This window comes from Stenotrophomonas sp. STEN083, assembly GCF_056759195.1.
On sequence record NZ_JBRRCU010000001.1, the window covers coordinates 113685 to 168864 of the forward strand.

At 63.5% G+C, this 55180-nt stretch carries 53 protein-coding genes (1 of these 53 running past the window's edge); 35 read left to right on the plus strand and 18 right to left on the minus strand.

The genetic code is table 11. The features are described from left to right. The first annotated feature begins 100 nt into the window (after window positions 1-100). The 10 genes from ACVOK8_RS00495 (at window position 101) to ACVOK8_RS00540 (ending at window position 8418) form a co-directional block, all read left to right on the plus strand. Window positions 101-1141, plus strand: coding sequence for an aliphatic amidase (locus ACVOK8_RS00495; RefSeq protein WP_481565089.1), 1041 nt, complete (start codon window positions 101-103; stop codon window positions 1139-1141). Window positions 1142-1235: 94 nt separating this feature from the next. Then, window positions 1236-2354, plus strand: a complete 1119-nt coding sequence (locus tag ACVOK8_RS00500) for an AAA family ATPase (RefSeq protein ID WP_481565090.1) — start codon at window positions 1236-1238, stop codon at window positions 2352-2354. Between the two features lie 27 nt (window positions 2355-2381). Further along, the gene (gene amiC, locus ACVOK8_RS00505) at window positions 2382-3539 is read left to right on the plus strand and encodes an aliphatic amidase expression-regulating protein AmiC (RefSeq protein ID WP_481565091.1); all 1158 of its coding nucleotides are present in this window, start codon (window positions 2382-2384) and stop codon (window positions 3537-3539) included. Further along, window positions 3536-4153 carry an ANTAR domain-containing response regulator gene (locus tag ACVOK8_RS00510; RefSeq protein WP_481565092.1) on the plus strand — a complete coding sequence of 206 codons (618 nt, stop codon included), beginning with the start codon at window positions 3536-3538 and terminating at the stop codon, window positions 4151-4153. The genes amiC and ACVOK8_RS00510 overlap by 4 nt, the downstream gene beginning before the upstream one ends. 2 nt (window positions 4154-4155) lie before the next feature. Beyond that, entirely contained in the window at window positions 4156-4662 is a 507-nt protein-coding gene (locus tag ACVOK8_RS00515) for an AmiS/UreI family transporter (protein WP_481565093.1), read from the plus strand. Window positions 4663-4768: 106 nt separating this feature from the next. Further along, window positions 4769-6412: a mechanosensitive ion channel family protein gene (locus ACVOK8_RS00520; protein ID WP_481565094.1), complete on the plus strand. Its 1644-nt coding sequence runs from the start codon at window positions 4769-4771 to the stop codon at window positions 6410-6412. Between the two features lie 182 nt (window positions 6413-6594). Continuing rightward, window positions 6595-7515 carry an arginase gene (rocF, locus tag ACVOK8_RS00525; protein WP_481565095.1) on the plus strand — a complete coding sequence of 307 codons (921 nt, stop codon included), beginning with the start codon at window positions 6595-6597 and terminating at the stop codon, window positions 7513-7515. A 159-nt stretch (window positions 7516-7674) separates the two neighbouring features. Further along, window positions 7675-7812: an entericidin A/B family lipoprotein gene (locus ACVOK8_RS00530; RefSeq protein ID WP_481528874.1), complete on the plus strand. Its 138-nt coding sequence runs from the start codon at window positions 7675-7677 to the stop codon at window positions 7810-7812. Between the two features lie 54 nt (window positions 7813-7866). Further along, window positions 7867-8004, plus strand: a complete 138-nt coding sequence (locus tag ACVOK8_RS00535; RefSeq protein ID WP_481544666.1) for an entericidin A/B family lipoprotein — start codon at window positions 7867-7869, stop codon at window positions 8002-8004. Window positions 8005-8196: 192 nt separating this feature from the next. Further along, window positions 8197-8418, plus strand: a complete 222-nt coding sequence (locus tag ACVOK8_RS00540; RefSeq protein WP_282269033.1) for a CsbD family protein — start codon at window positions 8197-8199, stop codon at window positions 8416-8418. A 206-nt stretch (window positions 8419-8624) separates the two neighbouring features. Here the strand turns inward: ACVOK8_RS00540 and ACVOK8_RS00545 are convergent, their stop codons facing one another. Further along, entirely contained in the window at window positions 8625-9446 is an 822-nt protein-coding gene (locus tag ACVOK8_RS00545) for a hypothetical protein (protein ID WP_481565096.1), read from the minus strand. 120 nt (window positions 9447-9566) lie between these two features. On the opposite strand from ACVOK8_RS00545, the gene ACVOK8_RS00550 reads away from it, so the two are divergent. The 4 genes from ACVOK8_RS00550 to ACVOK8_RS00565 all read left to right on the plus strand — a co-directional run bounded on the left by ACVOK8_RS00550 (window position 9567) and on the right by ACVOK8_RS00565 (window position 14063). Continuing rightward, entirely contained in the window at window positions 9567-10868 is a 1302-nt protein-coding gene (locus ACVOK8_RS00550; RefSeq protein ID WP_481565097.1) for a tryptophan--tRNA ligase, read from the plus strand. 22 nt (window positions 10869-10890) lie between these two features. Continuing rightward, the gene (locus ACVOK8_RS00555) at window positions 10891-11184 is read left to right on the plus strand and encodes a hypothetical protein (protein ID WP_481565098.1); all 294 of its coding nucleotides are present in this window, start codon (window positions 10891-10893) and stop codon (window positions 11182-11184) included. Window positions 11185-11269: 85 nt separating this feature from the next. Then, window positions 11270-12202 (plus strand): MBL fold metallo-hydrolase, encoded by a 933-nt coding sequence (locus ACVOK8_RS00560; RefSeq protein WP_481565099.1) that lies wholly within the window; start codon window positions 11270-11272, stop codon window positions 12200-12202. Window positions 12203-12410: 208 nt separating this feature from the next. Beyond that, window positions 12411-14063 carry a M28 family metallopeptidase gene (locus ACVOK8_RS00565; protein ID WP_481565146.1) on the plus strand — a complete coding sequence of 551 codons (1653 nt, stop codon included), beginning with the start codon at window positions 12411-12413 and terminating at the stop codon, window positions 14061-14063. A 321-nt stretch (window positions 14064-14384) separates the two neighbouring features. On the opposite strand, the gene ACVOK8_RS00570 is transcribed toward ACVOK8_RS00565, so the two are convergent. After that, the gene (locus tag ACVOK8_RS00570) at window positions 14385-15719 is read right to left on the minus strand and encodes an MFS transporter (RefSeq protein ID WP_481565100.1); all 1335 of its coding nucleotides are present in this window, start codon (window positions 15717-15719) and stop codon (window positions 14385-14387) included. Window positions 15720-15918: 199 nt separating this feature from the next. On the opposite strand from ACVOK8_RS00570, the gene yedA reads away from it, so the two are divergent. Together yedA and rarD are read left to right on the plus strand one after the other, a co-directional pair. Beyond that, on the plus strand, window positions 15919-16821 hold the full coding sequence (gene yedA, locus ACVOK8_RS00575; RefSeq protein ID WP_481565101.1) for a drug/metabolite exporter YedA: 903 nt from the start codon (window positions 15919-15921) through the stop codon (window positions 16819-16821). Next, entirely contained in the window at window positions 16818-17729 is a 912-nt protein-coding gene (gene rarD / locus ACVOK8_RS00580; RefSeq protein WP_481565102.1) for an EamA family transporter RarD, read from the plus strand. The genes yedA and rarD overlap by 4 nt, the downstream gene beginning before the upstream one ends. 115 nt (window positions 17730-17844) lie before the next feature. Here the strand turns inward: rarD and ACVOK8_RS00585 are convergent, their stop codons facing one another. The 3 genes from ACVOK8_RS00585 to ACVOK8_RS00595 all read right to left on the minus strand — a co-directional run bounded on the left by ACVOK8_RS00585 (window position 17845) and on the right by ACVOK8_RS00595 (window position 20791). Then, window positions 17845-18216, minus strand: coding sequence for a VOC family protein (locus ACVOK8_RS00585; RefSeq protein WP_481565103.1), 372 nt, complete (start codon window positions 18214-18216; stop codon window positions 17845-17847). A gap of 150 nt (window positions 18217-18366) precedes the next feature. Then, complete coding sequence (locus tag ACVOK8_RS00590; protein WP_481565104.1) at window positions 18367-20076, minus strand: M28 family metallopeptidase; 1710 nt, start codon at window positions 20074-20076, stop codon at window positions 18367-18369. Window positions 20077-20137: 61 nt separating this feature from the next. Further along, entirely contained in the window at window positions 20138-20791 is a 654-nt protein-coding gene (locus tag ACVOK8_RS00595; protein ID WP_481565105.1) for a DUF4097 family beta strand repeat-containing protein, read from the minus strand. 166 nt (window positions 20792-20957) lie between these two features. On the opposite strand from ACVOK8_RS00595, the gene ACVOK8_RS00600 reads away from it, so the two are divergent. Then, window positions 20958-22184 (plus strand): murein hydrolase activator EnvC family protein, encoded by a 1227-nt coding sequence (locus ACVOK8_RS00600; protein WP_481565147.1) that lies wholly within the window; start codon window positions 20958-20960, stop codon window positions 22182-22184. A 116-nt stretch (window positions 22185-22300) separates the two neighbouring features. Continuing rightward, entirely contained in the window at window positions 22301-23728 is a 1428-nt protein-coding gene (locus ACVOK8_RS00605; protein WP_481565106.1) for a S41 family peptidase, read from the plus strand. Between the two features lie 214 nt (window positions 23729-23942). Here the strand turns inward: ACVOK8_RS00605 and ACVOK8_RS00610 are convergent, their stop codons facing one another. Then, window positions 23943-24635 (minus strand): rhomboid family intramembrane serine protease, encoded by a 693-nt coding sequence (locus ACVOK8_RS00610; RefSeq protein ID WP_481565107.1) that lies wholly within the window; start codon window positions 24633-24635, stop codon window positions 23943-23945. Between the two features lie 200 nt (window positions 24636-24835). Here ACVOK8_RS00610 and ACVOK8_RS00615 point away from each other — a divergent pair, with 200 nt between their 5' ends. Next, complete coding sequence (locus tag ACVOK8_RS00615; protein WP_481565108.1) at window positions 24836-26176, plus strand: outer membrane protein transport protein; 1341 nt, start codon at window positions 24836-24838, stop codon at window positions 26174-26176. Window positions 26177-26513: 337 nt separating this feature from the next. Here ACVOK8_RS00615 and putA read toward each other — a convergent pair whose 3' ends face one another. Further along, a complete protein-coding gene (gene putA, locus ACVOK8_RS00620; protein ID WP_481565109.1) occupies window positions 26514-29732 on the minus strand; it encodes a bifunctional proline dehydrogenase/L-glutamate gamma-semialdehyde dehydrogenase PutA in 3219 nt (1072 codons plus the stop codon). Between the two features lie 292 nt (window positions 29733-30024). On the opposite strand from putA, the gene ACVOK8_RS00625 reads away from it, so the two are divergent. The 6 genes from ACVOK8_RS00625 (at window position 30025) to ACVOK8_RS00650 (ending at window position 34764) form a co-directional block, all read left to right on the plus strand. Then, window positions 30025-30498 (plus strand): DUF2244 domain-containing protein, encoded by a 474-nt coding sequence (locus ACVOK8_RS00625; protein ID WP_481532420.1) that lies wholly within the window; start codon window positions 30025-30027, stop codon window positions 30496-30498. A gap of 17 nt (window positions 30499-30515) precedes the next feature. After that, window positions 30516-31457, plus strand: coding sequence for a cytochrome c oxidase subunit II (gene coxB, locus ACVOK8_RS00630; protein ID WP_481565110.1), 942 nt, complete (start codon window positions 30516-30518; stop codon window positions 31455-31457). A 62-nt stretch (window positions 31458-31519) separates the two neighbouring features. Next, window positions 31520-33130, plus strand: a complete 1611-nt coding sequence (ctaD, locus tag ACVOK8_RS00635; RefSeq protein WP_282268140.1) for a cytochrome c oxidase subunit I — start codon at window positions 31520-31522, stop codon at window positions 33128-33130. Between the two features lie 11 nt (window positions 33131-33141). Next, window positions 33142-33279 carry a hypothetical protein gene (locus tag ACVOK8_RS00640; protein WP_296253360.1) on the plus strand — a complete coding sequence of 46 codons (138 nt, stop codon included), beginning with the start codon at window positions 33142-33144 and terminating at the stop codon, window positions 33277-33279. Next, complete coding sequence (locus ACVOK8_RS00645) at window positions 33276-33866, plus strand: cytochrome c oxidase assembly protein (RefSeq protein ID WP_481565111.1); 591 nt, start codon at window positions 33276-33278, stop codon at window positions 33864-33866. Before ACVOK8_RS00640 ends, ACVOK8_RS00645 begins: the two co-directional genes overlap by 4 nt. 22 nt (window positions 33867-33888) lie before the next feature. Beyond that, the gene (locus ACVOK8_RS00650) at window positions 33889-34764 is read left to right on the plus strand and encodes a cytochrome c oxidase subunit 3 (RefSeq protein ID WP_282268145.1); all 876 of its coding nucleotides are present in this window, start codon (window positions 33889-33891) and stop codon (window positions 34762-34764) included. Between the two features lie 46 nt (window positions 34765-34810). Here the strand turns inward: ACVOK8_RS00650 and ACVOK8_RS00655 are convergent, their stop codons facing one another. Continuing rightward, complete coding sequence (locus ACVOK8_RS00655; protein ID WP_282268147.1) at window positions 34811-35029, minus strand: twin transmembrane helix small protein; 219 nt, start codon at window positions 35027-35029, stop codon at window positions 34811-34813. 57 nt (window positions 35030-35086) lie between these two features. On the opposite strand from ACVOK8_RS00655, the gene ACVOK8_RS00660 reads away from it, so the two are divergent. From ACVOK8_RS00660 to cyoE, 4 genes are all read left to right on the plus strand, one after another. After that, the gene (locus ACVOK8_RS00660; protein ID WP_481565112.1) at window positions 35087-35821 is read left to right on the plus strand and encodes an SURF1 family protein; all 735 of its coding nucleotides are present in this window, start codon (window positions 35087-35089) and stop codon (window positions 35819-35821) included. Between the two features lie 275 nt (window positions 35822-36096). Continuing rightward, window positions 36097-36672 (plus strand): hypothetical protein, encoded by a 576-nt coding sequence (locus ACVOK8_RS00665; protein ID WP_481565113.1) that lies wholly within the window; start codon window positions 36097-36099, stop codon window positions 36670-36672. Between the two features lie 10 nt (window positions 36673-36682). After that, complete coding sequence (locus tag ACVOK8_RS00670; protein WP_481565114.1) at window positions 36683-37846, plus strand: COX15/CtaA family protein; 1164 nt, start codon at window positions 36683-36685, stop codon at window positions 37844-37846. 3 nt (window positions 37847-37849) lie between these two features. After that, on the plus strand, window positions 37850-38743 hold the full coding sequence (gene cyoE / locus ACVOK8_RS00675) for a heme o synthase (RefSeq protein WP_282268154.1): 894 nt from the start codon (window positions 37850-37852) through the stop codon (window positions 38741-38743). Window positions 38744-38920: 177 nt separating this feature from the next. On the opposite strand, the gene ACVOK8_RS00680 is transcribed toward cyoE, so the two are convergent. The 6 genes from ACVOK8_RS00680 to rpsU all read right to left on the minus strand — a co-directional run bounded on the left by ACVOK8_RS00680 (window position 38921) and on the right by rpsU (window position 44574). Further along, entirely contained in the window at window positions 38921-39907 is a 987-nt protein-coding gene (locus ACVOK8_RS00680; RefSeq protein ID WP_481565115.1) for a bile acid:sodium symporter family protein, read from the minus strand. Between the two features lie 18 nt (window positions 39908-39925). Next, entirely contained in the window at window positions 39926-40417 is a 492-nt protein-coding gene (locus ACVOK8_RS00685) for a protein tyrosine phosphatase family protein (protein WP_481565116.1), read from the minus strand. A 20-nt stretch (window positions 40418-40437) separates the two neighbouring features. Beyond that, window positions 40438-42189: a DNA primase gene (dnaG, locus tag ACVOK8_RS00690; protein ID WP_481565117.1), complete on the minus strand. Its 1752-nt coding sequence runs from the start codon at window positions 42187-42189 to the stop codon at window positions 40438-40440. Between the two features lie 315 nt (window positions 42190-42504). After that, window positions 42505-43407 carry a YihY/virulence factor BrkB family protein gene (locus tag ACVOK8_RS00695; protein WP_481565118.1) on the minus strand — a complete coding sequence of 301 codons (903 nt, stop codon included), beginning with the start codon at window positions 43405-43407 and terminating at the stop codon, window positions 42505-42507. Between the two features lie 360 nt (window positions 43408-43767). Beyond that, window positions 43768-44214 carry a GatB/YqeY domain-containing protein gene (locus tag ACVOK8_RS00700; RefSeq protein WP_481517900.1) on the minus strand — a complete coding sequence of 149 codons (447 nt, stop codon included), beginning with the start codon at window positions 44212-44214 and terminating at the stop codon, window positions 43768-43770. A 144-nt stretch (window positions 44215-44358) separates the two neighbouring features. Beyond that, a complete protein-coding gene (rpsU, locus tag ACVOK8_RS00705) occupies window positions 44359-44574 on the minus strand; it encodes a 30S ribosomal protein S21 (RefSeq protein WP_002808376.1) in 216 nt (71 codons plus the stop codon). A 126-nt stretch (window positions 44575-44700) separates the two neighbouring features. Between rpsU and tsaD the strand changes: the two genes are divergently transcribed. The 5 genes from tsaD (at window position 44701) to ACVOK8_RS00730 (ending at window position 50544) form a co-directional block, all read left to right on the plus strand. Continuing rightward, window positions 44701-45732 carry a tRNA (adenosine(37)-N6)-threonylcarbamoyltransferase complex transferase subunit TsaD gene (gene tsaD / locus ACVOK8_RS00710; protein ID WP_296246838.1) on the plus strand — a complete coding sequence of 344 codons (1032 nt, stop codon included), beginning with the start codon at window positions 44701-44703 and terminating at the stop codon, window positions 45730-45732. An 82-nt stretch (window positions 45733-45814) separates the two neighbouring features. Continuing rightward, window positions 45815-46174, plus strand: coding sequence for a dihydroneopterin aldolase (gene folB / locus ACVOK8_RS00715; protein ID WP_481565119.1), 360 nt, complete (start codon window positions 45815-45817; stop codon window positions 46172-46174). Window positions 46175-46290: 116 nt separating this feature from the next. Next, a complete protein-coding gene (locus ACVOK8_RS00720; protein WP_481565120.1) occupies window positions 46291-47550 on the plus strand; it encodes a mechanosensitive ion channel family protein in 1260 nt (419 codons plus the stop codon). 202 nt (window positions 47551-47752) lie between these two features. Then, a complete protein-coding gene (locus ACVOK8_RS00725) occupies window positions 47753-49927 on the plus strand; it encodes a glycoside hydrolase family 3 N-terminal domain-containing protein (protein WP_481565121.1) in 2175 nt (724 codons plus the stop codon). A 122-nt stretch (window positions 49928-50049) separates the two neighbouring features. Then, a complete protein-coding gene (locus ACVOK8_RS00730; protein WP_481565122.1) occupies window positions 50050-50544 on the plus strand; it encodes a CcdC protein domain-containing protein in 495 nt (164 codons plus the stop codon). A 130-nt stretch (window positions 50545-50674) separates the two neighbouring features. Here the strand turns inward: ACVOK8_RS00730 and ACVOK8_RS00735 are convergent, their stop codons facing one another. Next, complete coding sequence (locus ACVOK8_RS00735; protein ID WP_481565123.1) at window positions 50675-51829, minus strand: PQQ-dependent sugar dehydrogenase; 1155 nt, start codon at window positions 51827-51829, stop codon at window positions 50675-50677. A gap of 159 nt (window positions 51830-51988) precedes the next feature. Here ACVOK8_RS00735 and yiaA point away from each other — a divergent pair, with 159 nt between their 5' ends. Next, the gene (yiaA, locus tag ACVOK8_RS00740; RefSeq protein ID WP_481515933.1) at window positions 51989-52426 is read left to right on the plus strand and encodes an inner membrane protein YiaA; all 438 of its coding nucleotides are present in this window, start codon (window positions 51989-51991) and stop codon (window positions 52424-52426) included. 42 nt (window positions 52427-52468) lie between these two features. Here the strand turns inward: yiaA and ACVOK8_RS00745 are convergent, their stop codons facing one another. The 3 genes in view from ACVOK8_RS00745 to ACVOK8_RS00755 are tightly spaced (at most 52 nt apart) and all read right to left on the minus strand, a layout consistent with a single transcriptional unit that may run on beyond the window. After that, the gene (locus ACVOK8_RS00745; RefSeq protein ID WP_481565124.1) at window positions 52469-53761 is read right to left on the minus strand and encodes a dicarboxylate/amino acid:cation symporter; all 1293 of its coding nucleotides are present in this window, start codon (window positions 53759-53761) and stop codon (window positions 52469-52471) included. A 52-nt stretch (window positions 53762-53813) separates the two neighbouring features. Then, entirely contained in the window at window positions 53814-54596 is a 783-nt protein-coding gene (locus tag ACVOK8_RS00750; RefSeq protein ID WP_481565125.1) for a L,D-transpeptidase family protein, read from the minus strand. 17 nt (window positions 54597-54613) lie between these two features. Then, window positions 54614-55180, minus strand: partial view of a MurR/RpiR family transcriptional regulator gene (locus tag ACVOK8_RS00755; RefSeq protein ID WP_481565126.1) — the 3' portion only. Its footprint extends 282 nt past the window's final position; 567 of the gene's 849 nt are visible here — the last part of the coding sequence; the start codon falls outside the window, past its right edge; the stop codon is at window positions 54614-54616.

Consider the following 55180-nt stretch of genomic DNA (forward strand, 5'->3'; position numbering starts at 1 on the left):
GTGTGCCAACCAGATTGAGTAGCAAGAGCAAATGGGCTCTCCCGGAATTCTCCGGGAGGGCCTTTTTTTGTCCGAAAAAAACCATCAGGAGAGGCAAATCATGCGTCATGGTGATATTTCCAGCAGTGATGACACGGTTGGCGTAGCGGTAGTCAACTACAAGATGCCGCGCCTGCACACGCGTGCAGAGGTATTGGTCAATGCCCAGAAGATCGCCGACATTGTTGTTGGCATGAAGCAGGGGCTGCCAGGCATGGACCTGGTGATCTTTCCGGAATACAGCCTGCAGGGAATCATGTACGACCCAGCCGAAATGATGGAAACCGCGGTTTCCGCACCGGGCGTGGAGACAGAGCTGCTTGCCAGCGCGTGCCGCAAGGCCAACACCTGGGGCGTGTTCTCGCTTACCGGTGAGCGCCACGAGGAACACCCGAACAAGACGCCTTACAACACCCTTGTGCTGATCAACAACAAGGGCGAGATCGTGCAGAAATACCGCAAGATCATTCCGTGGTGTCCGATCGAAGGCTGGTACCCAGGCGGCCAGACGTATGTCAGTGATGGCCCGAAGGGCATGAAGATCAGCATGATCATCTGCGACGACGGTAACTACCCGGAGATCTGGCGGGATTGCGCGATGAAGGGCGCCGAGCTGATCGTGCGTTGCCAGGGCTATATGTATCCAGCAAAAGAGCAGCAGGTCTTGATGGCCAAGGCGATGGCCTGGGCGAACAATAGCTACGTTGCGGTGGCCAACGCGGCAGGTTTCGATGGGGTCTATTCCTACTTCGGGCACTCCGCGATCATCGGCTTCGATGGTCGTACGCTGGGCGAGTGCGGCGAAGAGGAAATGGGCATCCAGTACGCGCAGCTGTCGGTATCGCAGATCCGCGATGCGCGTGCCAATGACCAATCGCAGAATCATCTGTTCAAGCTGCTGCACCGTGGCTACACCGGCTTGCAGAACTCAGGGGAGGGCGACAAGGGATTGGCGGATTGCCCGTTCGAGTTCTACAAGACCTGGGTCACCGATGCGGAGCAAGCCAGGGAGAATGTTGAAAAGATGACCCGTTCCACGGTAGGCGTGGCGCAATGCCCGGTTGGGCGTCTGCCTTACGAGGCAAAGGAAAAAGAGGCCTGAAACCAGCGGAAACAAGCGTTATGCGCTGTTGCCGGAATGCGGCCGGCAACAGCGCAGTTGCGCCTCGTCCTGCAACTGCACCAGGAGTGAAGCAATGCCGTTTCTAACCGATATGCTGGAGCAGACCCAGCGCAAGCGCGCGCTGGACAGCGTTCTTTCCGTCGAGAACAGGGCCCCGGACGGCCTTGTACAAGCGCATCTGTGCGCAAGCAGTTCGCTGGAGAGCCGGTATCGCTTCGATATCGGCGTCATCATGGCCAGCCTGCGCAGCGAGATCCTGGGCCAGGACGCAGCACTGCAGTCGGTCGAGGACATGCTCAAAGTGGTGCGTGCGGATATCACCGACCCACGTCGGCCGCTGTTCACCGCGTTGTTTCTTGGGCCAACCGGCGTTGGAAAGACCGAAATCGTACGGGCACTGGCACGCGCGCTGCACGGCGATGCTGACGCGTTCTGCAGGGTGGATATGAATACCTTGTCGCAGGAGCACTACGCCGCCGCGCTGAGCGGCGCACCCCCTGGCTACGTCGGCGCCAAGGAAGGAACCACGCTGCTGGACCAGGAAAAGCTGGAGGGTAGTGTTGGCCGTCCCGGAATCATGCTGTTCGACGAGCTGGAAAAGGCCAGTCCGCAGGTAGTGCAGACGCTGCTGAACGTGCTCGACAACGGGATGCTGACGGTGGCTTCCGGCGAGCGGACCTACAGTTTCCGCAATACCTTGATCTTCATGACCAGCAATCTTGCCGCACACGAAATACAGCGCTACGACCAGCGCCGTACAGGCTGGCGAGGTCTGATCCGTGGAGCGACGGCGGCGTCGCGCCAACGTGCCGTGGATGGTTTGGTGCGTGCCAGGCTGCTGAAGGCATTCGCACCTGAGTTCATCAACCGGATCGACAAGGTCATCACTTTCAATTGGATAGAGCAAGGTGTTGCCGAACAGTTGGTCGCGCTTGAGGTTAAACGGCTCAATCGACGCCTGCAGAAACATGGCTGCGCGTTGGAAGTGACGCCGCCGGTGCTGGCCAGGGTCATCGCCAAGGGCTTCGACAGGCAGTTTGGCGCGCGTGCGCTTCGGCGCAGCATGCGCCAGCATCTGGAGGTGCCGCTGGCCGGTTACCTTATCGATCACCATGCCCGGACAACGGCAACTGCGAACATCGTTTACCTGGCCGTGCTCGAGCACGGTGAGGTCCACTTTCTGCGCCGCTGAGCGACGCCAAACCGGGAGCAGTGCAGCATGGCAAAAAACAGCGACCAGCCAAGCTTGGGACTTCTGTTCTCCGAGACAGGCGTGACTGCCGATATCGAGCGCTCACAACGGCATGGTGCGCTGTTGGCGGTCGATCAGCTCAATCGGGAAGGTGGCGTCGAAGGGCGTGCCATCGAGGTGCTTTCGCGTGATCCGGGCGGGGATCCCGACCGCTACCGGCTATATGCGGAAGACCTCATCCGCAATCACGGGCTGCAGATGTTGGTGGGTTGCTACATGTCGCACACGCGCAAGGCGGTGATGCCGGTGGTGGAGCGCATGGATGCTCTGCTGTGCTTTCCAACGCCGTACGAAGGTTTCGAGTACTCGCCAAACATCATCTACGGCGGCCCAGCGCCCAACCAGAACAGCGCGCCATTGGCGGCGTACCTGATCCGCCATTACGGCGAACGGGTGGTATTCATAGGCTCGGACTACATCTATCCGCGTGAAAGCAATCATGTCATGCGCCATCTCTATCGGCAGCATGGTGGCAAGGTGCTGGAGGAGATCTATATCCCCCTGTACCCCTCCGACGAGGACCTTGCGCATGCGGTGGAACGCATCGTCAGGGCCAGGGCTGACGTGGTGTTTTCGACGGTCGTTGGTATCGGCACCGCAGCGCTGTACCGGGCCATGGCGCGACGCTACGGGGACGCGCCGCGGCCGCCCATCGCCAGCCTGACCACCAGTGAGGCCGAGGTGGCCAGGATGGGCGCGGATGTGGCGGAAGGGCACGTGGTGGTAGCGCCCTATTTCTCCGGCATTGATACGGCGGAGAATCGTGCCTTCGTGAGCGCTTGCCAGGCATCGTTTCCACCGGGGGTAAGCATCACCGCATGGGCCGAGGCGGCCTACACCCAGACGCTGATGCTCGGCCGCGCAATGCAGAAAGCAGGCAGCTGGCGGGTGGAAGACGTACAGCCGGAGCTGTACGGGCTAAGGATTTCGGCACCCCAGGGCGATGTATGGGTAGAGCCGCAGAACAATCACAGTCATCTTGCCGCACGCATTGCCGAGATAGACAGCAGCGGCATCTTCCAGGTCAAGTGGCAATCGCCGGAGCCGATCCGCCCGGACCCCTATGTTGTGGTTCACAACCTGGACGACTGGTCGACCAGCATGGGTGGGAGCGTGCCGGCATGAGTGCTTCCACCATCCTGGCAAGCTTGCGCGAGCTGCAGGTGATGGTGCTCAGCCCGCCATCTGAGGTGAGTGACACGCTGGTGTTGCAGCTGATCCGTATCGGCTGCTCGGTGCGTAACTGTTGGCCACCACCCAAGCGCTTCGATGTGGCGGTGGATGTCATTTTCACCGGCATCTTCCAGAACAGGCACCACGAGGACATCAGCGCGCTGATTGCCAGCGGTCAACCCAGCACCACCGTATTGGCCTTGGTTGAGTACGAGAGCCCGGCGGTGCTCTCGCAGATCATCGAACTGGAGTGTCATGGGGTGATCATCCTGCCATTGGATGCGCATCGAGTGCTGCCATCGCTGGTTTCCGCACGCCGAGTCAGTGGCGAGCTGCTGAAGCTCAAACAGAAAAATACCCAGCTGCAGGACAAGCTCGCCAGCCAAACCGACATCAATCGCGCCAAGGTGCTGCTGATGAGCCGCCATGGCTGGGAGGAAGGCCAGGCCCACGCATGGTTGTCGCAGGAAGCGATGAAGCACCGCGAGTCGATCCAGAAGATTGCACAAGATGTGGTGAAAGCAACGAAACCGGCGGAGCACCGCCCTGATGACAGCAGGAGTTGATCATGATGCTTGGGCTGATTCTTCTTTACGTGGGTGCGGTTCTGTTTGTAAACGGTGTGTGGTTGATGGACCGTATCAGTGGCAAGGAGGTGGCGGTCATCAATGGCCTGGTGGGCGGCCTGAGTTTACTGGTAGCGCTGTATACGATTTTCGTTGTCGCCGATGTAAAGAGCGGTGCCTTCACCTTGCTGTTTGCCTTTACCTATCTGTGGGTGGCGACCAACCAGTTGATGGGCAGCGACGGCAGGGGGCTGGGCTGGTTCTGCCTGTTTGTCAGCATCACGGCTGCCACCGAAGCGGCGCGGGCGTTTGCCGCCCTGGATGGCGTGTTCGGGCTATGGAATGCGATCAACTGGAGCGCATGGACGGCGCTTTGGTTCAGTTATTTTCTGCTGCTGGGCTTGGCCCGCAACATCCAGAAGCCAGTGGCCGGGTTTACCCTGTTGTGCGGGGTGTTCACTGGCTGGTTGCCGGGAGTGCTGATACTGGGCCAGGTGATCAAGCTCTGAGCGCTGGGCGCCGGGGATGGTGTTCCGATCGGCAGGCTTCCATTCGCCATGCCTTTGCGGCAACACTGCACTGGGCAGCCACCTGTTCCTGCGGGGAAGCGCAATCATGTTCCGAAGCCGCGTCGTCGTCCGCTCGGTTGTACGCCGGTTCGCTTCGCTCGCGCTGGCAGTCGCGCTCGCGTTGCTGGCCGGGCTTGCCTTGCCAGGCACGGCGGTAGCCACCGATGACGCGGCGCAGGTTGAAGGGCCGGTTCCGGCGACGGCGCGTTACTACAACCGCGACATCCTTACCTTCCGCGGCGCTTTCATGGGCCGCTCGCCACTGCAGCGGGCGCAGGTCACCGAGCTCAACATCAAGCGGATCGTCGAGGAGCCCGGCGTGCCCGGGGTCAGCTTCAACGACACCGCCGATGGCGCGATCCTGCTGCTCGGTGGCGAGGTCGTTACCATCATCATCCCTGCCGACGTGGATACCGCACAGGGCCAGAGTCTGGGCCAGGTACGTGAGGAAGTGCGCAGCCGGCTGGGTGATGCGGTTGCCGCTGCCGAACGCGAGCGGGCACCTGGGCGGGTGCTGCGCGGTGTGCTGTACAGCCTTGTCGCCACGCTGTTGGCGGGTGCATTGATCTGGTTGCTGGCATGGGCTGCGCGCAGGCTGCGTGCGGCGATGTTGGCATGGGTTGGAAAGCGGGCGAGTGCGTTGCACAGCGCACCGGTCAAGCAGATGCTGCACGGGGCAAATGCTTTGGCCGACTGGCTGTCGCGTGCGGTGTTGCTGGTGGCGGTGCTGGTGCTGGCAGAGGAATGGCTGCGCTACGTGTTCCATCAGTTCGATTACACCCAACCCTGGGCCACGGCGATGACGGTGTGGATCGCCGCCCAGGCCAAGGCCTGGTTGTGGGCCGGTGTGGCAGCGATTCCGGGGCTGGTCACCGCGGTCATCATTTTCCTGTTGGCGCGCTTGGCCAGCCAGATCGTTGGCATGCTGTTCCGCGGCGTACAGAACGGGCGCTTCCAGATTTTCGGCATCGACCGCCAGTTGGCCGAGCCCAGCCGCAAGCTCACAGTGGCAGGTATCTGGCTGTTCGCACTGGCGATGGCCTATCCCTATCTGCCCGGCTCCAGCAGCGACGCGTTCAAGGGCTTGAGCGTATTGTTGGGCGTGATGATCTCGCTGGGCGGCTCCAGCATTGTCGGCCAGGCCGCGGCCGGCTTCACCCTGCTCTATGCACGGACAATGTCGGTCGGTGATCTGGTCAAGGTTGCCGATGTCGAAGGCCAGGTGCTGCAGATCGGCCTGTTCACCACCCGCATCCGCACCCTTACCGGGGTGGAGGTCAGTCTTCCCAACATGCATGTGCTCAGCGGCAAGCTGCTGAACTACTCGCGCGACCCACAGGCAGCGGGCATGTGGCTGGAGACCAGCATCACCATCGGTTACGACACGCCCTGGCGACAGGTGCATAGGCTGTTGCTGGAGGCTGCGGGCAAGACCGCGCATGTGCAGCGGGTCCCGGCCGCGCATGTGCTGCAGACCGCGCTCAACGATTTCTACGTCGCCTATGTGGTGCGCGTGCACATCATTCAGTTGCCGCTGCGCGCGCAGATACTCAGTGAGCTGCATGCCAACATCCAGGATGCGTTCAACGCTGCCGGGGTGCAGATCATGTCGCCCAACTACATTGCCGACCCGGAGCTGCCAAAGATCGTGCCGCCGGACGATTGGGACCCGAAGGGCCCCGCATCGTGATCGTCTGGCCGGCGTTACGCGCCTGAACAGGCCTGCCGCATGACCGACACCTGCCGGGCGTAACTTGCTGGAAAGCGCGGTGCAGCAGCTGCAACGGCTTGCTGGGGCGCTGGTTTGACGCGCTGCCGCAAGGCCTTTCTGCGGCCGCTCGCTAAACTACTTTCATTTGCAACGGAGGTGGTATGACTGGTTTTCGTCCGGTGTCGCTGATTGGCGTGCCTACCGATGTGGGTGCTGGTGCGCGCGGTGCGCGGCTTGGTCCGGAGGCGCTGCGCATTGCTGGCTTGCCTGAGGCGCTGGTCGAGCGCGGTGTGGAAGTGCGTGACATCGGCAACCTCGACGGCCCGCGCAATCCATGGACCGGACCGGTGCAGGGCTATCGCCATCTTGATGAAGTGGTGGCGTGGAACCACGCGCTGATGGAGGCGACCTATGCCGAGCTGAATGAAGGGCGCCTGCCGATCATGCTCGGTGGCGACCACTGTCTGGGCGTGGGTTCGATCACCGCGGTTGCAACCTGGTGCCGCGAGCAGGGCAAGCAGCTGCGTGTGCTGTGGCTGGACGCGCACTCCGACTTCAACACCTCCGATGTCACCCCGTCGGGCAATATCCACGGGATGCCGGTGGCCTGCCTGTGCGGCCTCGGCCCGGAAGGCTTGACCCATCTGGGTGGCAGCGCGCCGGCGATCGCGCCGTGGCAGGTGCACCAGATCGGCATTCGCTCGGTGGACCCGGAAGAAAAGCGCCTGATCAAGCAGCATCGCGTGGACGTGTATGACATGCGCCATATCGACGAAGCCGGCATGAAGCGCACTGTCGAAGCGGCGTTGCATGGGATCGACGCCAATACCCATCTGCACGTGAGCTTCGACGTGGATTTCCTCGACCCCAGCATTGCCCCAGGCGTTGGCACTACGGTTCCTGGCGGCGTGAACTATCGCGAGGCGCAGCTGGTGATGGAGATGATTGCCGACACCGGACTGATGGGCTCGCTGGACATCGTCGAGCTGAACCCGCTGCTCGATCACCAGAACCGCACCGCCGAGTTGGCTGTGGACCTGGTGGAGAGCCTGTTCGGCAAATCCACCTTGATGCGTGATTAACATTTAAAGGACATCGCTGAACGTGTGCTGCGCGGCTTCACGCGGAGCACACGGCCCAGCCGCCAGATTCGTCTTCACACACGAAGTGCCCGCCGCCGGTAACCGGCCACGGCATCTGCCTTGAAAGGGAGGAGAAGACGAATGACAAAGCGACTGTTGATGTTGGCCCTGGTGGGCGCGTTCTCGGTTGGCATGCTCAGCGGCTGCAATACCGTGGCGGGCGCAGGCAAGGACATGCAGAAGGCCGGTGAGAAGGTCGAAGACAAGGCGCAGGATTGCAAAGACGGCAAGTGCTGATGAACACGCGGTCCATTGTGGGCCGCACCGATGGAACCACCACAGGAGAAACACATGAAGCGTTTGGTTGCCCTGATGATGTTGTCGCTGTTCTCGGTCGCGGTGTTGGCTGGCTGCAATACCGTTGCCGGTGCAGGCAAGGACGTGCAGAAGGCCGGTGAGAAGGTCGAAGACGCTGCCAAGGGTAAGTGATACCTGGCAGGGTCCTGCAGATGAATGAAGGAGGCCGGCACTGCCGGCCTTTTTCATGCACGGAGTCTGCTAGCTGAAGCGATGTTCACCAAGGTCAGCAGCACACAACGAAACATGGACCTGATACCAACGGGGTGGCGACGAAAGTGGTCCCACGCGAATCAACCGCGTATCCCCCGAAGGAGCAGCGTAATGAACAAAGACATCATTTCCGGCAAGTGGACCCAGCTCAAGGGCAAGGTACAGGCCAAGTGGGGCGACATCACCGACGACGACATGAAGGTGGCTGAAGGCAACGCCGAATACCTCGCAGGTCGCCTGCAGGAACGCTATGGCTGGGCCAAGGACCGCGCCGAAACCGAAGTGCGCGACTTCCAGAAGGCGCTGCACAAGGACTATCCCGATTACCACTGATGTGGGGTGATTGAAGGAAGTCGTTTGCGTCAATCAGAAGCCGATGCCAGGCCCCTGGCATCGGCTTCTTTTTGCTTTTTTGTAGGAGCGGCGTAAGCCGCGAAGCAGGGGCATCATTCAGATGGCACAACTTGCAATGGTTGGGGCAATGTCAGCTTCGCGGCTTACACCGCTCCTGCAATATCGGTGGCGGGCTGGCGCAGTGATCAACGCGTCGGTGGATCCGGTACGAAGCCACTCGGGAAGGCTTGCGGCGAGTTGTCTACCCGCGGATAACCACGCGGCAGGATGCCCATGGCAACCAAGCGCTGCCGCGAGTCGTAGCGGATTTCGCTGACCTGCACCGGATTACGGCTGGCGCGCTCGAAGCTGGTCAGCGACGAGCTCGACCACTCACGCTCACCGTGGCCCGTGCCCAGGCGCTGCCGCGATTCGTTCTTGGCCATCGCGCTGGGCGCAGCAGCTTCGGCCGCGCGGCTGCTAGCGCTGGCACCGGCCTGCGCGCGGTCTTCGTACTGCGGCATCGGTCGCGGGGTCGGCCGCGGCATCGGCAGCGGGCGCACGTCATACACCGGCCGGCGTGCTTCGTTGAACACAGCGATGCCGATCACCCCGACATTGGCCGGACGGCCGGTGCGGCTGGCGTAGCTGTCACTGGAACTGGTGAAGACGAACTGCGCCACCTCGGCATTGGACTTGCGCCAGCCGGTGATCTCGCTGCTCTGCCAGGGCTCCAGCACATAGCCGGACTGGCTGGGCGAGGCGGTCTGGCCGGTGATGGCATTGACCCCGTCCACCGACAGCACAACCAGCACGCGCTGGCCGCTGCGGTTCTGCATGCGCACGCTGTAGCGGTGGCCCGGGCTGCCGGCGACCCACTGCTGGCCCCGGTGCGGGTACAGGTCCAGCTCCTGTCCGTCGTCGCGGTCGATCACCGACAGCAGCACCGGACCCTCGTCTGCCGGCCGTACCGGGCTGAACCCGCATAGCGCGACAACCGACAACACACTGGCTAGAAAACGGTACATGGCAGGCTCCTTGGCGGGTACGTGGCTTCAAACGGCCGGCCGCAGGCAATGGGGTTGAGGGCGGGGACAGGCAGGGGCGGTTACACTGGTCCGGTTCATCCGCTCGTCAGCTTGGTTTACATGACTACCCGCGTCCTTACCGGCATCACCCCCTCCGGCACTCCCCACCTCGGCAATTACGTCGGCGCGATCCGCCCGGCCATTGCCGCCAGCCAGGCCTCGGATATCGAGAGCTTCTTCTTCCTGGCCGACCTGCACAGCCTGATCAAGGCGCAGGAGCCCGAGCGCACCCAGCGTTCGACCCTGGAGATCGCGGCCAGCTGGCTGGCCTGCGGCCTGGACCCGGACAAGGTGTGGTTCTACCGCCAGAGCGACATCCCGGAAACCACTGAGCTGATGTGGTTCCTCACCGTGGTGGCCAGCAAGGGCATCCTCAACCGCGCCCATGCCTACAAGGCCGCGGTGGACAAGAACCGCGAGGAACAGCTGGACGATGACGCAGGCGTCAGCGCCGGCCTGTTCATGTACCCGGTGCTGATGGCCGCCGACATTTTGATCTTCAACGCCAACAAGGTGCCGGTGGGTCGCGACCAGATCCAGCACATCGAGATGGCGCGCGATTTCGCCCAGCGCTTCAACCACGTCTACGGCAAGGAATACTTTGCCCTGCCGGAAGTGATCATCGACGAACAGGTGGCCACCCTGGCCGGCCTGGACGGTCGCAAGATGAGCAAGAGCTATAGCAACACCATCCCGCTGTTCGTGCCGCGCGAGGAGCTGAAGAAGCTGGTGTTCTCCATCCTCACCGACTCGCGCCTGCCGGGCGAGCCCAAGGACACCGAGGGCTCGGCGCTGTTCCAGATGTACCAGGCCTTCGCCAGCCCGGAGCAGACCGCCGCGTTTGCCAAGGCCTTTGCCGAGGGCATCAGCTGGGGCGATGCCAAGCAGCAGCTGTTCGAGCGCATCGACGCCGAGCTGTCGCCGCTGCGCGAGCGCTACAACGCCTTGATGGCCGAGCCCGAAAAGATCGAAGCCATCCTGCGTAGGCGCGGCCAGCAGCTGCGCGAGCAGTTCGCCATTCCGCTGTTGAAGGAACTGCGCCACGCCGTCGGCCTGCGTGACCTGTCTGCCGCCGGTGACAAGCCCAAAGCGGCGGTCGCTGCCAAGGCTGCACTGCCGCTGTTCAAGCAGTACCGCGAGAAGGATGGTCGCTTCTACTTCAAGCTGCTCGATGGCGAAGGCGCGCTGCTGATCCAGAGCGAAGGCTTTGATTCACCGCGTGATGCCGGCCAGCTGATCGCCGTGCTCAAGCAGGCCGAGCACGGCGATGCATTGCAGAGCGAGCTGTTCAAGGTCGAAATGGAAGTGGAGCCGGTGCTGGCTGCATTGCGCGAGCTGCGCGAGGCTGCGGCAAAGGAATAAACCTTGTTGGAGGAGCACGTCGATGGCCTGGTTGTCGTTGTTGTTGTTTCTCCCCTGGTTCTGCGTGATGGCGGCGCTGTACTGGTGGTTCCCACGCCAGCCGCGCAACCGCACGCGCACGGTGTTTGATGCATCGATGCTGCTGCTGGCCCTGGTGGCCAGCATCGGCTTCATGTTGTGGGGCTACCACGTGGGCGCCACCGAGGTGGCCGAAGGCCTGTGGAAACAGATCCTGGCCGTGCTGTATGCCTACGGCGGCTTCCTGGCGGTGATGGTGCTGGCATTGCTGCTGCGCCCGCGCGTACTGCAGCACTGAGCCTACACGGCTGCTACAAAAGTCCGGGTTGAGTGGAGGCAGGGTGGCTGGCAGGATCGAAGCCAGTTTCTGCCGGAGTTCCCGTATGTCTGCTGCCCATGGCATCCACACCATCGACACCGCGTTCCAGCGCGATCACTTCGATGCGGCCTACCTGATCGTGCAGGACGGACGTGGTGCGTTTGTCGATTGCGGTACCACCCACTCGCTGCCCAATCTGTTGGCCTGTGTTGCCCAGGCTGGCCTGACGCCTGCGGATATCGACTGGCTTATCGTCACCCATGTGCATCTGGATCATGCCGGCGGCGCCGGTGCGCTGATGCAGCAGCTGCCCAATGCCAAGTTGGTCGTGCACCCGCGCGGCGCCCAGCACATGATTGACCCGACACGGCTGATTGCCGGTGCAACGGCGGTGTATGGTGAGGCCGAGATTGCGCGTAGCTATGGTCAGATCGTGCCGATTCCGGCCGAGCGCGTGGTGGTTGCCGAGGACGGGCATCGCGTTCTGCTGGCGGGCCGCGAGCTGGTCTGCGTGGATACGCCGGGACACGCACGCCATCACTTCTGCGTGTGGGATGCGGCCAGCCGCAGCTGGTTTACCGGCGACACGTTTGGCCTGTCGTACCGCGAGCTGGATCATGCTGGCGGCGCTTTCATCATTCCTACTTCCTCACCGGTGCAGTTTGAACCGGAGGCAATGCATGCCTCGATCCTGCGTTTGATGCAGGAAGCACCGGAAGGCATGTACCTGACCCATTACGGCCGCGTCGAAGGCACGGCGCGATTGGCCAAGGAGCTGCACGAGCAGATTGACGCGATGGTGGCGATCGCACTGCGCTGCAGCGGTGAGCCGGAGCGGCATCGCCTGCTGGTGGATGCGCTGGGCGCGCTGTATGTAGCGCGATTGAGATTGCAGGGCAGCGTGCTGGACGCATCAGAAGTGCTGCGCGTGCTGGCAATGGATATCGAGCTCAACGCGCAGGGTCTGGCCTGTTGGCTGGACCGCGAGAAGCGCTGAAAGTGAGTGGCTTTCCTGTAGCGCCGAGCCATGCTCGGCACTACCGCTCCCTCCCTTGTGCGTAGCGCAGGGGAGGGTTGGGGAGGGGTGCTTTGTGCTGTTGCCGTGGCTGTTGCTCCACCAGCTTCGGGGCTTACACCGCGCCTACCAAGGCAATGCCGGTTAGAATCTGCCATTCATTCTGTCGTTGGTAGTTGCCGTGAATCCGATGCGCATCCTGCTGCTGTCTTCCTGCCTGTTTGTCGGCGGCATCGCCTCGGCGGCCAATGACCTGCCCGGCGGTGGCATCGATCCGGAAGCGCTGTCGCGGCATGTACGCATCCTGGCCTCGGACGAGTTTGAAGGCCGCGCCCCGGCCTCGGCCGGCGAGCAGCGCACCGTGGACTATCTGGTCGATGAATTCCGCAAGGCCGGCCTGCAGCCGGGCGGCAAGGACGGCAGTTGGGTACAGGAAGTGCCGTTGGTGCGCGCCACGGTGGACGGCCAGGTACAGGCTAGCCTGAGCTTGAACGGCAAGTCGCAGCCGCTGGTCAACGGTGAGGACATCACCCTGCAGAGCCTGAGCCCGTTCGGTGTGGTCGACCAGCACGACACACCGCTGGTGTTCATCGGCTATGGCATCTCTGCGCCGGAACGGCACTGGGACGATTACAAGGGCCTGGACCTGAGCGGCAAGATCGCCGTCGTGCTGATCAATGACGCCGACTTCGAGACCGAGGCACCGGGCGCCTTCGACGGCAAGGCGGTCACCTATTACGGCCGCTGGACTTACAAGTTCGAGGAAGCCGCACGGCGCGGTGCCGAGGGCGTGCTGATCGTGCACGAGACCGCTCCGGCCGCCTATCCGTGGGCAACCGTGAAGGCTTCCGGTACTTCGCCGCTGTTCGATATCGAGCGCAGCAACGACGAGGCCCAGGCCGCGCATACGCCGGTACGTGGCTGGATGCAGCGAGCCCTGGCCGAGCGCATCTTCAGCGCTGCCGGATTGGATTTCGAGACTGAGAAGCGCAAGGCGATGAAGGCTGACTTCCGTCCTGTCGAGCTGGGCGATGCGCGTCTTACCACCAGCTTCTGGGTCAAGCGTGAGCGGGTGGTCACCCGTAACGTGGTGGCCAAGCTGGAAGGCAGCAGCCATCCGCAGGAATCGGTGATCTTCTCCGCGCACTGGGATGCCTTCGGCATCGGCCAGCCGGATGCAGCTGGCCAGACTGTGCGCCACGGCGCCATCGACAACGCCACCGGCGTGGCTTCGGTGCTGGAGCTGGGCCGCGTATTCGCCGCCGGCCCGCGCCCGCAGCGTTCGCTGTATTTCATCGCATTGACCGCAGAAGAAAAGGGCCTGCTCGGCGCCAGCTATTACGCCGCACACCCGCTGGCACCGCTGGAAACCACCGCTGCGGTACTGAACATCGAGATGTTCAGCCCGGACGGTGAAACCGCTGATATCGCCACCTGGGGCAATGGCCGGGTTTCGCTGGAGGATGATGTGCAGCGTGTTGCACAGGCACGTGGCCGTCGCTGGTCACCGGATCCGAACCTGGAAGCCGGCTTCTTCTACCGCGCCGATCACTTCGCGTTTGCCCGCAAGGGCGTGCCGGCGATTACCGTTGGTGCTGGTCTGGACAAACTGGATGGTGGCGTTGCTGCTGGTCGCGCGCTGCGTGATGCCTATTTCGCCAAGTGCTACCACCAGGCCTGCGATGCGTGGACGCCGCAGTGGGACGCGCGTGGTTTGGCTGCCGATACCTTGCTGGTCTATGACATGGGTCTGGAGCTGGCCAATAGCCGGAAGTGGCCGACCTGGCAGAAGGGCGCGGAGTTCGAGGCTGCACGAGAAGCGAGTGATGCTGCTCGGCGCTGAGTGATGAGAAGGCCGGTGGACTGAGTCCGCCGGTTTTTGCTTTTTGCTTTTCGATTTTTGCTTTTCGCTTTTATGCCGTCATTCCCGCGTAGGCGGGAATCGCTCTGGCTCTTGCTGCTTGCATTGGGCGTGACAAAGGCAAGTGCAAAGGCGAGTGCAAAGGCAAAGGCATAGAGCGATTCCCGCCTGCGCGGTATTGACGGCATAAGAGCGGAGCAAAAGCCTAAGCCAAAGCCATAGCCAAAGCCATAGCCAAAGCCAAAGCCAAAGCCAAAGCCAAAGCCAAAGCCAAAGCAGCCATGGCGCTGACTTACCCAGTCTTCACTGCCGCGTACCATCCAACCAGTTCGGCCCCTTGTTCTTCAGAAAGAACACATAGACCACCAGCGACACCGCAATCACCGCCGTCACATAGATGGCAAACGTATCCACATGCCCGGTCTTCAGCGCGCCCTGGTACAGCAATGGTGCAGTACCGCCAAACAATGAGTTGGCCATCGCATAGCCAAAACCCACACCCAACGCACGCACATGCGTGGGGAACAGCTCGGCCTTCACCACCGCGTTGATCGAGGTGTAGCCCGTCAGGATCACGAAGCCGACTGCCAGCACCAGGAAAGCCATCAGCGGATCATGCTGCTGCGGCAGCTGGGTGATCATGTACCAGCTGTAGAGCACGCCGCCGACGCCGAAGAACACCAGCAAGCTCTTGCGACCAACGATGTCCGACAGCCAACCGCCGACCGGCTGCAGCAGCATCAGGAAGGTCAGTACGCCCAGGTTGATCACGGTGCCGGTCATCACGTCGTTGCCGGCGAAGGCGCTCTGGATCATCTTCGGCCCGTTCACCGAATAGGTGTAGAAGGCGACCGTGCCACCAGCGGTGATCAGGAAGCACAGCAGCAGCGCGCGCCACTGATGCACGAACAGTTCGTACATCGAACCAGACGCCTTGGCGCGGCCATCCTTCGCTGCTTCGATGGAGTCGGAGGTCAGCGATTCGTCCATGCTCCGGCGCAGCCAGAACACCACGATGGCGGCAATGCCGCCGATGCCGAAGGCGATGCGCCAGCCCCAGGCGGAAATCTCGGGTTTGTCCCACAGCAGCAACATGCCGAGCAGGGTCAGCTGCGCCAGCACGTGGCCGCCGACCAGGGTGACGTAGTGGAACGAGGACAGAAAGCCGCGCCGGCCGGGAATCGCCGCTTCGGACATATAGGTCGCACTGGTGCCGTACTCGCCGCCGGTTGCGAAGCCCTGCGCCAGCCGCGCCAGCAGCAGGATCAATGCCGCCGCGCCTCCGATCTGTGCGGCGGTCGGGGTGATCACGATCAGGAACGAGCAGGCCGCCATCACCGTCACTGACACCGTCAGGGCGCGACGGCGGCCGTAGCGGTCGGCGAAGCGGCCGAAGTACCAGGCGCCGATCGGCCGCATCAGGAAGGTGGCAGCGAAGATCGCCCACACATAGATGGTGGAGTTCTTGTCGGCGGCCGAGAAGAACTGCGACTCGAAGTACACCGCGAACACCGAGTACACATAGACGTCATACCACTCGACCAGGTTGCCGGCCGAACCTTTCAACGTATTGGAGATCGAGCGGCGCAGGGCGGCGCGGTCGGAGGCTGCAGGTGCGTTGGCGGTGGCGGTGTTCATGCAGATGCTGTCCTCGCTGGTTGGCCGATGGCCGGGCGATGCACGCGGTGCAGGCTTGGTTGTTGCCCTCAAGCTAGCGCAGACCATGTATGGATGATGTAGGTGGGCTGCCAAACGAATACAGCATGCCGTTTTTCAGACTGATCTCGGCGCTGCTGTGCCCTAGAATTCACTTTCCCCCGAATGGTGGCACCGCCTCATGTCCTCCCCCGTATCCACGCCGGCTGCTCCTCCCAGGGGTGGCCTTGTCGTTTTGGCGTTGTTCCTGGTCTACGTGGTGTGGGGGTCGACCTATCTCGGCATCCATCTGGCGCTGGAAAGCGGCCTGCCGCCGCTGACAGTGATCTCCGGCACGCGCTTCCTGCTCGCCGGCAGTCTGCTCTATGCCTTCCTGCGCTGGCGTGGCGTCGCCGCGCCGACCCGCGCGCAGTGGAAGACCGTGGCGGTGATGGGGGTGTGCCTGCTGTTCCTCGGCAATGGCATGGTGGTGCTGGCCGAGCGCGATGTGTCATCCGGTCTGGCAGCGGTGGCGGTGGCTTCGGTGCCCCTGTGGATGGCGCTGTTCTCGGCCATCCGTGGCGAGAAGGCCACGCTTGGCGAGTGGCTGGGCATCGCCATTGGTTTCGTCGGCGTGGTCTGGCTCAACGCCGGCAGCAGCCTGACCGCGACGCCTACCGGGCTGATCCTGTTGCTGATCGCGCCGCTGGGCTGGGCGTTCGGCTCCATCTGGTCGCGCGGGCGCGACCTGCCTTCGCCGTTCATGACTGCCGCCGGACAGATGCTGTGCGGTGGCGTGGTGCTGATCAGCGTCGGCCTGCTGCGGGGCGAACGCATCAGCGCGCTGCCCAACCTGCAGGGCCTGTTGTCGGTGAGCTACCTGACCGTATTCGGCTCGATCATCGCCTTCACCGCCTACGTGTGGCTGCTGCACAACGTACGCCCGGTGCTGGCCAGCAGCTATGCCTACGTCAATCCGGTGATTGCCGTGGCCTTGGGCGCGTGGATCGCGCATGAGCGTTTCAGTGTTTCCGATCTCGGCGCGATGGCGGTGATTCTGGCCGGCGTCGTGGTCATCACCCTTGCAAGGCTGCGTCGCGCATGAACAGCAACAGCGAAACCCGCAACGGCCTGTGGGCCACCACCCTGGCTTTCGTCATCTGGGGCTTGTTCCCGCTGTACTGGCACCTGCTCAAGGAGGTGCCGTCGTTCCTGATCATTGCCCACCGCATTGTCTGGAGCGCGGTGCTGCTGGTCGGTGGCCTGGGCATCATGCGCGGTTGGGGCTGGTTGACCGAGGTATGGGCAACGCCACGGCGGTTCTGGCTGTTGGGTCTGTCCAGCTTGTTGATCGCACTGAACTGGAGCCTGTACATCTGGGCGGTCAACGCCGGGCATGTGGTGGAAACCAGTCTGGGCTACTTCATCAACCCGCTGCTGAGCGTGCTGCTCGGGGTAATGGTGCTGGGCGAGCGCCTGGGCAAGCTGCAATGGCTGGCGGTAGCGCTGGCGGCGCTGGGCGTGGCCTGGTTGACCTGGCAGAGCGGGCGCCCGCCGTGGATTGCGATTGGCCTGTCCATCACCTTTGGCCTGTATGGCCTGCTGCGCAAGCTGGTGGTGGTCGATGCGGTGAGCGGGCTGGGTGTGGAAAGCCTGTTCATGGTGGCACCGGCGCTGGCTTATGTGATCTGGGCCGAGGCCGGTCATGGCGGCGGTTTCATTTCCGGTTGGGGCGTCGGCAACGATGTGCTGCTGGTGCTGGCCGGTGCGGTCAGCGCGATCCCGCTGATTGCCTTCGCCTTCGGCGTGCGGCGGGTGCCGCTGACCGTGGTCGGCCTGCTGCAGTACATCGCGCCGACCCTGCAGTTCCTGGTCGGCGTGCTGGTGTTCCGCGAGGCCTTCAATGCCAACCAGCTGGTCGGCTTCTGCCTGATCTGGGCTGGCCTTGTAGTGTTCGCGGTGGCGGGTGTGCGCAAGGCGCGCATGGCACGTGTGGCTTTGCCGAGCGCGTAAACAGTGCTCGCCGTAGCCCGGGTAAGCGCAGCGCACCCGGGGCTGTTGGCGCATAGGGTGCTGACCGCCGTATCTCCTGCCCCCGGGTGCGCTGCGCTTACCCGGGCTACGCCACTCAGCGGTTGATGACGGCTTCGATGCGGTGCCCGTCCGGGTCGATCAGAAACGCCGCGTAGTAATACGTGCCATAGTCCGGACGCAGGCCCGGTGCACCGTTGTCGTGGCCGCCGATGGCCAGCGCAGTTGTATGGAAGCGATCAACGGCAGGACGATCCGGCGCGGCGAAGGCCAGATGAAAGCCCGCACTTGCAGGGTTGGCGTCATCGCGCAGCTTCAGGCAGAACAGATCCTCGTCATCGACCAGACCATAGCCGATGGCGGTGTCGTCCTCGAATACACGTCGGAAGCCCAGCGCGCCCAGTGCGGCATCGTAGAACGCGCCGCTCAGGGCAAGGTCGCGGACCGGGAAGGAAACGTGGTGGAGCATTTCGAGCGACCTGCGGGTTGGCGGGGAGGTGCTGACGTTAGCGGCTCTGCATCGATGTGTCTGCCGCTGATTGGCGCACTGCGCCCTACTGGTATCACCACAAACAAGAACGGCGCCCTGGGGCGCCGTTCTCTCGCGATCAGCAGCGGCTTACTTGGCCGTGTTGCTGTCCTTGTTCTTCATCATCGCGTCGCGGTTGGCCTTGAACGGGTTGCCTTCGTACCAGTTCGGCCACGCGTCACCGCCGGCCAGCTGCTGGCCAACGCCGTACAACAGCTCCAGGTCTTCGACGATGCCGTCGAGCTTCCAGGTGGCCGGATCGTACTCGTCCTTCGGGCCGTGGTAGCGATCCTTGCCATAGGCTTCGGCTGCACGCTTGCCAGCCTCGACGCCGCCGTCGATCAGGTCTTCGCCGCCATCGGCATACAACGCAGGCACGCCGGCCTTGGCGAAGTTGAAGTGATCGGAGCGGAAGTAGAAGCCGCTCTGCACCGAGCTCTCCGCATGCAGGGTACGGCCTTGCTTGGCGGCCAGCGGCTTGAGCAGGTCTTCCAGCTCGGAGCTGCCAAAGCCCGTCACGGTGAGGTCACGTGCACGACCATTGACCGACATCGCATCGATGTTGATCACGCCGGCAATCTTGTCCAGCGGGAAGGTCGGGTGGTTCACGTAGTACTGCGAACCGAGCAGGCCGGATTCTTCCAGCGTCACCGCCAGGAACACCACCGAGCGTTCCGGCGGGGTCTGCTGGTGGGCAAGTGCATCAGCCACTTCAAGAATGCCGGCCACGCCGGTCGCGTTGTCTACCGCACCGTTGTAGATGTTGTCGCCTTCCTCGCCCTCGTGCTTGCCCAGATGATCCCAGTGCGCCATGTACAGCACGGCTTCGTCGGCACGCTTGCTGCCCGGCAGTACGCCGACCACGTTGCGCGACTTCTTCTGCGCGATGGTGCTCTTCAGGTCCAGCGACAGGCTGGCATTCAACGGTGCCGGCTTGAAGCTGCGCTTGCTGGCGTCCTTGTAGGCCTTGTCCAGGTCCAGCCCGGCATCGGCAAACAGCTTGCGTGCGGCCTCGGCGCTGAGCCAGCCCTGTGCCTGCAGGCGCGGCTGGCTGTCCTCGGCGGCGGGCAGATCGTACTGCGCACCGCCCCAGGAGTTCTTCACCACATCCCAGCCATAGGAGGCACCGGCGCTGTCGTGCACGATCAACGCGGCGGCGGCGCCCTTGCGTGCGGCTTCCTCGAACTTGTAGGTCCAGCGCCCGTAATAGGTCATGCGCTTGCCATCGAACAACTTGGCGTCGTCGGTGTGGAAGCCCGGGTCGTTGACGAACATCACCACCGTCTTGCCCTTCCAATCCTGGCCGGTGTAGTCGTTCCAGTTCTGCTCGGGTGCATCCACGCCGTAACCGACGAAGACCAGATCGCTTTTGTCGATCTTGATTTCCGGCTGGCCGCTGCGGGTGCCGATCACCATGTCGGTGCCGAACACCAGGTCACGGCTGGCTTGGCCCTGCTGGATCTTCAGCACGGTAGCCGGGTTGGCCGTGGTTTCGGTCATCGGCACTTCCTGGAACCAGCTGTCGCCGTTACCCGGCTGCAGACCGATGCGCTGCATCTGGTCGCGGATGTAGTTGACCGTCAGTTCTTCGCCATTGCTGCCGGGGGCGCGGCCTTCGAATTCATCCGAGGCCAGGGTCTTCACCAGTTCGCCGAAGTCGGCAGCATTGATGCCACCGGCAAAGGTGTGGGCCGGTGCCGGTGCAGGGGCGGGCGCGGAGGCCGCCGGTGCCGGTGCCTCCTGCTTGCAGGCGGCCAGTGCCGCGGTCGCGGCCAGGCACAACAACAGTTTGCGTTGCATGAGAACTCCGGGTTGCAAGATCGAACCCGGATTCTAGGCAGGATTGGCCTGCAATGCGCGTTCAGCGTGGCGCGGTTTCACTGTCGAAACGCTGTGGCGTGGCACCGGTCACAGGACCGATCTTGGCCGAGTCGTGCACCAGCAGCACGACCTCGCGCTCGAACACCAGCGGGCCTTCAACCACGGCGTTCGGGCCGATCACGATCCGCGGCTTGCGCGGTGCGGTCAGCGAGATGCCAAACGAGGGACGGTTGACCTTGATGCCGCCTTTGACAACTGAATCGATGCCAACGGTGATGTCGCCGTTGACGGTCTCGATATCGCCACCCAGCTGCGCGGCGACCAGGCCGATGCTGCCGTTGACGGTTTCAATATTGCCGCCGATGCGGCTGCCACGATCAACGTAGATGCCGCCGTTCACTGTATCCAGGCCGTGGGTCAGCACCAGGTTGCGGCCGCCACGGATCGCGCCATTGACGGTTTCGATGCTGTGCGCCTGCACATTGTCTTCGGTGCGTACGCTGCCGTTCACGGTCTCGACGCTGTTGGCCTGCACACCTGAAGCCAGCTGGATGCTGCCATTGACGGTTTCCAGATCGCCGTAGGTGGTGCCGGCCTGGGTCTGGATGCTGCCATTGACCTTGCTGATGTCGTCGGCGGCCAGCGCCAGTGGGGCACTCGTGCTCAGCAGCAGAAGTAGAAATAGACGTTTCATGAGATCTCCACTGTGGAAATGCCGATGGACTGGGTGGCATGGCATCACGCTTGGGTACAATCCGCATCTGCCTGAAGTCACTGGAACCTCTTTGCGCCAGCCCAGTCACCAGCCTCGTTCCCGACGACCTGCGGCCCTGCCGCCATGGCGCGGTGCCTGCCTGCTGATGCTGGGCGTGTTGCTGGCCGGTCCATTATCAGCGCAGAACAGTTCGCGCGACACTGAAAAGAAGCTGCAGCAGCTGCGCGGCGAGATCAAAGATGTCGCCCAGGAACGGCGCCAGCTGGAAGGACAACGCGGTGAAGCCAGCCAGCGCCTGCGCGAGGCCGACCAGAAGGTTGCCCGCAGCGGCCGTGCGGTAGCCGAGGCCGAAGCTGCGGTGCAGCGTGAGCAGCAGTCGTTGGTAGCCCTGCAGCAACGCCGGACCACGTTGGAAAGTGGCCTGGCCCAGCAACGCCAGCAGCTGGCAACCCTGTTGCGCGGTGCTTACCAGCTGGGTAATCACGCGCCCTTGAAGCTGCTGTTGTCGCAGGACAGCGTGGCTGATGCCAATCGCGAACTGGCCTACCACCGCTATCTGCAGCGCGAGCGGGCCAAGGCAATCACCGGCCTGACCACCGACCTGCAGGCGCTGACCAGCACTGAGCAGCAGATCCTGGCGCGCAGCAAGGAGCTGGAACAGGCCCGCGAGCAGCAACGCCAGCAGGCTACCGCGCTGGCCCAGGACCGTCGCCAGCGCGCCAGCGTGCTGAGCGAGCTGGATACCCGCTATCAGGATCGCAGCGAACGCGAAAAGGCCTTGGGCAAGGACGCACGCGCACTGGAGCAGGTGCTGGCCAGTCTGCGCGCAGCCGCTGCTCGCGCCGAAGCCGAGCGCCGCGCGGCCGCCCGTCGTGCCGCCGAACAGGCGCGGCAGGCCGCCGCTGCCAACAACGGCTCCACTCGCGGCCCGGCCCGGGCCACACCGGGCAAGGTGCCGCCGCGGGTGGTCGCCAATGCGCCGGCACCGCGGGTTGGTGGCTTGGGTTGGCCGTTGTCGGGCAACCTGCTGGCCCGTTACGGCGGTCGCTTGCCGGATGGCCGCAACAGCGCCGGCGTGCTGATCGGTGCGCCGGCAGGCAGTACCGTCACCGCCGTTGCCGACGGTACGGTGGTGTTCTCCGACTGGATGACCGGCTACGGCATGATCCTGATCGTCGATCACGGCAACGGCTATATGAGCCTGTACGCGCACAACGACGCCTTGTTGAAGGATGCCGGTGCCAGCATCAAACGTGGCGATGCGGTGGCCAAGGTTGGCAACTCCGGGGGCCAGGGCGTTACCGCCCTCTACTTTGAACTGCGCCGCAACGGCCAGCCGGTAGATCCCTCGACCTGGTTGCAGCGGCAGTAACGCCCGCTGAGCGCTGGCGCAGCGGGCTGCGCTGGTTCAACAAGAATTTAGCTGGGCTTCGCGCATAATCGGGTTCAGCGCGGTTATTGCGCATCCGTTTTCTCATGGAGTGGTTCATGCGTGTAGCCCGTCTTGCTGCTGCCCTGCTGTTGGCCCTGTCACCGGCGGTTGCATTGGCCCAGAGCGCCCCGGACAAGGTGTCCAAGGCGGACGATCCCGACGCCAAGGAATCGGTCACCTCACGCGTACCGCTGGACGAGATCCGCCGCTTCGTCGGCGTCTACAACGCCGTGCGTGCGGCCTATGTGGACCCGGTGGATGACAAGAAGCTGATGCAGTCGGCGGTACGCGGCCTGCTGCTGGAGCTGGACCCGCACAGCACCTATTTCGACAAGGAAGATGCCGAGGCCTTCGACGAGCAGACCAACGGTGCCTATGAAGGCATCGGTGTGGAGGTACTGCAGCAGGACAACACCTTGAAGGTGGTGTCGCCGATCGACGATACCCCGGCCGCGCGTGCTGGGCTGAAGGCTGGCGACCTTATTGTGGCCATCGATGGCACCCCGATCAATGCCATCGATGCCAGCGAGCCGCTGCGTGGCAAGGCCGGCAGCAGCGTGGTGCTGACCATCGCCCGCGGCGAGCAGAAGCCCTTCGATGTCACCGTGACGCGCGAGACCATCCGCGTTACCAGCGTGCGCAGCAAGATGCTGGAACCGGGCTACGGTTATATCCGCATCAGCACCTTCCAGGCCGATACCGGCGCTGACTTCCAGAAGCAGTTGAACCAGCTGCAGGCACAGGCGGGCGGCAAGTTGAAGGGCTTGGTGCTGGACCTGCGCAGCAATCCGGGCGGTCTACTCACTGCTGCCGTGCAGGTGGCTGATGATCTGTTGGAGAGGGGCGGCATCGTCAGTACCCGTGGCCGCATCTCGATCAGCGATGCCAAGTTCGACGCCACCCCGGGCGACCTGCTCAAGGGCGCACCGATGGTGGTATTGGCTGATGCTGGCTCGGCTAGTGCCTCTGAAGTGCTGGCCGGTGCCTTGCGTGACAACGGCCGCGCGCGCGTGGTCGGCAGCCGCACCTTCGGCAAGGGCTCGGTGCAGACCGTGCTGCCACTGGACAACGGCGACTCGGTCAAGCTGACCACCGCCCGTTACTACACGCCCAGTGGTCGCTCGATCCAGGCCACCGGCATCCTGCCGGATGTGGAACTGGCGCCGGATCCTGCCGATGCGGTCAACGACCTGCCGGCCAGCCTGAGCGACTACAGCGAGGCCAAGCTGCCCGGCCATCTGCGTGGTGATGACGAAGCGGTGGGCAGCAAGGCCGGTGTGGTATTGCCGGGCGATGCCCCGATCCAGTCGGCGCTGCAGGAACTCAAGCACCCCGGCTCGGTAGCGGCAGCGCAGGCGGCAGCGGCAAAGGCCAAACCAAAGCCCGCCAGCGCCGAAGCAAAACCGGCAGCACCGGCCGAGGTTGCAAAGCCAGCAACCGCAGCTCCAGAAGCCAAGCCCGCCGCCGCAGAAAAGCCCCTGTAGTGCCGAGCCATGCTCGGCAGGGGCGTCACCGGTAAGGCCTCAGCCGAACATGTAGCGCCGAGCCATGCTCGGCAGGGGGCTTGCCGGGCAATGTCGGCGTCCTTGTGGGAGCGGCGTCAACCGCGAAGCCGACATCAATGAAATTGCAGGCAAGCCGGTGATCTGATGGGTCACCGGCTTCGCGGCTGACGCCGCTCCTACAAAAAACGAGGGGCTAGAAGCCTTTGCGTTTGCGCAGCCGTCTTGCAATCGCGGCCCGCACATACAGCCCATAAGCGACGCCAGACAAAAAGCCGGCCACATGCGCCGACCAGGCCACCATGCCGAAGCTGGGGCCGATATAGGCGAACACCACCTGCAACGCCGCCCACACGCCGATCAGCAGGAACGCCGGCGCACGCACGAACTCCAGGAACAAACCCAGTGGCAGCACCACACCCAGCTTGGCGCGTGGAAACAGGGTCAGATAGGTACCCATCAGCGCCGACACCGCGCCGCTGGCACCAATGATGGTGCGCTCGGGCGAGCCGATCACGTACAGCGCAGCGAGGTTGGCGATGGCGCCGCCGAACAGGAACAGCAGCAGCAGGCGCCACGGCCCCAGCACCCGCTCGGCGGGCAGGCCGAAGATCAGCAGGAACACCAGGTTGCCCAGCAGGTGCGACCAGTCGGCATGCAGGAACAGCGCGGTGAACAGCCTTAATACGCTGCCGTCGCGCAATGCCGCCCACCAGTCATGGCCGCTGCCCAGGCCGGTGGCCAGCGCGCCCCAGTCCAGCCACAGCGAACGTCGCGCCTCATCTGGCCTTGAGATTGACCAGAGGAAGGCGGCCAGCAAGGTCAGGCACAGCAAGGGCACCGCCCAGCGCAGGCCTGACTTATTTCTGGAAGGAATGGAGACGAACATGAGTCTGGAAGCCTAACCCGGCATCGACCGGGAAGGGCTGGGAATATGTCTTACGTCGTTATTGTTTAGTTAACCAGCGTGGGTGATACTGCATACGGCGTCGTATGTCGGGAGGGGACTCCGGCGCACTGTCAAGTAGCTTGCTACTTGGGAGTGCAGGCGCAAAACGACCATTACCGTTTACGGAGAGAGCTTCCACTATGACCGCTTCTGCTATTGCTCGCGTAACTGCCCTTGCCGTCGGTATTGCCGGCGCCCTGGCTTTCAGCCACGCCGATGCTGCTGCCTTCCAGCTGAAGGAAAACAGCGCCAAGGGCCTCGGCCGCGCTTTTGCCGGTTCCGGCAGCGCCAAGGGAGATGCATCCATCATCGCCGTCAACCCGGCCGGCATGCGCCAGCTGGACGGCATGCAGGTCCAAGGCGACCTGAGTGCCATCAGCTTCTCGGCTGAATTCAAGGGCAGTGGCCGCACCCCGGTAGGTACCCCGCAGACCGGCGGCGACGGCGGCGATGCAGGCATGATCGCGCCGGTCCCGGCTGCCTATTTCCATATGCCGATCGGTGAGCAGGCTCACTTCGGCGTGTCGCTGACCGCGCCGTTCGGTTTCAAGACCGAATACGACAAGGGCTGGGTCGGCCGTTACAGCGGCTTGAAGACCGATCTGAAGGCTGTCGATCTGGGCTTTGCAGCGTCCTATGACGTCAACCCGTATGTGTCCTTTGGCGCTTCGGTGTTCGTTGAGCACCTGACCATCGAACTGAGCAACAACATCGACTTCGGCACCGCGCTGGCTCAGTCGCGTGTGCCGGGCTTTGCACCAGGCAATGCCGACGGCAAGCTGACCGTGGAAGGCGACAACAATGCAGTGGGTTGGACCGTTGGTGGCTTGTTCAGCCCCGATGAGAACACCCATATCGGTATCAGCTATCGTTCCAAGGTCGAGCACAAGGTCACCGGCGGCAAGGCTACGTTCGACGTACCGCCCAACGCCGCTGCGATTCTGGCAGTAGCCCAGCCGGGCCGCTTCACCAGCACCTCGGGCAAGGCCACGCTGACCCTGCCGGCTTCGGCCACCTTGAGCGTGACCCACAACGTCAACGACCGCTGGACCGTGATGGGTGATGTCACCCGCACTGCCTGGTCGACCGCGTTCGACCAGGTCACCATCGACTACGCTTCGGCGCAGCCGGACTCGGTGCTGGAGTTCGGTTACCGCGACACGACCTTCGTCTCGCTGGGTACCGACTTCAAGTTGAGCGACACCGTCACCCTGCGCGGTGGTATCGCACTGGACCAGACCCCGACCACGAATGCGCATCGCGATGTGCGCGTGCCGGATACCAGCCGTAAGTGGCTGTCGCTGGGCGTGGGTTGGACCCCGTCGGAAAACATCGAGTACAACTTCGGCTACACCCACCTGTTCACCAGCGATCCGGACGTGAAGATCGCCGGTACCACCAACAACCAGGGCAACTCGCTGACCGGTAAGTACAAGGTCCGCGGCGACGTCTTGGCTGCCTCGATCAACTACAAGTTCTGATCGAAGCGTAGCTGATGCATGCAGAAAGCCCCGCGCAAGCGGGGCTTTTTGTTTGTGTGTTGCCTTGTGGGAGCGGCGTGAGCCGCGAAGCTGGCGTCATCGAAACTACCTGCGGATCTGCAATCTGGCCGAGCATCTGCATCCGGGCTTATGCCGCTCCCACAGGAACCAAACGGCTGCTGCACTACTGGGAAAGCCGCTGCCGAGCATGGCTCGGCACTACGCTCCCTCCCTTTCGCGTAGCGAAGGGGAGGGTTGGGGAGGGGTAGGTTTTCGCGAGGCAAAGAAAAACCCCGCGCAAGCGGGGTTTTTCTCAATCACGACCTGGTTCGTTGAATCAATCGCCCAAGGTCAGCAGCGAGGCGTTGCCGCCGGCGGCGGTGGTGTTCACCGTCACCGTCTTCTCGGTGGCGAAGCGCAGCAGGTAGTGCGGGCCGCCGGCCTTGGGGCCGGTGCCGGACAGGCCCTGGCCGCCGAACGGCTGCACGCCGACCACCGCGCCGATCTGGTTGCGGTTGACGTAGACATTGCCGACGTTGACGCGCGCTGCAATGCGATCAACGGTTTCGTCGATGCGCGAATGCACGCCCAGGGTCAGGCCGTAGCCGGTGGCGTTGATCTGGTCGATCACCGCATCCAGCTGATCGGCCTTCCAGCGGATCACGTGCAGCACCGGTCCGAAGATTTCCTTGTGCAGCTGGTTCAGGTCCTTCAGCTCATACGCACGCGGGGCGAAGAAGGTGCCATGCGCGGCGGCTTCGGACAGCGGTGCGGCAGCGATCAGGCGCGCTTCGGCGTCCATGCGCACGGCGTGGTCCTTGAGGATCTGCAGGGCGTTGGCGTCGATCACCGGGCCGACGTCGGTGGACAGTTCACCCGGGTCGGCAACCTTCAGTTCGGCCATCGCGCCGGACAGCATGCCCATCACCTTGTCGGCGATGTCGTCCTGCACGAACAGCACGCGCGCTGCCGAGCAACGCTGGCCGGCGGAAGTGAAGGCCGAGCCGATCGCGTCCTTGACCAGTTGCTCCGGCAGTGCCGAGGAGTCGGCGATGAAGGCGTTCTGGCCGCCGGTCTCGGCGATCAGTACGCCGATGGCGGCATCACGTGCAGCCATCGCGCGGTTGATGGCGCGGGCGGTGTCGGTTGAGCCGGTGAAGGCCACGCCGGCCACGCGCGGGTCGGCGGTCAGCGCCGCACCGACGGTGGCACCGTCGCCCGGCAGGAACTGCAGCACGCCTTCCGGCACGCCTGCGTCGAGCAGCAGCTTCACTGCGTAGTAGCCGATCAGGTTGGTCTGCTCGGCCGGCTTGGCGATGACGCTGTTGCCGGCGGCCAGGGCGGCGCTTATCTGGCCCAGGAAGATCGCCAGCGGGAAGTTCCACGGGCTGATGCAGACGAAGACGCCACGGCCGTGCAGCTGCAGTTCGTTGCTTTCGCCGGTCGGGCTCGGCAGCTTCTCGGCGGTGCCGAACTGCTCGCGCGCCTGCTTGGCGTAGTAACGCAGGAAGTCGACCGCTTCGCGCACTTCGGCGACGCCGTCGGGCAGGCTCTTGCCGGCTTCCTTCACGCACAGTGCCATGAACTCGGCGATGCGGGCTTCCAGCTGGTCAGCGGCATGCTCGAGGATGGCGGCGCGGCTGGCGGCCGGGGTGCGGTTCCAGGCCGGCTGTGCGGCCACGGCATTGGCCAACGCCTTCTGCACGGTGGCGGCATCGGCAGCCTGCCAGTGACCGACGACCTGGCGGTTGTCGGCCGGGTTGACCACCGGCTGCGAAGGCGTGCCCGCGGCCACGCCCTGCACCAGCGGCGTCGCCTGCCACGGCTTGATGGCGGCGTTGAGCTGCTCGGCCAGGGCGCGCAGTTCGTTGTCGTTGGCGAGGTTGATGCCCATGGAGTTGGTCCTGTCGTGGTTCTGGCTGCGCAGCAAATCAACCGGCAGCGGGATCTTGGGGTGCGGGATGGAAGCGAACGAAGACACGGCTTCGACCGGATCGCGGATCAGGTCGTCGATCGACACGTCTTCATCGGTGATGCGGTTGACGAAGCTGGAGTTGGCGCCGTTTTCCAGCAGGCGACGCACCAGGTAGGGCAGCAGGTCTTCGTGCGAGCCCACTGGTGCGTACACGCGGCAGGGCACGTTCAAACGGTCAGCCGGAATCACCTCGGCATACAGATCGTCGCCCATGCCGTGCAGCTTCTGGTGCTCGTACACGCCGCCCTTGGCGATCTGCTTGATCGTGGCGATGGTGGCCGCATTGTGCGTGGCGAACATCGGGTAGATCGCATCAGCATGGCCGAACAGGCGCTTGGCGCAGGCGATGTAGGACACGTCGGTGTTCTGCTTGCGGGTGAACACCGGATAGGCGGGCAGGCCTTCGATCTGCGCACGCTTGATTTCCGCATCCCAGTACGCGCCCTTGACCAGGCGCACCTGCAACTTGTGGCCGATGCGGCGGGCCAGGTCGGCGAGGTAGTCGATCGTGTACGGCGTGCGCTTCTGGTAGGACTGCACGACGATGCCGAAGCCCGCCCAGCCCTTCAGCGAAGGATGGCTGACCACGCGCTCGATGATGTCCAGCGACAGTTCCAGTCGGTCGGTTTCTTCGGCGTCGACGGTGCAGCCGATGCCGTAGGACTTGGCCAGCTGCGCCAGTTCCAGCACGCCCGGGACAAGGTCATTCAATACGCGCTCGCGCTTGGCGTGCTCGTAGCGCGGATACAGCGCCGACAGCTTGATCGAGATGCCGTGCGAGGTGGTGACGTCGCCGTCGGCCTTGCCGCCACGGGCGATATTGTCGCTGCCGATGGCATGGATGGCGCGGCGGTAGTCTTCCAGGTAGCGCAGCGCGTCCTTCATGGTCAGCGCGCCTTCGCCAAGCATGTCGAAGGAGTAGCGGTAGTTGCTGTTGTCGCCCTTGTGCGAACGCGACAGCGCTTCGTCAATGGTGCGGCCCATGACGAACTGGTGGCCCATGATCTTCATCGCCTGACGCACGGCCAGGCGGATCACCGGCTCGCCAACGCGGCCGATCAGACGCTTGAACGCACCATGCACGTCGCGCTTGGTGGCATCGGCCAGGTCAACCAGGTGACCGGTCAGCATCAGGCCCCAGGTCGAGGCATTGACCAGCACCGAGTCGGACTGGCCCATGTGGCGCTTCCAGTCGGCCTCGCCCAGCTTGTCGCGGATCAGCTTGTCGGCGGTTTCCTGGTCCGGAATGCGCAGCAGGGCTTCGGCCACGCACATCAGCAGCACGCCTTCCTCGCTGCCGAGGTCGTACTGGCGCATGAAGGCTTCGATCGCGCCCTGGTTCTTGGAACGGGCACGTACGCGGCGCACCAGATCGGCGGCAGTGGCCTGTACCTGCGCCTGTTCGGCGGCCGGCAGGCGCGCCTGCTCCAGCAGTTCGCGCACGTGGCTGGCCTCGTCCTTGAGCCATGCATCGGTGATGGCCTGGCGCAGCGCGGGCGGCGCCGGTGGCAGCTCAGGCGTCAGCAGCGGCGGGGCCGGCGACGTAAGGGAGGCGACATCAGGAGAAGGTGTTGCGTTCATGCGCTCGGCCACAGTTGGATTCGGCCATTTTAATCTTCGGCGGCAGATTTCCTAGTCCCCTGCGAGCGTCTGTTTGCGGCCGGAAAGCACTGGCCTGTGGGCGCTTTCGCAATGCTTAACGAGTCAAATTAAATTGTGCCGATTCCGGCATCTAAATCGACGTCCTCGGACGATATGGGCACAGTTTTGATGTGCACTGCAGCATTGATGACGATGATGAATGGAAGCTTGCCGGGCGTGTGCGGGCAGGGCTACCATCGAACTCGATTTCCGCGGTATGGACGCGGCTGCGATGATCCAGGTGCTTCGGCAAGATTCCGATGGCTCAGGGACGCAGTTGTTACTGCACCCCCCACGGGCACTCAGTGCTCGGCAGTTCGTCCAGTTGTTTGCGGCGTTGGCAGGATTGATGGTGTTCGCGGCCGGCCTGGCTTGGCTGTCCGGGAACCTACTGGCCCCTGTCTTCGCGTTGTTGCATGGCTTGCTGGTGGCAGCTGCACTGCGCGCATGTTGGCGCAGCAGCAATCGCCAGGAAGAGATCCGGGTAGGACCGGACTGCGTGGAAGTGATTCCCGCAGCCGGAGTTTCGCCGGTATTCCGCGCACACCCGTACTGGGTGCGGGTGGTGACCGGGAAGGAACGGGTCCTGCTGGTTTCCAGCGGCAAGTGGGTGGAAGTGGGGAGTTTCCTCGCGCCCGTGGAACGTCGGGAACTTGCGGTGACACTTGAAGGCTTGCTCGCGGCCAGCAATGGCAGCAACCGATGACGTCAAGGGTCTAGGCAATGAAGCAAAGCAGCGTGTGGGGCGCGAAGTTGAAACACGGTTTGGCAGCGGCAGCGATGATGCTGTCGGCGCAGGCAGCATGGGCGCAGACCGCCGATCCCAAGGAATGGCAACTCAATATGGGCAAGGGCGTCACCCATACCTCGCGTATGGCGTGGGACGCACATATGGTGGCCTTGTGGGTATGTACCGTCATCGGCGTGCTGGTGTTCGGCGCGATGGCCTACGCGATGTTCAAGTTCCGCAGGTCCAAGGGCGCGGTGGCCAAGCAGTTCAGCCACAACACCAAGGCGGAAGTCATCTGGACCGTCATCCCCATCATCATTCTGGTAGTGATGGCCTGGCCGGCCACCGCCAAGTTGATCGCCATGTACGACACCCGCGATTCCGAGATGACGGTGAAGATCACCGGCTATCAGTGGATGTGGAAGTACGAATACCTGGGTGAAGACGTCGCCTTCACCAGCCGCCTGGACCGCAAGTCCGACGAAGTGCGGCAGAGCGGCAGCGTGCCGACCATGGCCAGCGATCCGCACTACCTGCTCGACGTGGACAACCCGCTGGTGCTGCCGGTGGATACCAAGGTCCGTTTCGTCATCACCTCCGACGACGTGATCCACGCGTGGTGGGTGCCAGCACTGGGTTGGAAGCAGGACGCCGTGCCGGGCTTCATCAACGAGCGCTGGACCAATATCGAAACCGAGGGCGTGTACCGCGGCCAATGCGCGGAGCTGTGCGGCAAGGACCATGGCTTCATGCCTATCGTGGTCAAGGCCGTGTCCAAGGACGAGTTCAAGTCCTGGCTGGCGTCACGCAAGCCGGCGCCTGCTGCACCTGCCGAGGCTGCGCCCGTACCTGCTGCCGAACCGGCACCTGCGGCTGCGCCCGAAGCAGTGCAACCCGAAGCTGCAACCGCCGCGCCTGCGGCGACCGGTGCCTGATACCACTGCGTGCCGGTGCTGCCGGCGCGATGCCTGAAAACGCATAACGAGGTGTAGTTGCAATGGCGAATACCGCAGTGGACCACTCCGATCACCACGGCCACCAACAGGGCTTCTTCGAACGCTGGTTCTTCTCCACCAACCACAAGGACATCGGCACGCTCTACCTGCTTTTCAGCTTCACGATGTTCATCATCGGTGCGGCGATGAGCGTGGTGATCCGCTTGGAGCTGGCGCAACCCGGCCTGCAGTTCGTCAAGCCCGAGTTCTTCAACCAGATGACCACCGTGCATGCACTGGTGATGATCTTCGGTGGCGTGATGCCGGCCTTCGTCGGCCTCGCCAACTGGATGATCCCGCTGCAGATCGGCGCGCCTGACATGGCACTGCCGCGCATGAACAACTGGTCGTTCTGGTTACTGCCGGTGGCCTTCGGCATGCTGCTGGTGACCTTGTTCCTGCCCGGTGGTGCGCCGGCCGGTGGCTGGACGCTGTATCCGCCGCTGTCGCTGCAGGGCGGCTACAACGTTGCCTTCAGCGTGTTCGCCATCCACGTGGCCGGTGTCAGCTCGATCATGGGCGCGATCAACATCATCGCCACCGTGCTCAATATGCGCGCACCGGGCATTGATCTACTGAAGATGCCGATCTTCTGCTGGACCTGGCTGATCACCGCCTTCCTGCTGATCGCGGTGATGCCGGTGCTGGCTGGCGCGGTGACCATGCTGCTGACCGACAAGTTCTTCGGCACCAGCTTCTTCAATGCCGCCGGTGGCGGTGACCCGGTGATGTTCCAGCACATCTTCTGGTTCTTCGGTCACCCCGAGGTCTACATCATGATCCTGCCGGCGTTCGGCGTGGTCAGCGAGATCCTGCCGACCTTCAGCCGCAAGCCGCTGTTCGGATACCAGGCGATGGTCTACGCGACTGCCGCCATCGCCTTCCTGTCGTTCATCGTGTGGGCGCACCACATGTTCACGGTGGGTATGCCGCTGGGTGGCGAGATCTACTTCATGTTCGCCACGATGCTGATCTCCATCCCCACCGGGGTGAAGGTGTTCAACTGGGTCAGCACGATGTGGGAGGGCTCGCTGACGTTTGAAACGCCGATGCTGTTCTCCATCGCCTTCGTCATCCTGTTCACCATCGGTGGTTTCTCCGGCCTGATGCTGGCCATCGTGCCGGCCGACTATCAGTACCACGACACCTATTTCGTGGTGGCGCACTTCCACTACGTGCTGGTGACCGGCGCGGTGTTGGCGTTGATCGCCGCGGTCTACTACTGGTGGCCGAAGTGGACCGGCCGCATGTACAACGAGTTCTGGGGCAAGTTCCATTTCTGGTGGACGATGGTGTTCGTCAACCTGCTGTTCTTCCCGCAGCACTTCCTAGGCCTGGCCGGCATGCCGCGACGCATCCCGGACTACAACCCGGTGTTCGCCGACTGGAACCTGATCAGCTCGATCGGCGCATTCGGCATGTTCGCCACGCCGTTCATGATGGCGGCGATCCTGCTGTCCTCGCTGCGTAACGGCAAGCGTGCCGAAGCGCGTGCCTGGGAAAGCGCCAAGGGCCTGGAGTGGACCATTCCGTCGCCGGCGCCCGCGCATACCTTTACCGTGCCGCCGGTGATCAAGCCGGGCGATCTGGCGCATGACGACGTGACCCATTGAGGAATCCTGCGATGAGCAGCAACGAGCAATGGCAGGCTGAGGAACTGGAACTGCGCCGGCGTCGTTCGCGGCGCACCGCGCTGGTGGTCGGCCTGATCGCGGTCGCGGTCTACGTCGGCTTCATCCTGTCCGGGGTGCTGGCGAGTTGACCACGCCAACGCCCGCACCCAAGCCCAATGCCGGCCTTGGCCGGCTGATCGGCGTGGCGTTCGCGGTGTTCGTGCTGACCTTTTCGCTGGTGCCACTGTACCGCATCGCCTGCGAAAAAGTATTCGGCGTGCGCCTGGAGCGCGGCGCGACCACGCATGAAGCCAATGCACATGCGACCACCGGCAAGCGCACCGTGCGGGTGGAGTTCGATGGCGGCGTCAATTCCAAGCTGCCGTGGGCATTCCATCCGGAAAAGCTGACGATGGACGTGGTGCCGGGTGAGTTGAATGAAGCCCTGTACTTCGCCCGCAATGACAGCGACCGCGCGATGGTTGGCAGCGCGGTGCCGTCGGTGGCACCGGCGCGCGCCTCGGGCTATTTCAACAAGACCGAATGTTTCTGCTTCACCGCGCAGACCCTGCAAGCTGGTGAGAAACGCGACATGCCGGTACGTTTCATCGTCGACCCGGACCTGCCGGCCGACGTCAACACGATCACCTTGTCCTACACCTTCTACAAGAATGATGCGCTGACCGAACAGCTGGCCCCGGCAACCGCCGCGGCCGCTGCGCATGCAGCTCCCTGATCACGGACCCGGAAGCAACGCCATGGCCCATAACACCCCTGATCCCAACGTCTACTTCGTGCCAAGCAGCAGCAAATGGCCGTTTGTAGGATCGATCGCGATGCTGGTGATGATGGTCGGGGTAGCCAGTTGGCTCAACGACGCCAGCTGGGGCCGCGCGGCCTTTTTCATCGGTGTGGCGATGATGGTGTTCACCCTGTTCCTGTGGTTCGGTGACGTCATCCGCGAATCCGAGGGCGGCAACTACAACCGCCAGGTGGATGGTTCGTTCCGGATGGGGATGATCTGGTTCATCTTCTCCGAGGTGATGTTCTTCGCTGCTTTCTTCGGTGCGCTGTTCTACACCCGCAACATGGGCCTGCCCTGGCTCGGTGGTGAAGGCCATGGCGTACTCACCAACGAATACCTGTGGGATGGCTACTCGGCAGCGTGGCCGACCAATGGTCCGGCCGATATCGGCGGCGCCTTCCAGACCATTCCGGCCTGGGGCCTGCCACTGCTCAATACGCTGATCCTGTTGACCTCGGGCGTGACCCTGACCATTGCCCATCACGCGCTGAAGGCCGGCAACCGCAAGCAGCTGCTGATCTGGCTGGGCGCCACGGTGCTGCTGGGCTGCGTGTTCCTGTTCTTCCAGGCCGAGGAATACATCCACGCCTACAAGGAATTGAACCTCACGTTGGGATCGGGCATCTACGGTTCCACCTTCTTCATGCTGACCGGCTTCCACGGCGCGCACGTGCTGCTGGGCACCATCATGCTGATCGTGATGTGGTTCCGCGCAGCCAAGGGCCACTTCACCCGTGACAACCACTTTGGTTTTGAAGCGGCCGCGTGGTACTGGCACTTCGTCGACGTGGTGTGGCTGATGCTGTTCCTGTTTGTCTATGTGCTGTAACAAGTACCGGCAGCCGCGCTGCAATGCAGTGCGGCTGCTGCGATGTTCAACCGCCCACACCGTGCGGCTTGATCCAGCCCATGTAGATGCTCAGGGCAACCAGCAGGATCAGCACCACTGACAGCGCGATACGTCGCGTCAACGCATTGACCGTCCGTTTGGTCTGGCCGCGATCGATCATCAGGTAATAGAGGCCGGCACCAAGATTCCAGACGATGACGATCAAGAACGCGATTACCAGCAAGGTCTTCAACGAATCATTCATGCGTGGCTCGAAGGGTGGAAGGGCAGTGCTATATCACCCGCTTGGCGGCAGCTTGTCATGACGCGACAGCACACGGCCATCTTCGGCTGGGCAATGGCGGTGCTGGTGGCCGTGTTGTTCTGCGCGCTGGGTGCCTGGCAGCTGCAGCGCATGCAACAGAAAGAGTCCCTGCTTGCGCAGTTGCCGCCGACCCGCGCGGCCGCCGTGTCGCTTGCCGAGGCCGCATCCACGCCGGGCTCCCTGCATTGGATAGACGACCAGCTGCAGTTCCTGCCCGGTAGTGTGCTGCTGGACAACCAGCTGCGCGAAGGCAGAGCGGGCATCAAGGTCTACCAGCCTGCGCGCGCCGCCAACGGTGTGGTGGTGCTGGTCGACCTTGGTTGGCTGCCGTTGCCTGCCGACCGCAGCTTGCCGCTGATCCGCGCGGAGCAGGGCACACAGGCGCTGCAGGGCCTGTGGGCGCCTGCGCCGGCAACCGGCATCGCCTTGGGGCCGGCATTGACGGCGGCCACGCAACCGCAGACCTGGTTGGCGACGCGGATGGATCTGCCTGCCATTGCCGCGCAGCTCGGGCTGGGCAGCGCTGAGTTGGCGCCGAAGGTGCTGCGATTGGATCCGGCGTTGCCGCTGGGCTATGTGCGTGACCTCGACCTGCTGCCGAATACTTTGCCGCCTTCGCGGCATCTTGGTTATGCAGTGCAATGGTTCGCGATGGCCTTGGCGGTGTTGGTGATTGCGCTGGTCTTGCAGTTCAAGAAGCGCAGGAAGTTGGGGGTTGGGAATGGGGTGTAGGTTGGAGCTGGTTGGAAGCCAAAGCCAAAGCCAAAGCCAAAGCACCCCTCCCCAACCCTCCCCTGCGCTGCGCGCAAGGGAGGGGGCAGAGTGCTGCGCCGTCGCTTTGAGCCTTGCTCCTGCCTTTGCCGTTGAATTTCCCCCTCCCTTTCACCGAAGGTGAAGGGGAGGGCCGGGGAGGGGTGTTTTTGCTCCAGCCTTTGCTTTAGTTCCAGCTTTTGCTCCAGCTTTCGCACCCAGCCACTCCCCATAGCCAGCTCGAAAAGAACCCAGCCATGAACGCACTCACCCCCGATCAGCTCATCACCCGCAACCGCGGCCGCCGGGTATTGCTGCTGATCTTCGCCATGTTCTTCGGTTCGATGGCGTTGGCTGGCATCCTGCGCTTCTCCGGGTGGACGCCGCAGATCAATCGCCATCACGGTGAACTGCTGCAGCCGGCATTGGACCTGCGCAGCGAGCAGCTGCACCTGGCCAACGGGCAGGCCTACGACTGGAACCCTGGCGAGCGCCACTGGCGCATCCTGCTGGCACCGGCGGCTGACTGCGCACCGGCCTGCGTCACTTTGTCGCAGCAGTTGGACAAGGTGTGGCAGTTGTTCGGCCATAACGCGGATAATGTCGAGATATTGTGGCTGGGTACGCCGCCTGAGCAGGTGGCTGCGACGCCGGCACTGAAGGTGCTGCAGCCCCAGCCTGCGTTCCGGGGCAAGCTGCCGGGGGTTGATGACCCGGCCGGTATCCCGGTGTATGTGATTGATCCCAATGGCTTTGTGGTATTCCGTTATGCGCCGGGTTTTGAACCGGGTGGACTGCGGGCTGATCTATCCAAGCTGTTGAAACTGATGTGAGTTCCGTTCGATGAATGCCACTGCGCGTCCGGCGCTGTACCGCAATTTCCACCGACTGGCGTGGTTCGCACTGATCATGACGGCGAGCACGATCATGTTTGGTTCGTTCGTACGCCTGTCCGATGCCGGCCTGAGCTGCCCCGATTGGCCTACCTGCTATGGCCGCGTCACCTGGCCGCAGACACAGATGGAAGCTGCCCAGCACGTGGCCAGCGAGATCCGTCCGCTGGAAACCCATAAGGCCTGGCGCGAGCAGGTGCACCGTTTCCTGGCCGGCCTGCTCGGCGTCGAAGTGCTGACCCTGGCATTGCTGGCGGCACGTCGGCGCAAGCGCGGCATCGCCCAGATAGTTACCGCCTCGGCGCTGGTGGCTCTGGCGATCCCCTTGTATATGCGCGGCGAACACGTCGCCGCGAGTGTGCTGGCCATCGGCGGTGAAGCGATCCTGCTGCTGGCGGCGCTGCGCTGGTCCAACATCGATCTGGCGCGCGCTGCGGTGCTGACGCTGATGGTGGTGATCTTCCAGGCCCTGCTCGGTATGTGGACGGTGACCTGGCTACTCAAACCCATCGTGGTGATGGGCCACCTGCTCGGCGGCATGCTGATGTTCGGCATGCTGGTGTGGATGGCGTGGAAGGCCACGCACCTGCCGATCACCCTGGCGGAGGCACCTCGCCTGCGCTGGTGGCTGCGCGGTGCGGTGGCACTGGTGGTGCTGCAGATCGCGCTTGGCGGCTGGGTCAGCGCCAACTATGCAGCGCTGGCCTGCGGCGGCGGCAGTGTGTCCCTGGACAACTTCCCGCGCTGTGTCAGCCAGTGGTGGCCGCAGCAGAACTACACGGAAGGCTTCACCCTGTGGCGTGGCATCGGTGTGGATTACGAAGGTGGCGTGCTGGATGGTGCCTCGCGTATCGCCATCCAGATGGCACACAGGATGTTCGCCGTACTGGTGGCGTTGTATCTGCTGGTGTTGTCGGTACGCATGTTCCGCCTGCCGGGCATGCGTGGTTGGGCAAGCGCCGTGATCGTGCTGTTGCTGTTGCAGGTCACCCTGGGCGTGCTCAACGTCAAGCTGGCATTGCCGCTGGCCGTGGCGGTGATGCACAGCGGCGGTGCGGTTGCCTTGTTGTTTGTATTGGTCACGCTGCTGGCGCGGCTGCGCGCCCCGGAGTGAATGATGCGTACAACATGGCGTGATTACTGGGACCTGACCAAGCCGAAGGTGGTGGCACTGATTGTGTTCACCGCCTTGGTCGGCATGTGCCTGGCCATTCCGGGCCTGCCCACCACCGCACAGGTGGTGACCGGTCTGCTCGGCTTCCTTGGCATCTGGCTGTCGGCCTCGGCCGCGGCAGCGATCAACCAACTGCTGGATGCGCGCATCGACGCGCAGATGGCACGCACCTCATGGCGGCCATTGGTGGTCGGCAAGGTCTCGCCGCGGCAGGTGCTGGTGTTTGCCGGCGCGCTGACCGCGCTGTCGATGACCATCCTGGTGCTGTGGGTGAACGTGATCACCGCGGTGCTGACCTTCGCCTCGCTGATCGGCTATGCGGTGATCTACACCGTCTACCTGAAGCGGGCGACCTCGCAGAACATCGTCATCGGCGGCCTGGCTGGCGCGACGCCGCCGCTGCTGGGCTGGGCGGCGATCACCGGCATGCAGGGCAGCTCGGATTGGGCCTACGCCTCGTTGCTGGTGCTGATCATCTTCATCTGGACCCCGCCGCATTTCTGGGCGCTGGCGATCTTCCGCCGCGTCGATTACGCCAAGGCCGAGATTCCGATGCTGCCGGTGACCCACGGCGTGCCGCATACCCGCAAGCAGATCCTGGCGTACTCGGTGGTGCTGGCGGTGGTGACGCTGCTGCCGGTGGCCATCGACATGAGCGGCATGTTCTACCTGGGCGGGGCAACGGTGTTGAACATCGTGTTCCTCTGGTACGCATGGAAGATGCAGAACCCGCCGGACGAGATGTTCAACATGAAGATGTTCGGCTATTCCATCGTGTACCTGATGGCGTTGTTCGCCTTCCTGCTGATCGACCACTGGCTGCTGCCCTGGTTGTGATCCAGCAATGAAAAGGCCGGCAAATGCCGGCCTTTTCTTTTGTAGGAGCGGCGTAAGCCGCGAAGCTGATGGTCGTTCCGGCTGCGGCAGGAACTGCAATCACGGAATGTTTGATTGCAGTGTGCATGCGCATCGGATGTATTGGTGGCTTCGCGGCTTACGCCGCTCCTACAACAATCAAGAGCCTGCAATGTTGGCGTTCTGCTTCGCATACCGCTGCGCCACCATCGAGCAGACGATCAGCTGGATCTGGTGGTAGATCATGATCGGCAACACGATCGCGCCGAGGCTGCCGCCGGCAAACAACACCTTGGCGATCGGTACACCGGTGGCCAGGCTCTTCTTGGAACCGCAGAACATGATGGTGATCTGGTCGGCGCGGTTGAAGCCCAGCCGCCGTGCCAGCCAGGTGATGCCGGGCATGGCGATGGCCAACAACACAATCGCAACCAGCGCAGCAGCCAGCAAGGACAGCGGCGGAGTCTTGCTCCACAGGCCTTCGCTGACCGATTCGCCAAAGGCGGCGTAGACCACCAGCAGCACCGTGCCCTGGTCGGTGTAACGCAGCAGGCCGCGGCGCTTCTCGATCCAGCCACCAATCCACGGCCGCAGCAGATGGCCGAGCACGAATGGCACCAGCAGCTGCAGCATGATCGCACCCACCGCATGCAGTGGGTTGGCCATGCCGCCCTGCGAGCCGGCGAGTATGGTCATCAGCAATGGGGTCAGGAACACGCCGAGAATGCTGGACAGCGAAGCCGCACACACCGCTGCAGGCACATTGCCGCCGGCGATCGAGGTGAAGGCAATCGAGGACTGCACGGTCGAGGGCAGGGCGCACAGGAACAGCACGCCGATGTAGAGCTCGGGCGTCAGCGCCCAGCCGGCCAGCGGCTTCATCGCCAATCCCAGCAATGGGAACAGTACGAAGGTACAGACCAGGATGGTGATATGCAGACGCCAATGCAGCAGCCCTGCGACGATGGATTCGCGAGGCAGACGCGCGCCATGCAGGAAGAACAGCGCGGCGATGGCGATGTCGGTGAAGTGGTCGAAGCCCCTGGCTGCACTGCCAGTGAGCGGCAGCACGCTGGCCAGGACGACAGTGGCGAGCAGGGCGAGGGTGAAGTTGTCCGGTCGCAGTCGCGACCACCAGCGGGTCATGTCGGCAATGCCTCCTGATCAGGGTATGGGTGGGTCCAACGCAGCGCGTGCAGCGGGCTCGAGTGAAGTCATGCCAGCGTCACGGCCGAACTTGAGTGCCTCATCCACCGACGCGCCATTGATGCGTGCCTCGATCAACGACAGCAGTGCACCAGCGCGGTTGGAGGAGGCGCAATGCAGCAGGGTCTTGCCGCCGTCCTGCTTGAGCACACGGTCCAGCGTGCGCGCGTTGGTTACGGTGATGTCGCCGGCACCGGCGATGGGCAGGCGCACATAGCGCAGGCCGAGTTGTTCGGCCAAGGCGGCCTCGTCGTAGCCGCGATCTTCATCGGCGCGGCGCAGATCAATGACGGTGGTGACGCCATTGGCAGCCGCTTCGCGCAGCTGTTGCGCGCTGGGCTGGCCGGCGGTGATCAGATCGGGACGCGGCTGACGCAGTGTTGCATCGCCAGCGAAGGCGTTGGCGGCGAGCAGCAGTGAGAGGAGCAGTGACAGGCGATAGATGTACATGCAGTGCTCCGTTGCAGATGTCAGAGACGCAGGCTGGCGCGGGCCTTGAGCAGCTCGCGCAGTTCGTATTTGTCGGTGTCGTCCAGGCCTTGCTGGCGTTGTTTGGCTTGCAGTTCGTCCAGACGCTGGGTCAGCAGTTGCTTCTCCAGCTGCAGCACCGCGTCCTGTAGCTCCTGCGCCCACATCGCTTCATCGCCGGGCAGTGCCTGTGCGGCCAGCTTGTGCAACGCGGCCTGTTCTTCGCGCTCGTTGAAGTGTTCGAGCAGGGCGCCGGTGCTGATATCGGGGCGCTGCTGCACCAGGTTCAACAACTCGACCAGCAGTTCGATGCCGGGCAGGCGCAGGCCACCGATGGCGTGGTGGCCTTCCAGGCTCATCGCCAGCGAGGGCTGCTGCAGCAGGATGGCGATGGCCGCGCGCACCAGGCTGCGCTTCTGCGCAGGCACGGCGTTGTTGCGCATCGGTGGCCGCGCTGCGGGTGCAGGGGTTGTCGCGGTGCTGCCGATACCGGTCAGGCGCGCCAGTTCCTGCTTCATCAGGTCGCCGAAGGCACCATCGGGGATCTGCGCCAGCATTGGCTTCGCCCGTTCGGCCAGGCGCGCCTTGCCGTCAAGTGTGCCCAGATTGATCTCGCGGCTGAGTTCGTCGAAGAAGAACTGCGACAGCGGCGTGCCCTGCTTGAGCCGCGCATCGAAGGCGTCGGCGCCTTCCTTGCGCACGATGGTGTCCGGGTCCTCACCATCGGGCAGGAACAGGAAGAAGGCCTGGCGGCCGTCCTTCATGCGCGGCAGCACCGACTCCAGTGCGCGCCAACCTGCACGGCGGCCGGCGGCATCACCGTCGAAGCAGAAGTACACATCCGGCGCATTGCGGAACAGCAGCTCGGCATGGTCGGGCGTGGTCGCCGTGCCCAGCGTCGCCACTGCCTGGGTGACGCCGAACTGGAACAGGCTGACCACGTCCATATAGCCTTCAACCACGATCAGGCGTTCGATCTTCTGGTTGGCCTGACGCACCTGCCACAGGCCGTACAGTTCGCGGCCCTTGTGGAACAGCGCGGTTTCCGGCGAGTTGAGGTATTTGGGGCCGGCGTCCCTGCCGTCATCAGGGGCGGCCATGACGCGGCCGCCGAAGGCGATGACCCGGCCACGGCGATCGAAGATCGGGAACATCACCCGGTCGCGGAACTTGTCATAGACGTGGCCGCGGTCGTTCTTGGAGAACAGGCCGACGCGTTCGAGCAGCTTCATGCGCCGCTCGTCCTTGCCCAGTGCGTCCTTCAGCGCGCTATAGCCATCCGGCGCATAGCCGATGGAGAAGCGCGCACGGGTATCGGCATCGACGCCGCGGCCATCGAGGTAGGCGCGAGCCTTGTCGTTGCCTTCCAGCTGCTTCTGGAAGAAGCGGGTGGCCGCATCCAGCGCCGAGTACTGGTCGCGGCTGTCGTCCTGCTGCTGTGGCGTGCGCGCATTGGTTTCGCGCGGGATTTCCATGCCCACGCGCTTGGCCAGTTCGTCCACCGCATCGAGGAACTCGAGGCGGTCGTAATTCATCAGGAAGCTGATCGCGGTGCCGTGCGCCCCGCAACCGAAGCAGTGATAGAACTGCTTGGTAGGCGAGACCGTGAACGAAGCCGAGCGCTCGTCATGGAACGGGCAGCGTGAGGCGTATTCCTTGCCCTGGCGCTTGAGCGGCACACGTGAGCCCACCACTTCGACGATGTCGGTGCGGGCCAGCAGGTCGTCAATGAACGCGTCGGGAAGTCGGGCCATGCAGCAAATCGATAGCGCCGCCGGTTGGCGGAGCGCGATGAAAGGGGGGAAGGGGAGTGTACTAGGCTCGGCTGGTGCTGGCTGGGGGTTGGGCTTGATGGTTTTCAGTCAAAGCTTTGAAGCTACCCCTCCCCAACCCGTCCGGCCCGAAGGCATAGCCTTCGGTCGTTCATCAGGTCGCGCGGCAGTGCCGCGCAAGCAGACCTTCTTCACCCCCTTGCCTGCGGCAAAGGGAGGGAGTGGCTTCTGCCCCCTCCCTTTCGCGTAGCGAAGGGGAGGGCTGGGGAGGGGTAGCTTCTGCTTCTGCGCTTGCCGTCAGTCCAAAGGCCCAACATCAACCTCGGCCGCAGCCGCCACCTTCCGCCGCGCATGCGCCCGCTCGTCGATCACCGCGGTAATCAGCGCGCCACCAAAGAAGACCACGCTGGCGTAGTAGATCCACACCAGCATGATCACCAGCGTGCCCATCGAGCCGTAGGCGCTGCCCGGCGCGGCGTTGGCGATGTACAGGCCGATCGCATAGCGGCCGAGGGTGAACAGTACGGCGGTGATGGCGCCGCCGAGAAAGGCCTGGCGCCAGGCTACCGGCCGGTCCGGCAGGTAGTGGTAGAGGAAGGCGAAGCCCAGTGCGTACAGCAGCAGGGTAGTGATGTAGCCAACCGCCGGCAGGGCGGAAGGCAGGTGCGAGAAGATCACTTGCAGGGCGGTGGTGGCGACCATCGACACGATCAGCAGGAAGCCCAGTGCCAGCACCACGCCGGCGGAGAACACCCGCTTCTTCAGCCAGCCGAAGATGCCTTCGAAACGCTTGGAATCGGTACGGAAGATCAGGTTCAGTGCCGCCTGCAGCTGGGCGAATACCACGGTGGCACCGACAAAAAGCAGGATCAGGCTCCAGATCCCGGCGAACGAGCCCAGATCCGGTTGTGCGCTGGCATTGGTGATCACCGTGCGTGCGACTTCGGCCACGCTGGGGCCGGCCAGTGAACCAATCTGCTCGATAAGTGTCTGTTGCGCTGGTGGGTACAGTGAGGCGGTCAGCCACAGCAGAAGGACCAGTAGCGGCGCCAGTGACAGCAAGGTATAGAAGGCCAGCGAGGCGGCCTGGGTCATCACGTCGGCTTCGACGAAGCGGCGCACCAAGGCGGCCGGCAGGCTTTGCTGGAGCAGCTCCAGCCGGGATTTGAACGAATGCAGGGTGGGGCGGGTTACAGGCATCAGATGGATCGCGTGAAGGCAGGGCTCTGTTCTAGCAAAGCCGGGCTTCGGGGCGGGTGAATGGGGTGGTCCTCGGCGGCCAAATCGGCCCACACCCGTAGTGCCGAGCCATGCTCGGCAGGGGCTTTCCCAGTAATACATGACGATGTGGGAGCGGCGTCAGCCGCGAAGCCGCATCCAGATCAGAAGCGGTGAAACTCACCCCTCCCCAGCCCTCCCCTTGGCCTGCGGCCAAAGGGAGGGGGCGGTGCATGTAGTACCGAGCCATGCTCGGTAGTGGCCTTCCCGGCAAGGCAGAAGGACAGAAACAACAAGGCCCGCACTTGGCGGGCCTTGTCGCGTAAGCCTCGGCAGCTGGGATCAGCCGGCCAGGGCCTGCTTGACCAGCTTGGACACCAGGCCCATGTCGGCCTGGCCAGCCAGTTTGGGCTTGAGCACGCCCATCAGCTTGCCGATGTCGGCAGCGCTGCTGGCGCCGGTCTCGGCCTTGGCAGCGTCAATCGCGGCCTGGATCTCGGCTTCGCCCATCTTGGCCGGCACGTAGCGCTCGATCACCACGATCTCCTCGCGCTCGATCACGGCCAGGTCTTCACGGTTGGCGGCTTCGAACTGGGTGACCGAGTCCTTGCGCTGCTTGATCATCTTGTCCAGCACGGCAATCACGTCGGCGTCGGTCAGCTCGATGCGCTCGTCCACTTCGCGCTGCTTGATGGCGGCGTTGATCAGGCGGATCACGCTCAGCGAGTGCTTGTCGCCGCTCTTCATGGCGGCCTTCATGTCTTCGAACAGCTGTTGCTTCAGGCTCATGGAGCACCTCATCGGGTCGGGAATATGGGGGAGAGACGTCAGCATTGCTGGCATCTGGAACGCAAAAAGCCGGCTACGCTTGCGCGTGCCGGCTTTCACTCCAGTACGGAAGGCCGGAGCCCCCCGTTCAGGAGTCGCGTACGATCAGTACAGGCGCTGACGCTTGGTGACGTCGCGCGAGGAACGACGCAGCTGGCGCTTCACGGCTGCAGCAGCCTTGCGCTTGCGTTCCTGGGTCGGCTTTTCGTAAAACTCGCGCTTGCGGGTTTCGGCCAGCACGCCGGCCTTTTCGCAAGTGCGCTTGAAGCGGCGAAGAGCAAACTCAAAGGGTTCGTTCTCGCGGACTTTAACGCTGGGCATGGAATCTCCGGGGACTCTGTAGAAAAACCGGGACACACCCGGTGAGCCGCGCATTATAGTCCCTTTGCGCAGACGTGCAACCCCTGCGATTTGGCGGGGGCGCCAGAGAGGTCCACAATACGCTTTATGAAAGTACTTGGCATTGAATCATCCTGCGATGAGACGGGCGTAGCCGTCTACGACACCTCACTCTCCGGGGCGGCTGCGCTGCGTGCGCATGCCGTCTACAGCCAGATCGCGCTGCATGCTGAATACGGCGGTGTGGTGCCGGAGCTGGCCAGTCGCGACCACGTACGCAAGACTCTGCCGCTGATCCGGCAGACCCTGGACGAGGCCGGCATCGCCATCTCCGAGATCGAGGGCGTGGCCTATACCGCCGGCCCTGGCCTGGTCGGGGCGCTGCTGGTCGGCGCCGGTGTGGCGCGCTCGCTGGCCTGGGGCCTGGATGTGCCGGCCATCGGCGTACACCATATGGAAGGCCACCTGCTGGCACCGCTGATGGAAGACGACCCGCCGGAAGCGCCGTTCGTGGCCTTGCTGGTCTCCGGTGGCCACACCCAGCTGATCGCGGTGGACGCCATCGGCAAATACCGCCTGCTCGGAGAGACTCTCGACGATGCCGCCGGTGAAGCCTTCGACAAGACCGCCAAGATGATGGGCCTGCCGTACCCGGGCGGCCCGCAGCTGGCCAAGCTGGCCGAAATCGGCACCCCGGGGCGCTACAAGTTCACCCGGCCGATGACCGACCGACCGGGGCTGGACTTCAGTTTCTCCGGCTTGAAGACCCAGGTGCTGATGGCCTGGCGTGACAGCGACCAGACCGAGCAGACCCGCGCTGACATCGCCCGCGGCTTCGAGGATGCGGTGGTCGACACGCTGGTGATCAAGTGTGGTCGCGCGCTGGATGCGGCCGGTTGCGACGTATTGGTGGTGGCCGGCGGTGTTGGCGCCAACAAGCGCCTGCGCGCCAAGCTGCAGGATGACGCCCAGCGCCGCGGTGGCAGGGTCTGCTTCCCGCGCCCGGCACTGTGCACCGACAACGGCGCGATGATCGCCTTCGCCGGTGCCCTGCGGCTGCAGGCCGGCCAGCACGGCCCGGCCGAGATCAAGGTGACGCCGCGCTGGGACATGGCCTTGCTGCCGCCTTTGCAGGGCTGACAAGCAGGCCTGCCGTGCTCGTCCACGGCAGGCTCAGTCTGCTGCCGTTACCATGTCGTATTCATCCAATACGACAGATGCAATGGACAAGGTATTCATCGAAGGGCTCGAAATCGACGCCCTGATCGGCATCTACGACTGGGAACGGCGGATCCGCCAGACCCTGGTGTTCGATCTGGAAATGGGCTTCGACAACCGCAAGCCCGCCGCCAGCGACGACATCGTCGACACGCTGAACTACAAGGCGGTCAGCAAGCGCCTGATGGAATTCGTGCGCGCTTCTGATTTTGGCCTGGTGGAAACGCTGGCCGAGCGCTGCGCGCAGATCGTGCTGGACGAATTCAACGTGCAATGGCTGCGGCTGAAGCTGAGCAAGCCAGGCGCAGTGCGTGGTGCGCGTGCGGTCGGCGTGATCATCGAGCGCAGCCGCGCCGAAGATTGAGCCTGTTGCAATCCGGTCGCGCGCATTGCGGTGCGCGGCCTGAGCTATGCCTGCCCGATCAAGCAATGCGATTGAGCAGGTTGTTTCTGCAGTACGAGTAAAAGGAGAAGTGCACGATGGCGGTAATGGGAATTCGTTGGTTGGATCAGCTGGAGAACATGCTGGCGCCGTACCCGATGGCCTACCCGGCAGTGGTGTTGGCGGGATTGCTGCTGGTGGCATGGCTGGCCAACTTCGTCACCAAGCGCGTCCTGCTGCGCGGTCTGCGTTCGATGATCGAACGTTTCTCCGGCCCCAATCACAACGCCAGGCAGCCGCTGCGGGTGATCGCACGGCTGTCCAACATCGTGCCTTCGGTGGTGCTTGCCGCCGGCTTGAGCATCGTGCCGGAGCTGCCGCCGGGCCTGGTCAATGGCTTGAAAGCGCTGTGTCATGCATGGACGGTGCTGACCATCGCGATGGCGGTGTCGCACGCACTTGATGCCTTCAACGACTTCTACGAACGCCGCGCCGATGCGCGCAACAAGCCGATCAAGGGCTATCTGCAGGTCGTCAAAATCGTTGTGTTCGTGTTCGCCGGCCTGTCGATCGTGGCGATCCTGGTCGGCGTGGAGCTATTGCATCTGGTCACCGGCCTGGGCGCTGCCACGGCAGTGTTCATGCTGATCTTCCAGGACACCATCCTGTCGTTGGTGGCTAGTGTGCAGATCAGCGGCGATGGCCGCGTGCGTATCGGCGACTGGATCGAGATGCCCAGCCAGAACGCCGATGGCGACGTCATCGACATCGCCCTGCACACCGTCACCGTGCAGAACTGGGACAAGACCGTCACCACCATTCCGACCAAGAAGCTGGTCACCGAGTCGTTCAAGAACTGGCGTGGCATGCAGGAGGCGGGCGGACGCCGGATCAAGCGTTCGATCTACCTGGACCAGCACAGCGTGCGCTTCCTCGATGTCGGTGGATTGGAGCGGCTGGGCCAGATCGCACTGCTGGATGATTATCTGGCGGGCAAGCAGCAGGAACTGCAGCAATGGAATGCGCAGGTCGCGCAGGCGCACCCGGAGCCGGTCAACTCGCGTCGGCTGACCAACCTGGGTACGTTCCGCGCCTACGTGGAGCTGTATCTGCGCCACAACCCGGGCATCCATCAGGACATGACCCTGCTTGTGCGGCAGATGGCGCCGACCCCGCAGGGCCTGCCGCTGGAGATCTACTGCTTCACCTCCTCGACCGCCTGGGCCAAGTACGAAGCCATTCAATCGGACATGTTCGACCACCTGCTGGCGATGCTGCCCGAGTTCGGCCTGCGCGTATTCCAGGAATCCAGCGACGCGATGCTGATGACCGCCCGTGAGCAGCTCGACCGCCGCTGACTGTAGTGCCGAGCCATGCTCGGCAGAGGCTTTCCCAGCGAAACGCTGCCCTCACCCCAACCCCTCTCCCGCTTCGCAGGAGAGGGGCTAAAGCGGCAATGCCGAGCATGGCTCGGCACTACAGGTGGAGCCATCCGGCAGCCGCTTCACGCTTGTAGCGCTAGAATTGCCCGCTTGAAAGCGTTTACATGAAGGACTGCCGGTGGCCCCCGACCGCATTGAATCCCTGATTTCCCGCATGACCGTCGACGAGAAAGTCGGCCAGCTCAGCGTGTTTGCCGACATGGTTCGCCCGTTCGCCCCAGATGTTAACCCGGAGGCCAACGTACGCAATGCCGAGCAGGTGCTGGAACAGGTGCGCGCAGGCCGCGTTGGCTCCTTGTTCAATGGCGTCGGTGCCGAGCTGGGCCGGCGCATCCAGCAGGTGGCGCTGGAGGAAAGCCGGCTGGGTATTCCGGTCATCCTCGCCTCCGATGTGATCCACGGCATGCGTACCGTGTTCCCGATTCCGCTGGGCGAAGCCGCCAGCTTCGAGCCGGACCTGGCCCGTCGCACCGCTCGCGCTACCGCCATCGAAGCGACTGCCGCTGGTATCCACTGGACCTATGCACCGGCGGTGGATATCGCCCGCGACCAGCGCTGGGGACGCGGTGCCGAAGGGGCAGGCGAAGACGTGGTGCTGGGCTGCGAATTCGCAGCCGCGCGCGTGCGCGGCTTCCAGGGCGATGACCTTACCGCCGAAGATTCGCTGTTGGCCACGCCCAAACACTTCGCTGCATACGGTGCGGTCGCTGCAGGTATGGAATACGCGCAGGTGGATATCTCGCCGCAGACATTGCGCGATGTGCATCTGCCGCCGTTCAAGGCAGCGCTGGATGCCGGTGCGCTGTCGTTGATGAGCGCTTTCAACGACATCAACGGTGTGCCGGCCAGCGCCAACCGTGCGCTGCTGACCGATCTGCTGCGCAAGGAATGGAAGTTCGAAGGCGTGGTGGTTTCCGACTACACCGCCGACATGGAGCTGATCGCGCACGGCTACGCGGCCGATGAAATTGATGCGACTCGCAAGGCGTTCCTGGCTGGGCTCGATCTGAGCATGCAGAGCGGCTTCTACGATCAGCATCTGGCCGGGCTGGTGCATGCCGGCGACGTGCCGATGGCCGTGCTCGACGAATCGGTCCGGCGCATCCTGCGTTTGAAGGATGCCATCGGTCTGTTCGACAACCCCTACCGTTCGCTGGACCCGCAGCGCGAAGCCGACCAATCGCATATCGCCGAACACGATGCGCTGGCACGCGACACTGCGCGGCGCTCGGTGGTGCTGCTGAAGAACGACGGCGAGTTGCTGCCGCTGAAGAAGCAGGGCCAAAAGATCGCATTGATAGGTCCGTTCGTGCAGGACCGCGACAACATCGAAGGCTGCTGGACCTTGTTCGGCGACAAGTCGCGTTACGTAACACTGGAGAGCGGCGTACGCGCTGCCCTTGGCGATGCAGCGGCATTGGAAGTGGTGGCGGGCTGCGCCTTGGAAGATCCACTGGAAGGCGGCATCGAAGCAGCGGTCGCCGCCGCGCAGCGTGCTGACGTGGTGGTGCTGGCAGTTGGCGAACCGCAGCGTTATAGCGGTGAAGCGCAGTCGCGGGTGGAGATCACCTTGCCACCGGCACAGCAGGCGCTGGCTGAAGCGGTCGCTGCCACCGGAACGCCGCTGGTGGTGTTGCTGCGCAATGGTCGTGCGCTGGCGCTGCAAGGTGCGGTGCGAGATGCGCGGGCGATTGCAGTGACCTGGTACTTGGGTACGCAGAATGGGCATGCATTGGCCGACATCCTGTTCGGCGATTACAGCCCCTCGGCGCGCCTGCCGGTGAGCTTTCCGCATGCTTCTGGCCAGCAGCCGTATTTCTACAGTCACCCGCGTAGCGGCCGCCCGGAGCTGCCGACCTTGTCGGAGTTCAAATCACGCTGGCGCGAGTTTCCGAATACGGCCTTGTATGCGTTCGGCCATGGCATTGGCTATGCTCGCTTTGAATATGAAACGCCGCGGCTGAGCACGCCGCAGTTGGATTGGGATGGCGCGCTTGTGATCCGTACCAACGTCCGCAACACCAGTACGGTGGCGGGTGAGGAAGTGGTGCAGTTGTACGTGCACGACCGCGTCGCCAGCCGGGTACGCCCTGTGCGCGAGTTGAAGGCGTTCCAGAAGGTTGCTGTAGCGGCAGGCGCATCGGTGGAGGTGGAGTTCCGTCTGGACCGCCAGCAGCTCGCTTTCACCGGCGTGGACGGTGACTACCGAGCAGAGCCTGGTCTGTTTGATGTGTGGGTATGCGCTTCGTCGGTGAGCGGCGAAGCGGTGAGTGTCGAGCTGCTGGGCCCCTGATCCAGAACGCTGTACGCGAGTAAGCTCTGCTTTCGGTAGTGCCGAGCATGACTCGGCACTACCGATGTCGGATGCATTTTCAGCTCCGCGCTTACGCCGCTCCCACAACACAGGAACGCATCATGTCTGCTGCACTGCCTGTCTACATGCCCTGGTTGATGACGGCCGGTTTCGGCTTGTTGTATTACCGACGCATCCGTCGCCACTTTGGTTGGCAGCCGTGGCGGCCGGTTCGCAATGGCGTCCGTATCGGCATCTTGGTGTTGGTTAGCGCGATGCTGGTGTTTGCGGCGGTGTATATCCCGCATGTGGCGTGGGGTGTTGCTGCAGGCGCGGTCGCCGGTACCGGCTTGGGAATGTTTGCACTCAAGCACACGTTGATCAGCTCGCGCGATGGGCTGGCAGGTTATACGCCGAATCCTTGGATTGGCAGTGCCTTGGCGGTATTGCTGATCGGGCGATTGGCTTGGCGCTGGTATGGCGGGGCCTTCAGCCAGGGAATGGGGCAGGGCATGGGTAATGCCAGTCCGTTGACCTTGGCGCTGGCTGCGGCCTTGATCAGTTATGGATTGGTGCAGGCGGTAGGTCTGGCGCTGCGCCTGCGATCTCAGTTGTAGTGCCGAGCCATGCTCGGCAAGGGGCTTTACCGGTAATGCCCCACCTGTAGTGCCGAGCCATGCTCGGCAGAGGGATCCCTAGGAGAGCCCCTTGCCGAGCATGGCTCGGCACTACAGGAAGCGGGCGCGGTCAGCCTGCCTTTGGCGTCAGCTTCAGCAGTTTTGCATTGGCGCCATCTTCCAACAGCCACAGCGCGCCGTCCGGGCCTTGCTCCACTTCGCGGATGCGGTTGCCCATGTCGAACCGCTCTGCTTCGCGCGCCTTGTCGCCATCAAAGGCGACGCGCACCAGCGACTTGGACGACAGCCCGCCAATGAAGCCGCTGCCCTGCCACTGCGGGAACTGCTTGCCGCTGTAGATGATGAAGCCGGCCGGGGAAATCACCTGGCGCCAGGTCACTACCGGGGCGATGAACTCGGGGCGGGTATCGTGATCGGGGATCGGGCGGCCGTCGTAATGATCGCCATTGGATACGATCGGGTAGCCATAGTTGCCACCGCGCTGGATCAGGTTCAGCTCGTCGCCACCCTTCGGGCCCATCTCGTGTTCCCACAGCTTGCCGTTGCCGTCGAAGGCGATACCCAGCACGCTGCGGTGGCCCAGCGACCAGACCTGGTCGGCCGGTGAGCCCTGTGCCACGAACGGGTTGTCTGCCGGCACGCTGCCATCGTCATTGAGGCGGATGATCTTGCCTAGATTGGTCTTCATGTCCTGCGCCGGGTCGAACTTCTGCCGCTCGCTGGAGCTGATCCATAGTCTGCCATCCGGGCCGAACGCCAGGCGATGGCCGTAATGGCCGCGACCGGTCACCTTCGGCGTCTGCCGCCAGATCACCTGCGCATCGCTCAAGCTGCCGCTGCCGTCGGCATTCAAGACCAGCTTGGCGCGGGCGACTGCCGCACCACGGGTGTCGTCAGTGCCGTCTTCGGCGTAGCTGTAATAGACCAGCCCATTGCTTGCGAACTGCGGGTGGGCCAGAACGTCACCAAAGCCGCCCTGACCCCCGTAGGCCACGGTCGGCACGCCGCTGACGTCGCCGCGCTTGCCGCTGGCCGGGTCGAAATGGACCAGCTTGCCGGCCTTCTCGGTGACCAGCAGGCTGCCATCGGGCAGGAAGGTCATGGCCCAGGGCTCGTTGAAGCGGGCTGCCTCGGTGGCGGTGAACGGCCATTGCGCCGGCTTCACCGCGGCTTCGGCAGCCGGATCGGGATCAGCGGCGCAGGCGCTGGTGAACAGGGCGGGGGCCAAGGCCAGGCTCATGCTGAGCAGGAGGGTACGGGGCATGGAGGTCTCCGGAAGCGGGGTGCGTTACCAGTGCACGGTTGTACACCATGCCAGCCGATGCTGTCCCATCAAGGGATGGGACTTGCGCACGGAATCGCTTACCGTAACGGCCGAGCGCCCGTGGAACTGGGCCCCTGCAGCCACAAAAAAGGAGTTTTCATGACGAAACAACAGATCTATCGCCCCTCTGCCGCGTTCATCGCGTCCGCATGGACGGCATTGTTGCTTGGGGCGGTGGCGTATCTGGTCGGCCTGTTCAACGCCGAGATGCTGCTCAACGAGAAGGGGTATTACCTGACCTTGCTGCTGTTCGGCCTGTTCTCGGCGGTTTCGCTGCAGAAGAGTGTGCGCGACCGGCTGGAGGGCATTCCGGTAAGCAATCTGTACTACAGCCTGTGCTGGTTCGCGCTGCTGTGTGCGTTGTTGCTGCTGCTGGTCGGCCTGTGGAATGCGACCCTGCTGCTCAGCGAGAAGGGTTTCTACGGCATGTCGTTCGCACTGTCGCTGTTCGGCGCCGTCGCCGTGCAGAAGAACACCCGCGACGTGATGGCGGCCGACGCCGCTTACGGCACGCCGCCGTTGCCGCCGCAGGAATGATTGAAAGCCACTCCCGCCGATGGCGGGAGTGGCTGCAGGCAATCAGCTGTCGCTGATCTGGTCCTGCTCCGGGTGCTGTGCCGTATGCCGGGCAACGATACCGGTGGCGGTGACGCCGCCAGTGGCATTGCCGATAGTGCAGAACACATCGGGAATGGTGTCCACCGCCAACAGCACACCCAGCGGTTCCACCGGTAGGCCCAGGCTCTGAGTGATCGGCATGTTGTTGGTCATGAAGTTGGCCTGGCCGGGCAGGCCGGTCGAGCCCATGCTGATCGCCGCCGCCAGCAGCACCGCGACCGCATATTGCGAGGCACGCACGTCGATGCCGTACAGCCAGGCGATGAAGCTGGCCACGGCGATGTACTGCGCCGGGCTGGTGATGCGGAACAGCGATACCGCCATCGGCAGCACCAGCGAGGTCAATGCCGCCGGGTAGCCAAGGCGGTTGCGCGCGCTGTCGATCATTGCCGGCAACGAGGCCAGCGAGGACTGCGTGCTACCGGCAATCACCTGTACCGGCACCAGCGCGCTGGCAAAGCGGCCAAACGGCTCGCCCGCGGCGAAGCGCGCAACCACGTACAGCAGCAGGGTGATCAGGATGTAGATCACGCACATCAGCACGATGTAGTAGCCCAGCACGCCGAGGATGCTCATGCCGACTTCGGCGCAGACCACGAATACCAGTGCGAACACGCCCACAGGTGCCGCCCACAGTACCCAGCGCACGATGGTGATCATGGTGTCGGCGATGATGCGGATGATGTCCAGGATGCGGTCGCGGCGCTCTGGTTCCTGCCGGCTCAGCGCAAAGCCGAAGAACATGGCGAAGGCCACCAGCGGCAGCATCGCGCTGGATGCGGCCGCTGCCAGCGCATTGTTGGGAATCAGCGAACTGATCCACTGTGCGGCGCTGAGCGGCGTGGCTGCGGCGGTCGGCGAACGCAGTGCATCGCGGAAGGCCTGGATGTTGTCGGCATCGCGCGGCAGCAGATCCAGCAGAAACGGGGTGATGACCGCGGAGAACGCGGCCGAGCCGACCAGCAGGATCAGGAACACGATGATCGCATTGCGCGCCGTGCGCCCGGATGCCGCCGCATTGCTGGCGGTGTTGACGCCTACGATGACCAACGCGGTCACCAGCGGTACCACCGTCATCTGCAGCGCATTGAGCCAGAGCCGGCCGATTGGTCGCAGCACGTCGGCGATCTTCAATGCGAGCGCCTGGTCATAGGCAGTCAGCGCCAGCCCGATGATGGCGGCCAGCACCAGCGCGATCAGCACCTTGACGGGTGCGGAGACCTTGGAAGATTTTGCGGGTGCGCTGTCGGTCATGAAGAGAAGGCTTGGCTAAAGGAAGGGAAGATGCCCGGAACCGGACAAATGCTCAACGAGTAGTTGCTGAAAGTGCGGGTAAATCCCAATTGTGCTGCAGGCGGCGGTACTCGGCTTCGGGCAGCAATACGAACAGCGGCTTGGCATCGGGCGACAGCCATTCCAGCAAGGCCGACATGCGCTCCGGCTCCATTGCGGTGCAGCCGGCGGTCGCCTCGCCGGGCTTGCGCCACAGGTGGGCGAAGATGCAGCTGCCCTGGCCAGGCACTGCAGCGGGGTTGTGCTCGATGACGAAGCCTTCGCGGTAACGACGGTCGCCGTTGTTGTGCAGGTCCAGGCGCATGGCCTCGGTGGAACCTTTGACTGCAGCTTCGCCGACCTTGGCTGCATCGACGATCTGGTTGTACAGCGGCGAGGCCGGTACATCCATGCAATAACTGCTGGCCAGCATCGGCTGGTAGGGCATGGCGCTGGTGATGTGTTCGGCATAGCCGAACGCCGGGCCGATGTTGAAGATGCCGGCCGGGCTGCGGCCGTCGCCTTCCTGCTTCTGCGGCCCATCCTTCTGTTGTGGATGCACGCCTATGCCCCAGGCGCTGCCACTGCGGCCGAGGCTGACATCGAAGCCGGCATCGTGTGCTTTCCAGCCACTGTCGGTGCGTTCAAAGGCCTGCAGATGAGCGTTGGTGGCGTCCCACGTAGGTGCAGTGACCACGATCAGCTGGCGGGCTTCGCTCATTGGTGTGGCGAGCGGAGCAGCGATACTTGCCGGTGCGGTGATCATCAACACGCAGCCCAGCAGGTGTCGGAAGTTGCGTTGGAACAAGGTGAGCATGGCGACGGCTCCTGCGGTCAGATGTCGATCAGGTGCTGGATGCGTTCCTGGTTCAATGCCAGTTGCCGTTGCCGATCAGGATTGGTCTGGCACAGCAGCACGAACACGAAATCCAGCAGGTATTGCAGTGAACTGCGATAGAGGAGCTGCGCGATTGGCGGTTGCGGGTCATGCGCACAGATGGCCAACGAGGCATCTGCGTGCGCGCGTAGTGGATTGGCGGTATGGCGGGTGATCGACACGACCTTGCCACCGACCTCCTGGAACTGCCGTGATAGTTGCCACAGCTGCGGCAGCTTGCCGAACTCGGAGAACACCAGCAGCACGTCACCGGTGCGGGCGGCAGAGAGGTTGGCAGTCATCAGGATGGGATCTGCCTGCTGCACGGTGAGGATGCCCAGCAGTGACAGGCGCATCGCAAATTCGCGCGCGTACAGGCCATCGTCGCCGAGTCCATAGATGAAGACCTTTGGAGCGGTATCGATCAGGGCAATGACGGCTTCGACGTCGGCCTGCGGGTTGGCGGCCATGGTCTCTTCTTCGGCAGCGGCTTTGGCACGGCGCAGGGTTTCTGCAACCAGCAG

What these genes read in the sequence shown, in the direction of transcription:
- ACVOK8_RS00515 (WP_481565093.1), top strand. Translation starts at nt 4,156, where the DNA reads ATGATGCTTGGGCTGATTCTTCTTTACGTGGGTGCGGTTCTGTTTGTA.
- ACVOK8_RS00650 (WP_282268145.1), top strand. Translation starts at nt 33,889, where the DNA reads ATGGCCCATAACACCCCTGATCCCAACGTCTACTTCGTGCCAAGCAGC.
- ACVOK8_RS00625 (WP_481532420.1), top strand. Translation starts at nt 30,025, where the DNA reads ATGATCCAGGTGCTTCGGCAAGATTCCGATGGCTCAGGGACGCAGTTG.
- ACVOK8_RS00555 (WP_481565098.1), top strand. Translation starts at nt 10,891, where the DNA reads ATGGCCTGGTTGTCGTTGTTGTTGTTTCTCCCCTGGTTCTGCGTGATG.
- ACVOK8_RS00665 (WP_481565113.1), top strand. Translation starts at nt 36,097, where the DNA reads ATGAACGCACTCACCCCCGATCAGCTCATCACCCGCAACCGCGGCCGC.
- ACVOK8_RS00585 (WP_481565103.1), bottom strand. Translation starts at nt 18,216, where the DNA reads ATGCTCCACCACGTTTCCTTCCCGGTCCGCGACCTTGCCCTGAGCGGC.
- ACVOK8_RS00615 (WP_481565108.1), top strand. Translation starts at nt 24,836, where the DNA reads ATGACCGCTTCTGCTATTGCTCGCGTAACTGCCCTTGCCGTCGGTATT.
- ACVOK8_RS00495 (WP_481565089.1), top strand. Translation starts at nt 101, where the DNA reads ATGCGTCATGGTGATATTTCCAGCAGTGATGACACGGTTGGCGTAGCG.
- ACVOK8_RS00735 (WP_481565123.1), bottom strand. Translation starts at nt 51,829, where the DNA reads ATGCCCCGTACCCTCCTGCTCAGCATGAGCCTGGCCTTGGCCCCCGCC.
- ACVOK8_RS00670 (WP_481565114.1), top strand. Translation starts at nt 36,683, where the DNA reads ATGAATGCCACTGCGCGTCCGGCGCTGTACCGCAATTTCCACCGACTG.
- ACVOK8_RS00550 (WP_481565097.1), top strand. Translation starts at nt 9,567, where the DNA reads ATGACTACCCGCGTCCTTACCGGCATCACCCCCTCCGGCACTCCCCAC.
- ACVOK8_RS00590 (WP_481565104.1), bottom strand. Translation starts at nt 20,076, where the DNA reads ATGCAACGCAAACTGTTGTTGTGCCTGGCCGCGACCGCGGCACTGGCC.
- coxB (WP_481565110.1), top strand. Translation starts at nt 30,516, where the DNA reads ATGAAGCAAAGCAGCGTGTGGGGCGCGAAGTTGAAACACGGTTTGGCA.
- ACVOK8_RS00535 (WP_481544666.1), top strand. Translation starts at nt 7,867, where the DNA reads ATGAAGCGTTTGGTTGCCCTGATGATGTTGTCGCTGTTCTCGGTCGCG.
- yedA (WP_481565101.1), top strand. Translation starts at nt 15,919, where the DNA reads ATGTCCTCCCCCGTATCCACGCCGGCTGCTCCTCCCAGGGGTGGCCTT.
- rarD (WP_481565102.1), top strand. Translation starts at nt 16,818, where the DNA reads ATGAACAGCAACAGCGAAACCCGCAACGGCCTGTGGGCCACCACCCTG.
- rocF (WP_481565095.1), top strand. Translation starts at nt 6,595, where the DNA reads ATGACTGGTTTTCGTCCGGTGTCGCTGATTGGCGTGCCTACCGATGTG.
- dnaG (WP_481565117.1), bottom strand. Translation starts at nt 42,189, where the DNA reads ATGGCCCGACTTCCCGACGCGTTCATTGACGACCTGCTGGCCCGCACC.
- ACVOK8_RS00655 (WP_282268147.1), bottom strand. Translation starts at nt 35,029, where the DNA reads ATGAATGATTCGTTGAAGACCTTGCTGGTAATCGCGTTCTTGATCGTC.
- ACVOK8_RS00685 (WP_481565116.1), bottom strand. Translation starts at nt 40,417, where the DNA reads ATGTACATCTATCGCCTGTCACTGCTCCTCTCACTGCTGCTCGCCGCC.
- yiaA (WP_481515933.1), top strand. Translation starts at nt 51,989, where the DNA reads ATGACGAAACAACAGATCTATCGCCCCTCTGCCGCGTTCATCGCGTCC.
- ACVOK8_RS00720 (WP_481565120.1), top strand. Translation starts at nt 46,291, where the DNA reads ATGGCGGTAATGGGAATTCGTTGGTTGGATCAGCTGGAGAACATGCTG.
- ACVOK8_RS00660 (WP_481565112.1), top strand. Translation starts at nt 35,087, where the DNA reads ATGACGCGACAGCACACGGCCATCTTCGGCTGGGCAATGGCGGTGCTG.
- ACVOK8_RS00700 (WP_481517900.1), bottom strand. Translation starts at nt 44,214, where the DNA reads ATGAGCCTGAAGCAACAGCTGTTCGAAGACATGAAGGCCGCCATGAAG.
- ACVOK8_RS00745 (WP_481565124.1), bottom strand. Translation starts at nt 53,761, where the DNA reads ATGACCGACAGCGCACCCGCAAAATCTTCCAAGGTCTCCGCACCCGTC.
- ACVOK8_RS00595 (WP_481565105.1), bottom strand. Translation starts at nt 20,791, where the DNA reads ATGAAACGTCTATTTCTACTTCTGCTGCTGAGCACGAGTGCCCCACTG.
- ACVOK8_RS00510 (WP_481565092.1), top strand. Translation starts at nt 3,536, where the DNA reads ATGAGTGCTTCCACCATCCTGGCAAGCTTGCGCGAGCTGCAGGTGATG.
- ACVOK8_RS00750 (WP_481565125.1), bottom strand. Translation starts at nt 54,596, where the DNA reads ATGCTCACCTTGTTCCAACGCAACTTCCGACACCTGCTGGGCTGCGTG.
- ACVOK8_RS00500 (WP_481565090.1), top strand. Translation starts at nt 1,236, where the DNA reads ATGCCGTTTCTAACCGATATGCTGGAGCAGACCCAGCGCAAGCGCGCG.
- ACVOK8_RS00680 (WP_481565115.1), bottom strand. Translation starts at nt 39,907, where the DNA reads ATGACCCGCTGGTGGTCGCGACTGCGACCGGACAACTTCACCCTCGCC.
- ACVOK8_RS00640 (WP_296253360.1), top strand. Translation starts at nt 33,142, where the DNA reads ATGAGCAGCAACGAGCAATGGCAGGCTGAGGAACTGGAACTGCGCCGG.
- ACVOK8_RS00600 (WP_481565147.1), top strand. Translation starts at nt 20,958, where the DNA reads ATGCTGGGCGTGTTGCTGGCCGGTCCATTATCAGCGCAGAACAGTTCG.
- ACVOK8_RS00610 (WP_481565107.1), bottom strand. Translation starts at nt 24,635, where the DNA reads ATGTTCGTCTCCATTCCTTCCAGAAATAAGTCAGGCCTGCGCTGGGCG.
- ACVOK8_RS00565 (WP_481565146.1), top strand. Translation starts at nt 12,411, where the DNA reads ATGCGCATCCTGCTGCTGTCTTCCTGCCTGTTTGTCGGCGGCATCGCC.
- ACVOK8_RS00520 (WP_481565094.1), top strand. Translation starts at nt 4,769, where the DNA reads ATGTTCCGAAGCCGCGTCGTCGTCCGCTCGGTTGTACGCCGGTTCGCT.
- ACVOK8_RS00730 (WP_481565122.1), top strand. Translation starts at nt 50,050, where the DNA reads ATGTCTGCTGCACTGCCTGTCTACATGCCCTGGTTGATGACGGCCGGT.
- folB (WP_481565119.1), top strand. Translation starts at nt 45,815, where the DNA reads ATGGACAAGGTATTCATCGAAGGGCTCGAAATCGACGCCCTGATCGGC.
- cyoE (WP_282268154.1), top strand. Translation starts at nt 37,850, where the DNA reads ATGCGTACAACATGGCGTGATTACTGGGACCTGACCAAGCCGAAGGTG.
- tsaD (WP_296246838.1), top strand. Translation starts at nt 44,701, where the DNA reads ATGAAAGTACTTGGCATTGAATCATCCTGCGATGAGACGGGCGTAGCC.
- ACVOK8_RS00570 (WP_481565100.1), bottom strand. Translation starts at nt 15,719, where the DNA reads ATGAACACCGCCACCGCCAACGCACCTGCAGCCTCCGACCGCGCCGCC.
- ACVOK8_RS00560 (WP_481565099.1), top strand. Translation starts at nt 11,270, where the DNA reads ATGTCTGCTGCCCATGGCATCCACACCATCGACACCGCGTTCCAGCGC.
- amiC (WP_481565091.1), top strand. Translation starts at nt 2,382, where the DNA reads ATGGCAAAAAACAGCGACCAGCCAAGCTTGGGACTTCTGTTCTCCGAG.
- rpsU (WP_002808376.1), bottom strand. Translation starts at nt 44,574, where the DNA reads ATGCCCAGCGTTAAAGTCCGCGAGAACGAACCCTTTGAGTTTGCTCTT.
- ACVOK8_RS00530 (WP_481528874.1), top strand. Translation starts at nt 7,675, where the DNA reads ATGTTGGCCCTGGTGGGCGCGTTCTCGGTTGGCATGCTCAGCGGCTGC.
- ACVOK8_RS00545 (WP_481565096.1), bottom strand. Translation starts at nt 9,446, where the DNA reads ATGTACCGTTTTCTAGCCAGTGTGTTGTCGGTTGTCGCGCTATGCGGG.
- putA (WP_481565109.1), bottom strand. Translation starts at nt 29,732, where the DNA reads ATGAACGCAACACCTTCTCCTGATGTCGCCTCCCTTACGTCGCCGGCC.
- ACVOK8_RS00605 (WP_481565106.1), top strand. Translation starts at nt 22,301, where the DNA reads ATGCGTGTAGCCCGTCTTGCTGCTGCCCTGCTGTTGGCCCTGTCACCG.
- ACVOK8_RS00695 (WP_481565118.1), bottom strand. Translation starts at nt 43,407, where the DNA reads ATGCCTGTAACCCGCCCCACCCTGCATTCGTTCAAATCCCGGCTGGAG.
- ACVOK8_RS00540 (WP_282269033.1), top strand. Translation starts at nt 8,197, where the DNA reads ATGAACAAAGACATCATTTCCGGCAAGTGGACCCAGCTCAAGGGCAAG.
- ctaD (WP_282268140.1), top strand. Translation starts at nt 31,520, where the DNA reads ATGGCGAATACCGCAGTGGACCACTCCGATCACCACGGCCACCAACAG.